The organism is Comamonas fluminis (assembly GCF_019186805.1).
Taxonomy (GTDB): Bacteria; Pseudomonadota; Gammaproteobacteria; order Burkholderiales; family Burkholderiaceae_C; genus Comamonas; species Comamonas fluminis.
Map to the genome: position 1 here is coordinate 393,502 of NZ_CP066783.1, position 56,144 is coordinate 449,645.

At 60.8% G+C, this 56,144-nt stretch carries 54 protein-coding genes (2 of these 54 only partly in view); 37 read left to right on the forward strand and 17 right to left on the reverse strand.

What is annotated here, in order from left to right; genetic code table 11:
* Together priA and hemE are read right to left on the reverse strand one after the other, a co-directional pair.
* A protein-coding gene (priA, locus tag JDW18_RS02115; protein WP_218242119.1) for a replication restart helicase PriA crosses the window boundary here: on the reverse strand, positions 1–602 show its 5' end (the start). Its footprint begins 1,579 nt before the window's first position; the window shows 602 of its 2,181 coding nt (coding positions 1–602); the start codon lies at positions 600–602; its stop codon lies beyond the left edge, outside the window.
* Between the two features lie 648 nt (positions 603–1,250).
* Positions 1,251–2,360 carry a uroporphyrinogen decarboxylase gene (gene hemE / locus JDW18_RS02120; RefSeq protein ID WP_218242120.1) on the reverse strand — a complete coding sequence of 370 codons (1,110 nt, stop codon included), beginning with the start codon at positions 2,358–2,360 and terminating at the stop codon, positions 1,251–1,253.
* 196 nt (positions 2,361–2,556) lie between these two features.
* On the opposite strand from hemE, the gene JDW18_RS02125 reads away from it, so the two are divergent.
* From JDW18_RS02125 to JDW18_RS02190, 14 genes are all read left to right on the forward strand, one after another.
* The gene (locus JDW18_RS02125) at positions 2,557–3,357 is read left to right on the forward strand and encodes an enoyl-CoA hydratase-related protein (RefSeq protein WP_218242121.1); all 801 of its coding nucleotides are present in this window, start codon (positions 2,557–2,559) and stop codon (positions 3,355–3,357) included.
* 14 nt (positions 3,358–3,371) lie between these two features.
* Entirely contained in the window at positions 3,372–3,806 is a 435-nt protein-coding gene (gene paaI / locus JDW18_RS02130) for a hydroxyphenylacetyl-CoA thioesterase PaaI (protein ID WP_218242122.1), read from the forward strand.
* 13 nt (positions 3,807–3,819) lie between these two features.
* Positions 3,820–5,118, forward strand: coding sequence for a phenylacetate--CoA ligase PaaK (gene paaK, locus JDW18_RS02135; protein WP_218242123.1), 1,299 nt, complete (start codon positions 3,820–3,822; stop codon positions 5,116–5,118).
* 13 nt (positions 5,119–5,131) lie between these two features.
* Positions 5,132–6,145 (forward strand): 1,2-phenylacetyl-CoA epoxidase subunit PaaA, encoded by a 1,014-nt coding sequence (paaA, locus tag JDW18_RS02140; RefSeq protein ID WP_218242124.1) that lies wholly within the window; start codon positions 5,132–5,134, stop codon positions 6,143–6,145.
* Positions 6,146–6,170: 25 nt separating this feature from the next.
* On the forward strand, positions 6,171–6,479 hold the full coding sequence (gene paaB, locus JDW18_RS02145; RefSeq protein WP_218242125.1) for a 1,2-phenylacetyl-CoA epoxidase subunit PaaB: 309 nt from the start codon (positions 6,171–6,173) through the stop codon (positions 6,477–6,479).
* A 10-nt stretch (positions 6,480–6,489) separates the two neighbouring features.
* Positions 6,490–7,257: a 1,2-phenylacetyl-CoA epoxidase subunit PaaC gene (paaC, locus tag JDW18_RS02150; protein ID WP_218242126.1), complete on the forward strand. Its 768-nt coding sequence runs from the start codon at positions 6,490–6,492 to the stop codon at positions 7,255–7,257.
* On the forward strand, positions 7,257–7,808 hold the full coding sequence (paaD, locus tag JDW18_RS02155) for a 1,2-phenylacetyl-CoA epoxidase subunit PaaD (protein ID WP_218242127.1): 552 nt from the start codon (positions 7,257–7,259) through the stop codon (positions 7,806–7,808). The genes paaC and paaD overlap by 1 nt, the downstream gene beginning before the upstream one ends.
* A gap of 17 nt (positions 7,809–7,825) precedes the next feature.
* Positions 7,826–8,908: a 1,2-phenylacetyl-CoA epoxidase subunit PaaE gene (gene paaE, locus JDW18_RS02160; RefSeq protein WP_218242128.1), complete on the forward strand. Its 1,083-nt coding sequence runs from the start codon at positions 7,826–7,828 to the stop codon at positions 8,906–8,908.
* Between the two features lie 73 nt (positions 8,909–8,981).
* Entirely contained in the window at positions 8,982–9,629 is a 648-nt protein-coding gene (locus JDW18_RS02165; RefSeq protein WP_218242129.1) for a TetR/AcrR family transcriptional regulator, read from the forward strand.
* 133 nt (positions 9,630–9,762) lie between these two features.
* Positions 9,763–10,911, forward strand: coding sequence for an ABC transporter substrate-binding protein (locus JDW18_RS02170; RefSeq protein WP_218242130.1), 1,149 nt, complete (start codon positions 9,763–9,765; stop codon positions 10,909–10,911).
* A 90-nt stretch (positions 10,912–11,001) separates the two neighbouring features.
* Positions 11,002–12,030, forward strand: coding sequence for a branched-chain amino acid ABC transporter permease (locus tag JDW18_RS02175; protein ID WP_218242131.1), 1,029 nt, complete (start codon positions 11,002–11,004; stop codon positions 12,028–12,030).
* Positions 12,027–13,928 (forward strand): branched-chain amino acid ABC transporter ATP-binding protein/permease, encoded by a 1,902-nt coding sequence (locus tag JDW18_RS02180; RefSeq protein WP_218242132.1) that lies wholly within the window; start codon positions 12,027–12,029, stop codon positions 13,926–13,928. The genes JDW18_RS02175 and JDW18_RS02180 overlap by 4 nt, the downstream gene beginning before the upstream one ends.
* Positions 13,925–14,674: an ABC transporter ATP-binding protein gene (locus JDW18_RS02185; protein WP_218242133.1), complete on the forward strand. Its 750-nt coding sequence runs from the start codon at positions 13,925–13,927 to the stop codon at positions 14,672–14,674. Before JDW18_RS02180 ends, JDW18_RS02185 begins: the two co-directional genes overlap by 4 nt.
* Before the next feature lie 183 nt (positions 14,675–14,857).
* Complete coding sequence (locus JDW18_RS02190; RefSeq protein WP_218242134.1) at positions 14,858–15,721, forward strand: GNAT family N-acetyltransferase; 864 nt, start codon at positions 14,858–14,860, stop codon at positions 15,719–15,721.
* A gap of 73 nt (positions 15,722–15,794) precedes the next feature.
* Here the strand turns inward: JDW18_RS02190 and JDW18_RS02195 are convergent, their stop codons facing one another.
* The 3 genes from JDW18_RS02195 to JDW18_RS02205 form a co-directional block, all read right to left on the reverse strand.
* Complete coding sequence (locus JDW18_RS02195) at positions 15,795–16,307, reverse strand: hypothetical protein (protein WP_218242135.1); 513 nt, start codon at positions 16,305–16,307, stop codon at positions 15,795–15,797.
* A gap of 116 nt (positions 16,308–16,423) precedes the next feature.
* Positions 16,424–18,685: a protein-disulfide reductase DsbD family protein gene (locus JDW18_RS02200; protein ID WP_218242136.1), complete on the reverse strand. Its 2,262-nt coding sequence runs from the start codon at positions 18,683–18,685 to the stop codon at positions 16,424–16,426.
* Positions 18,686–18,782: 97 nt separating this feature from the next.
* Positions 18,783–20,357: an MATE family efflux transporter gene (locus tag JDW18_RS02205; RefSeq protein WP_218242137.1), complete on the reverse strand. Its 1,575-nt coding sequence runs from the start codon at positions 20,355–20,357 to the stop codon at positions 18,783–18,785.
* Between the two features lie 80 nt (positions 20,358–20,437).
* On the opposite strand from JDW18_RS02205, the gene JDW18_RS02210 reads away from it, so the two are divergent.
* Positions 20,438–21,301, forward strand: a complete 864-nt coding sequence (locus JDW18_RS02210) for a creatininase family protein (RefSeq protein WP_218242138.1) — start codon at positions 20,438–20,440, stop codon at positions 21,299–21,301.
* Between the two features lie 122 nt (positions 21,302–21,423).
* Here JDW18_RS02210 and JDW18_RS02215 read toward each other — a convergent pair whose 3' ends face one another.
* The 3 genes from JDW18_RS02215 to JDW18_RS02225 form a co-directional block, all read right to left on the reverse strand.
* Entirely contained in the window at positions 21,424–22,410 is a 987-nt protein-coding gene (locus JDW18_RS02215) for a Bug family tripartite tricarboxylate transporter substrate binding protein (protein ID WP_218242139.1), read from the reverse strand.
* Between the two features lie 132 nt (positions 22,411–22,542).
* Complete coding sequence (locus tag JDW18_RS02220) at positions 22,543–22,998, reverse strand: hypothetical protein (RefSeq protein WP_218242140.1); 456 nt, start codon at positions 22,996–22,998, stop codon at positions 22,543–22,545.
* A gap of 57 nt (positions 22,999–23,055) precedes the next feature.
* A complete protein-coding gene (locus JDW18_RS02225; RefSeq protein ID WP_218242141.1) occupies positions 23,056–23,730 on the reverse strand; it encodes a histidine phosphatase family protein in 675 nt (224 codons plus the stop codon).
* Positions 23,731–24,009: 279 nt separating this feature from the next.
* Between JDW18_RS02225 and JDW18_RS02230 the strand changes: the two genes are divergently transcribed.
* The 4 genes from JDW18_RS02230 (at position 24,010) to JDW18_RS02245 (ending at position 28,985) form a co-directional block, all read left to right on the forward strand.
* Positions 24,010–25,038, forward strand: coding sequence for an extracellular solute-binding protein (locus JDW18_RS02230; RefSeq protein WP_218242142.1), 1,029 nt, complete (start codon positions 24,010–24,012; stop codon positions 25,036–25,038).
* A 243-nt stretch (positions 25,039–25,281) separates the two neighbouring features.
* On the forward strand, positions 25,282–26,934 hold the full coding sequence (locus JDW18_RS02235) for an ABC transporter permease (protein ID WP_218242143.1): 1,653 nt from the start codon (positions 25,282–25,284) through the stop codon (positions 26,932–26,934).
* Between the two features lie 70 nt (positions 26,935–27,004).
* Complete coding sequence (locus JDW18_RS02240) at positions 27,005–27,667, forward strand: ABC transporter ATP-binding protein (RefSeq protein ID WP_218242144.1); 663 nt, start codon at positions 27,005–27,007, stop codon at positions 27,665–27,667.
* Between the two features lie 217 nt (positions 27,668–27,884).
* The gene (locus tag JDW18_RS02245; protein ID WP_246610224.1) at positions 27,885–28,985 is read left to right on the forward strand and encodes a branched-chain amino acid aminotransferase; all 1,101 of its coding nucleotides are present in this window, start codon (positions 27,885–27,887) and stop codon (positions 28,983–28,985) included.
* A 79-nt stretch (positions 28,986–29,064) separates the two neighbouring features.
* On the opposite strand, the gene JDW18_RS02250 is transcribed toward JDW18_RS02245, so the two are convergent.
* The 3 genes from JDW18_RS02250 to JDW18_RS02260 form a co-directional block, all read right to left on the reverse strand.
* Positions 29,065–29,991, reverse strand: a complete 927-nt coding sequence (locus JDW18_RS02250) for a PhzF family phenazine biosynthesis protein (protein WP_218243747.1) — start codon at positions 29,989–29,991, stop codon at positions 29,065–29,067.
* 249 nt (positions 29,992–30,240) lie between these two features.
* Positions 30,241–31,419, reverse strand: coding sequence for an aminotransferase-like domain-containing protein (locus JDW18_RS02255; protein WP_218242146.1), 1,179 nt, complete (start codon positions 31,417–31,419; stop codon positions 30,241–30,243).
* A 32-nt stretch (positions 31,420–31,451) separates the two neighbouring features.
* Entirely contained in the window at positions 31,452–31,589 is a 138-nt protein-coding gene (locus JDW18_RS02260) for a hypothetical protein (RefSeq protein ID WP_218242147.1), read from the reverse strand.
* 221 nt (positions 31,590–31,810) lie between these two features.
* On the opposite strand from JDW18_RS02260, the gene JDW18_RS02265 reads away from it, so the two are divergent.
* The 3 genes from JDW18_RS02265 (at position 31,811) to JDW18_RS02275 (ending at position 34,454) form a co-directional block, all read left to right on the forward strand.
* Positions 31,811–33,274 (forward strand): aminotransferase-like domain-containing protein, encoded by a 1,464-nt coding sequence (locus tag JDW18_RS02265; RefSeq protein WP_218242148.1) that lies wholly within the window; start codon positions 31,811–31,813, stop codon positions 33,272–33,274.
* A 259-nt stretch (positions 33,275–33,533) separates the two neighbouring features.
* Positions 33,534–34,133 carry a hypothetical protein gene (locus JDW18_RS02270; RefSeq protein WP_218242149.1) on the forward strand — a complete coding sequence of 200 codons (600 nt, stop codon included), beginning with the start codon at positions 33,534–33,536 and terminating at the stop codon, positions 34,131–34,133.
* 27 nt (positions 34,134–34,160) lie between these two features.
* A complete protein-coding gene (locus tag JDW18_RS02275; protein ID WP_218242150.1) occupies positions 34,161–34,454 on the forward strand; it encodes a hypothetical protein in 294 nt (97 codons plus the stop codon).
* A 969-nt stretch (positions 34,455–35,423) separates the two neighbouring features.
* Here the strand turns inward: JDW18_RS02275 and JDW18_RS02280 are convergent.
* From JDW18_RS02280 to JDW18_RS02290, 3 genes are read right to left on the reverse strand one after another with little or no spacing between them, the layout of a single operon-like run.
* Positions 35,424–36,254: a ChbG/HpnK family deacetylase gene (locus JDW18_RS02280; protein ID WP_218242151.1), complete on the reverse strand. Its 831-nt coding sequence runs from the start codon at positions 36,252–36,254 to the stop codon at positions 35,424–35,426.
* Positions 36,251–36,667, reverse strand: coding sequence for a GtrA family protein (locus JDW18_RS02285; protein ID WP_218242152.1), 417 nt, complete (start codon positions 36,665–36,667; stop codon positions 36,251–36,253). Before JDW18_RS02285 ends, JDW18_RS02280 begins: the two co-directional genes overlap by 4 nt.
* A complete protein-coding gene (locus JDW18_RS02290; RefSeq protein WP_218242153.1) occupies positions 36,664–37,668 on the reverse strand; it encodes a glycosyltransferase family 2 protein in 1,005 nt (334 codons plus the stop codon). Before JDW18_RS02290 ends, JDW18_RS02285 begins: the two co-directional genes overlap by 4 nt.
* Positions 37,669–37,797: 129 nt before the next feature.
* Between JDW18_RS02290 and JDW18_RS02295 the strand changes: the two genes are divergently transcribed.
* Positions 37,798–39,267 carry a glycosyltransferase family 39 protein gene (locus tag JDW18_RS02295; protein ID WP_218242154.1) on the forward strand — a complete coding sequence of 490 codons (1,470 nt, stop codon included), beginning with the start codon at positions 37,798–37,800 and terminating at the stop codon, positions 39,265–39,267.
* Between the two features lie 71 nt (positions 39,268–39,338).
* On the opposite strand, the gene JDW18_RS02300 is transcribed toward JDW18_RS02295, so the two are convergent.
* The 3 genes from JDW18_RS02300 to flgA form a co-directional block, all read right to left on the reverse strand.
* Positions 39,339–39,701: a hypothetical protein gene (locus JDW18_RS02300; RefSeq protein WP_218242155.1), complete on the reverse strand. Its 363-nt coding sequence runs from the start codon at positions 39,699–39,701 to the stop codon at positions 39,339–39,341.
* Between the two features lie 23 nt (positions 39,702–39,724).
* A complete protein-coding gene (flgM, locus tag JDW18_RS02305; RefSeq protein WP_218242156.1) occupies positions 39,725–40,039 on the reverse strand; it encodes a flagellar biosynthesis anti-sigma factor FlgM in 315 nt (104 codons plus the stop codon).
* A 118-nt stretch (positions 40,040–40,157) separates the two neighbouring features.
* Positions 40,158–40,913 (reverse strand): flagellar basal body P-ring formation chaperone FlgA, encoded by a 756-nt coding sequence (gene flgA, locus JDW18_RS02310; protein ID WP_218242157.1) that lies wholly within the window; start codon positions 40,911–40,913, stop codon positions 40,158–40,160.
* Positions 40,914–41,118: 205 nt separating this feature from the next.
* Here flgA and flgB point away from each other — a divergent pair, with 205 nt between their 5' ends.
* The 14 genes from flgB to flhA all read left to right on the forward strand — a co-directional run.
* A complete protein-coding gene (gene flgB / locus JDW18_RS02315; RefSeq protein ID WP_218242158.1) occupies positions 41,119–41,532 on the forward strand; it encodes a flagellar basal body rod protein FlgB in 414 nt (137 codons plus the stop codon).
* 16 nt (positions 41,533–41,548) lie between these two features.
* Positions 41,549–41,953: a flagellar basal body rod protein FlgC gene (flgC, locus tag JDW18_RS02320; RefSeq protein WP_218242159.1), complete on the forward strand. Its 405-nt coding sequence runs from the start codon at positions 41,549–41,551 to the stop codon at positions 41,951–41,953.
* Between the two features lie 16 nt (positions 41,954–41,969).
* Positions 41,970–42,626 (forward strand): flagellar hook assembly protein FlgD, encoded by a 657-nt coding sequence (locus JDW18_RS02325; protein ID WP_218242160.1) that lies wholly within the window; start codon positions 41,970–41,972, stop codon positions 42,624–42,626.
* A 14-nt stretch (positions 42,627–42,640) separates the two neighbouring features.
* Positions 42,641–43,909, forward strand: coding sequence for a flagellar hook protein FlgE (gene flgE, locus JDW18_RS02330; RefSeq protein ID WP_218242161.1), 1,269 nt, complete (start codon positions 42,641–42,643; stop codon positions 43,907–43,909).
* Between the two features lie 141 nt (positions 43,910–44,050).
* A complete protein-coding gene (locus tag JDW18_RS02335; protein WP_218242162.1) occupies positions 44,051–44,791 on the forward strand; it encodes a flagellar basal body rod protein FlgF in 741 nt (246 codons plus the stop codon).
* A gap of 14 nt (positions 44,792–44,805) precedes the next feature.
* A complete protein-coding gene (gene flgG, locus JDW18_RS02340; protein WP_218242163.1) occupies positions 44,806–45,588 on the forward strand; it encodes a flagellar basal-body rod protein FlgG in 783 nt (260 codons plus the stop codon).
* A gap of 158 nt (positions 45,589–45,746) precedes the next feature.
* On the forward strand, positions 45,747–46,454 hold the full coding sequence (locus JDW18_RS02345; RefSeq protein WP_218242164.1) for a flagellar basal body L-ring protein FlgH: 708 nt from the start codon (positions 45,747–45,749) through the stop codon (positions 46,452–46,454).
* A 20-nt stretch (positions 46,455–46,474) separates the two neighbouring features.
* Positions 46,475–47,623 carry a flagellar basal body P-ring protein FlgI gene (locus JDW18_RS02350; protein WP_218242165.1) on the forward strand — a complete coding sequence of 383 codons (1,149 nt, stop codon included), beginning with the start codon at positions 46,475–46,477 and terminating at the stop codon, positions 47,621–47,623.
* A complete protein-coding gene (gene flgJ / locus JDW18_RS02355; RefSeq protein ID WP_218242166.1) occupies positions 47,620–48,618 on the forward strand; it encodes a flagellar assembly peptidoglycan hydrolase FlgJ in 999 nt (332 codons plus the stop codon). Before JDW18_RS02350 ends, flgJ begins: the two co-directional genes overlap by 4 nt.
* A complete protein-coding gene (gene flgK, locus JDW18_RS02360; RefSeq protein ID WP_218242167.1) occupies positions 48,615–50,564 on the forward strand; it encodes a flagellar hook-associated protein FlgK in 1,950 nt (649 codons plus the stop codon). Before flgJ ends, flgK begins: the two co-directional genes overlap by 4 nt.
* A 23-nt stretch (positions 50,565–50,587) precedes the next feature.
* Entirely contained in the window at positions 50,588–51,796 is a 1,209-nt protein-coding gene (flgL, locus tag JDW18_RS02365) for a flagellar hook-associated protein FlgL (RefSeq protein WP_218242168.1), read from the forward strand.
* Positions 51,797–51,978: 182 nt separating this feature from the next.
* Complete coding sequence (locus JDW18_RS02370; protein WP_246610228.1) at positions 51,979–53,139, forward strand: HDOD domain-containing protein; 1,161 nt, start codon at positions 51,979–51,981, stop codon at positions 53,137–53,139.
* 174 nt (positions 53,140–53,313) lie between these two features.
* Positions 53,314–54,495: a flagellar biosynthesis protein FlhB gene (flhB, locus tag JDW18_RS02375; protein ID WP_218242170.1), complete on the forward strand. Its 1,182-nt coding sequence runs from the start codon at positions 53,314–53,316 to the stop codon at positions 54,493–54,495.
* A protein-coding gene (gene flhA / locus JDW18_RS02380; protein ID WP_218242171.1) for a flagellar biosynthesis protein FlhA crosses the window boundary here: on the forward strand, positions 54,495–56,144 show its 5' portion. It continues 453 nt past the right edge of the window; 1,650 of the gene's 2,103 nt are visible here — the first part of the coding sequence; the start codon lies at positions 54,495–54,497; the stop codon falls past the right edge of the window. Before flhB ends, flhA begins: the two co-directional genes overlap by 1 nt.

The following is a 56,144-nucleotide window of genomic DNA, read 5'->3' on the forward strand; positions in this document are numbered from 1 at the left end:
CGCAGATAGACCTCGGTCTTGCCGCTGCCGGTGCTGCCGTACAGCAGGAACGGGCCGGGTTCTTGCTCAATTTGTGCAAAAACCGTGGATTGTTCTGCGCTGAGTGCTACTAATTCAGGAGTTTTGAGCGCTTCTGCAGGGGGCGCGGATGGTTCTGCGGTGGCCTGGGCCTCGTCTGCCACTGCTGCCGCCTGAGCTTTCCGGGGCTTGCTGGTCTTGGCCTTGGGGGCTTTGGGTGGGGCCAGCCGGCGCTCCAACTGCTCGGGTGTCATATCGCGCAGCTGCGGGGGCAGGGCCGTCACCGCAATTTCGCCCACGCTGCGCTGGTAGTAATGCGCGGCAAAGGCCACCAGCCGCCGCCAGCCGGGGGTGAGCGGCGCAATGCCCTGCAGCACCGCCGTAATGCTGCGCAGCTCCACCCCCTCAGGCAGGGCCAGCGGGGCGGGCGGCGCATCCCAGACCACGCCCAGCAGCTCTCGCGTGCCCAGCGGCACGCGCACCAGCGTGCCGGGTGGCAAGGGCTCATCGCTGCGGTAGCTCAGCAACTCGCCCACGGCGCTATGGGCGGGCGTCTGAACGGCGACGTTGACGATGTGGTTCATGCGTGGGGAAAGGGGCGAGGCGCTGGCAGCCAGCAGGAGGAGGCAATAGATCTATAGCAGATTTTGATGCTGCTGCAGGCTTTGCGGCTTGTGGATAACTTTGTGGGGGAAATTTCCGCAGAGCGCTCATGAAGACTATCGGGGCCGCAGGGTTGTTTTGCTTTCTCTCAAAGCGAGAACTTGAAAATATAAATAAAACAATAACTTATTTAAACTTTCTGGTGGCCTGTGGTGCATGGAAAGCTGGCTTTCACCCACAACCCTGCTTGTGCACATCTGTGCATAAATGAGCGGGAGGGGGCTGTCAAGGCCGAAGCTCCCTAGACCTAAATGTGTCTAAATTCTTTTGTAAAGACGATAACTCGCTAAGAAAATAGCGCTAATGCATGCTGTGGCCTTGCTTTGCAAGCACTCATGCCTTGTTTTTGTGGATAACTTGCAGCGAGTTTTCCTGCGGCGGAAAAAATAAAAAAATCGTGAAAGTTTGTCTGAGCCTCTGAAATCTGTGATTTCAGAAAAATATCAAAATAAATCAATGGTTTGAATGAATTTGCGCGACATCTGCAGCCGCAAATGTCGCGCAATAACCATTTCTGAGTCTTGGGTTAAATCAAGGGTAAACCCTTGAATTTAACCTCAAAGAAGGTCTCAGGCGCGCAGCTTGCGCGAGTGGCTGTGCACGGCTTCCACCAGTGCGGCCACATGCTCGGGCGGGGTGAACTGGCTGATGCCGTGGCCCAGGTTGAAGATGTGGGTGGGGCCGGTGGTGGTCTTGTCGGTGTGGGGCTTGCCAAAGCTGTCCAGCACGGCGCGGGCCTGTGCGGCCACTTGTTCAGGCTGGGCAAACAGCACATTGGGGTCGATATTGCCTTGCAGCGCCTTGCCGGGGCCGCCGACTTCACCGCCCACAATGGCGCGGGCTTTGCCCAGGTTGGCCGTCCAGTCCAGACCCAGCACTTCGCAGTCCAGCGCATTCATGTCCTGCAGCCAGATGCCGCCGCCCTTGGTGAACACGATACGGGGCACATCGGTGCCATCCACGCCGGTGCGTTTGAGCTGGGCCAGCACGCGCTTGGTGTAGGCCAGGCTGAACTGCTGGAACATGCCGTCGGCCAGTACGCCGCCCCAGCTGTCAAAAATCATCACGGCCTGTGCGCCAGCGTCGATCTGGGCGTTCAGATAGGCGGCCACGCTGTCGGCGTTGACTTCCAGAATGCGGTGCATCAGGTCGGGGCGCGAGTACATCAGCGACTTGACGGTGCGGTAGTCGTCGCTGCCCTTGCCTTCGGTCATGTAGCAGGCCAGCGTCCAGGGGCTGCCCGAGAAGCCGATCAGCGGCACGCGGCCATTGAGCGCCTTGCGGATGCTGGTGACGGCATCGAACACATAGCGCAGCTTGTCCATATCGGGCACAGCCAGCGCAGCCACGGCGGCTTCATCGCGCACGACCTTGGCAAAACGGGGGCCTTCGCCTTCGGCAAACGACAGGCCCAGACCCATGGCATCCGGCACGGTCAGGATGTCGCTGAACAGAATGGCGGCGTCCAGCGGAAAGCGCTCTAGCGGCTGCAGCGTCACTTCGGTGGCGTAGTCCACATTCGTGGCCAGGCCCATGAAGCTGCCAGCCTTGGCGCGGGTGGCCTTGTACTCGGGCAGGTAACGGCCCGCCTGGCGCATCAGCCACAGGGGCGTGTAGTCAGTAGCCTGGCGACGGCATGCGCGCAGGAAGGTGTCATTGGTCAGGGGGGCGAAACTCATGCCTTGATTGTCGCCCACTCTGGCTTTTGTATTCAGCACAATCCCGAGCAGCAATGCACACCTCTATGGCTTGATGTCGTGGCGAAGAACCCTCAAGGGTTTTCATGGGTGTAAGCACTCGCAGGGCAGGAATATTATTTGCCGACCAATCGGTAAATTCTGTTTGTTCAGTCGTTCCCCTGTCACAGGAGTGAGCATGTCCGAGCCCCTTGTTCTGGTCGATCATCGCGGTGCCATCTGCACCTTGACGTTGAACCGCCCGCAGGCCCTCAACAGCCTGACGCAGGCAATGCATGTGGAGCTGATGGCCGCCTTGCGTGCCGCTGCTGCAAATTCAGGAGTGCGCTGCGTTGTATTGATGGGCGCTGGACGCGGATTCTGTGCAGGACAGGATCTGGCCGATGAAGGCGCGGCCCCCGCTCCCGCGGGCCAGCCACCCACCGATCTGAGTGTGCTGATCGAGCGCCACTACAAACCGCTGTGCCTGCAGCTGCGCAGCATGCCGGTGCCTGTCATTGCTGCGGTCAACGGCGTGGCGGCTGGCGCCGGTGCCAATCTGGCCCTGTGCTGCGATCTGGTGGTGGCAGCCGAGTCGGCCAACTTCATTCAGGCATTCACCAAAATTGGCTTGCTGCCCGACAGCGGCGGCACCTGGCTGCTGCCGCGCCTCGTGGGCCGCCAGCGTGCGCTGGGCCTGGCCCTGCTGGGCGACAAGCTCTCGGCCCACGATGCCGAGGCCATGGGCCTGATCTGGAAAGCGCTGCCGGATGCGGGCTTTCAGCTCTCGGTGGCGGATATGGCCGCCAAGCTGGCCGCCATGCCTGTTCAGGCATTGATTGCCACCCGCAGCGCCATTGATGCGGCCCAGCACCTGAGCTTTGAAGAGTCGCTGACGCTGGAAGCGCAGACGCAAAAGAAGCTGGGCTCGGCCCACGACTATCTGGAAGGCGTTTCGGCCTTCATGACCAAGCGCGCCCCTGTGTTCAGCGACCGTTGAAGGAAGGCCGACCCATGACTCCTCAACAAACCGCAGAACTGGTGCGCGATGGCATGTTCGCCCGCGACCGCGCGGCGCAAAGCCTGGCCATGCGCATCACCCACATCGCGCCCGGCGAAGCCACGATAGAAATGGCTGTGCGGGGCGACATGCTCAACGGCTTTGACACCTGCCACGGCGGCTACATCACCACGCTGGGCGACACCGCGTTTGCCTATGCCTGCAACACGCGCAACGAGATGACGGTGGCATCTGGTCTGGCGGTGGAATTTGTGGCCCCTGGCCGCCCCGGCGATGTGCTGGTGGCCGAAGCCAAAGAGCTTTCACAGGCCGGGCGCACAGGTGTTTACGACGTGACGATTCGCAATCAGCAAGGCCAGCTGATTGCGCTGTTTCGCGGCAAGTCCTATTCCATGAAGGGCAAGCCTACTGTGCCCCCACAGGCCTGAAGAGGTAACCACCATGAATGCCAGAACCCCTGCTGCGCTGGATGCGATCGAAACCGCCAGCCGTGATGAAATTGAAGCGCTGCAGCTGCAGCGCCTGCGCTGGACGGTGCAGCACGCCTATGACAACGTGCCGCATTACCGCAAAGCCTTTGACGCCAAAGGCGTGCACCCGTCGGACCTGAAAACGCTGGCTGATATTGCCAAGTTCCCCTTCACCACCAAGAAGGACTTGCGCGACAACTACCCGTTTGGTCTGTTTGCCGTACCGCGTGAGCAGATCACGCGCATCCATGCCTCCAGCGGCACCACGGGCAAGCCCACGGTGGTGGGCTACACCAAGAAAGACATCGACGTCTGGGCCGATCTGGTGGCGCGCTCCATTCGCGCTGCGGGCGGCAAGGCGGGCGACATGATTCATGTGGCCTATGGCTACGGTCTGTTCACCGGCGGGCTGGGTGCGCACTATGGGGCCGAGCGTGCGGGCTGCACCGTCATCCCCATGTCGGGCGGGCAGACCGAAAAGCAGGTGCAGCTGATTACGGACTTCAAGCCCGACATCATCATGGTCACGCCCTCGTACATGCAGGTCATCATCGAGGAAATGCAGCGCCAGGGCATGGACCCTGCGAAAAGTTCGCTGCGTATTGGCATCTTTGGCGCAGAGCCCTGGACTGAGGCCATGCGCCAGGAACTGCAGACCAAGGGCGGGCTGAGTGCGGTGGATATCTACGGCCTGTCTGAAGTGATGGGGCCGGGCGTGGCCAGCGAATGTGTGGAAACCCAGGATGGCCCGGTCATCTGGGAAGACCACTTTCTGGCCGAAATCATTGACCCGGACACGGGTGAAGTGCTGCCCGACGGAGCAGAGGGTGAACTGGTCTTCACCTCGCTTTCCAAAGAGGCCATGCCCATCATTCGCTACCGCACGCGAGACCTCACGCGGCTGCTGCCGCCCACGGCGCGGTCCTTTAGGCGCATGGGCAAGATCGTGGGCCGCTCGGACGACATGCTCATCATCCGCGGCGTCAATGTTTTCCCCACGCAGATTGAAGAGATCGTGCTGCAAAACGAGCAGCTCTCCGGTCAGTACCAGATTGTGGTGACGCGCGACGGCAATATGGACCAGGTCGCAGTGCGCTGCGAGCTGCAGCCCGGCAGTGCCGGCGAAAAGCAGCAACTGGCCGAGTGGGTGCAGCAGCGCATCAAGACCATGATCGGCATCAGCACGGCGGTTGAAGTGCTGGGCAGTGATTCCATAGAGCGCACGCTGGTGGGCAAGGCCCGCCGCGTGATTGACAAGCGTTCCCGTTAAGGAGGGTTGCACCATGTACACCCAGGCTCTGGATTTGATGGCCAAGGAAGGCAAGACGGAAGCTCCTGTATTGCGCAGCGCCGAAGAGGTGCAGTTGCAAGAGCGCTTTGATGCACGCATTGATGCGGGCGACTTCATCGAAGCCAAGGACTGGATGCCCGACCATTACCGCAAGACTTTGCTGCGCCAGATCAGCCAGCACGCGCATTCGGAAATCGTCGGCATGCTGCCCGAAGGCAACTGGATTACGCGGGCCCCCACGCTCAAGCGCAAGGCCATTTTGCTGGCCAAGGTGCAGGATGAAGGCGGCCACGGCCTGTATCTGTATGCCGCCGCAGAAACATTGGGTACCAGCCGCGATCAGATGTTTGATGCGCTGCACACCGGCAAGGCCAAGTACAGCTCCATCTTCAACTACCCCACGCTGAGCTGGGCCGACATGGGTGTCATTGGCTGGCTGGTCGATGGCGCGGCCATCATGAACCAGGTGCCGATTTGCCGCTGCTCCTATGCGCCCTATGCCCGTGCCATGGTGCGCATCTGCCGCGAAGAAAGCTTTCACCAGCGCCAGGGCTTTGACAGCCTGATGGTGATGATGAAGCAGGGCACGCAGGCGCAAAAAGACATGGTGCAGGAGGCCGTCAACCGCTGGTGGTGGCCCACGCTGATGATGTTTGGCCCCACCGATGACCAGTCGCCCAACTCCGCGCAGTCCATGCGCTGGGGCATCAAGCGCATCAGCAATGACGATTTGCGCCAGAAGTTTGTTGATGCCTCGCAGGAGCAGGCCCAGGTGCTGGGTGTGAGCTTCCCCGACCCCGACCTGCGCTGGAACGAAGAGCGCCAGCACTACGACTTTGGCGCCATTGACTGGGACGAGTTCTGGCGCGTGGTGGGCGGCGACGGCCCCTGCAACCGCGAACGCCTGGCCGCCCGCGTCAACGCCTGGGAAGACGGCGCCTGGGTGCGCGAAGCCGCGCTGGCCCACGCCGCAAAGCACAGCGAAGCCCCGCGCAAGCAGGCCTGAATCGATCTGAATAACGGAGCCCACCATGAGCACAGCCCCCGAAAATCAATCTCGCAACGAATGGCCGCTGTGGGAAGTCTTTGTTCGCAGCAAAGCCGGTCTGGACCACAAGCACTGCGGCAGTCTGCACGCGGCCGACGCGGCCATGGCCATCCAGATGGCGCGTGACGTCTACACCCGCCGCCAGGAAGGCACCAGCATCTGGGTGGTGCCCTCGGCGCAGATTGTGGCCAGCGACCCGGGCGACAAGGATATGTACTTCGACCCTGCGCAGGACAAGGTGTACCGCCACCCTTCGTTCTATCAGCTGCCCCACGCCGTCAACCACATGTGAGGAGGGCGCCATGCAACACAGCATCACCTTGCAGGACGACCTGACCCAGCAATACCTGCTGCGCATCGGCGATACCTGCCTGATTCTGGGGCAGCGCATTGCCGAATGGGCGGGGCATGCTCCTGTTTTGGAAGAAGACATTGCGCTCTCCAACATGGCGCTGGACCTGATAGGTCAGGCCCGTGGCGTGCTCACGTTGGCAGGCAAGGCGTCTGGCCACGATGAAGACCAGCTGGCCTTTCTGCGCGAGGAACGCCACTACTACAACCCCACGCTGGTCGAGCTGCCACGCGGCGACTTCGCCTTTACCGTGCTGCGCAACACCATGGCGGCCACGCTGCTGGTGTTGCTGTGGGACGCGCTGCAAAAGTCCAGCAATGCAGAGCTGGCCGCCATTTCTGGCCAGGCCTTGAAGGAAGCGCGTTACCACCAGCAGCATGCAGCCGACTGGGTGGTGCGCCTGGGCGACGGCACGGATGAATCGCACCGCCGCGCACAGGCCGCGGTGGATGCGCTGTGGCGCTACACGCCTGAGCTGTTCAGCGGCGATGCGGTGGATCTGCATGCCGACAAGACCGGTCTGGGCCCCGCCTGGGGAGCTTTGCATCAACAGTGGCAAGCCCAGATGGATGCTGTGCTGCAAGCTGCAACTTTGGTAGCGCCCAAGGATTCGGCCTTTATCAGCACCGGCAAGCGCGGCGTGCATAGCGAGCACATGGGCTACATCCTGGCCGAGATGCAGCACCTGCAGCGTGCCTATCCGGGCGGAGTCTGGTGATGAGCGCCGCAGCCTCCATCGCTGAATCGCCACGTGTGCTGCAGGCCTGGGCCGTGCTGGCGCAGATTCCCGACCCGGAAGTGCCAGCTGTGACGCTGTGCGATCTGGGCATGGTGCGCTCGGTGCAGGAAAGCGGTGATGTGCTGGAAGTGGCTCTTACGCCCACCTACTCTGGATGTCCAGCTACGGAAATGATAGAGCAGAGCGTGGTGGATGGCTTGCAGAGCGCGGGCCTCGGTCCGGTACAGGTCAAGCTGCAGCGTGCCCCCGCATGGACTACGGACTGGATCACGCCTGAGGGCCGCGACAAGCTGCGTGCCTATGGCATTGCCCCACCCGGTGCCGTGCAGGCGCACGAGCCCATCACCCTGCGATTCATGCCGCGTGAGCAGTATCAGCAGCAACGCACAGCAGCCTCGGCCGAGATTGCCTGCCCGCGCTGCGGCAGTGTGCAGACCGAGCGTTTGTCCGCTTATGGATCGACGGCCTGCAAGTCGCTGTACCGCTGCGTGAGCTGCCACGAACCCTTCGAGTACTTCAAACCCATCTAGGCCAGCGAAAGAAGCCCATGAGTACCTTGTTTTACCCCCTGACGGTGCGCTCGGTGCAGCCTGATACGGCCGAGGCTGCCATTGTGAGTTTCGATGTGCCCGATGAACTGCGCGAGCAGTTTGCCTTCACCCAGGGCCAGTACCTGACGCTGCGCAGCGAGGTCGATGGGCAGGACCTGCGCCGCAGCTACTCCATCTGCGCGGGTGTGGATGACGGCCAGTTGCGCGTGGGCGTGCGCCGTGTGGATGGCGGTGCGTTTTCGAACTGGGTGCATGAGCAGCTCAAGGCTGGCGATCAGATTCAGGTCATGCCGCCGCAAGGGCGCTTCTTCATTCCTGTCGAGCCACAGGCGCAGCACCACTATCTGGCGGTGGCGGGCGGCAGCGGCATCACGCCCATTCTGTCCATCATCAAGACCGTGCTGGCGCGCGAGCCGGGCAGCCGCTTCACGCTGCTGTACGGCAACCGCAGCCTGCAGTCCACCATGTTCAAGGAAGAGCTGGACGACCTCAAGAACCGTTATCTGACGCGGCTGGTGCTGCACCATGTGTTCTCACGCGAGGAGACTGAGGCGCCGCTGAACATGGGGCGCATGAACCAGGCCAAGGTGGCCGATTTGCTCAAGGCCGTGGCGCCTGTGGCAGATCTGGATGCCGTCTTTGTCTGCGGGCCCTATCAGATGAATGACGAGGTGGAAGCCGCCTTGCTGGCCGCTGGCGTGCCCGCAGAACGCATTCATATCGAACGCTTTGGCGTGCTGCCCTCTGCGGGCGGCTCCGCAGGCGCGGCCAATCCGCGCAGTGAGCAGGATGCAAAGACAGCGCAGATCACACTGATTCGCGATGGGCTGACGCGCAGCTTCCCGTTCAAGGCGGCCCACGGCAATTTGCTGCAGGCGGCAGAAGCTGCGGGGCTGGAAGTGCCGTATTCCTGCACCTCGGGCGTGTGCGGCACCTGCCGCGCCAAATGCACGCAGGGCGAGGTGCGCATGGAGCGCAACTTTGCTCTCAACGCGCAGGAAGTCGCGCAGGGCTTTGTGCTGACCTGCCAGTGCCACCCTGTCAGCGCTTCGGTTACGCTATCGTTTGATGAGCGTTAAGCGTTCGTCATCAAATGGTTTCATGCAGAAACTGATCTGAAAGCATTGAAGAGAAAGCGCAAGGTGCTACGAAATGGCTAGAGGGCGAGCTGCCGGTTACGACGATCAGCGAGAGCAAATCCTGCAGCAGGCGGCAGCGCTGTTTGCGCGTCAGGGCTATGCGGCCACCAGCATGAACGAGGTGGCCCAGGCCTGCGGTCTGTCCAAACCGGCGATCTATCACTACTTTCGTGACAAATACGCGCTGCTGTTTGAAATCTGCAATACGCATCTCACGCGCCTGCTGGCGCTGGAGCAGGCGGCCAAGCAGTCAGCTCTGCAGACCCCGGGCGTCGATGCCGAGCAAAGCCTGCGCCAGTTGATTGCCAGTTTTGTCGAGGAATATGCGCTGTCCGCCCATGCCCATCGTGTGCTGACGGAAAGCGTGCGTTATCTGCAGGGCGACGACCTGCAACAGGTTTTGAACAAGGAGCGTGCGCTGGTGGCGGGCTTTAGCGCAACACTGGCGCAGATACGCCCTGACCTGGATGAGGCAGGGCTTTCCAAGGCCATCAGCATGCTGCTTTTTGGCATGATGAACTGGATGTTTACCTGGTTGCGCTCTGATGGTGCGTTGGATCAGGAGGCGATGGCTCAGCTGGTTGCGGACTTGTTTCTGGGTGGAATTGGGGAGGTAAAAACCCCGAGCCTGAAAGCTGAAAAAAAGCTGGCGCAAATATAGTTACCAAGATAAATTTCTGGCTTTGAGAGATTGAATATGTACCGAGGAACTGAACGGCCAACCCGATAAAAAAGCCGTCGTTCAAGGATATGCCCGCTGTGATTTTTGTGTGAACCACTTCAAGGAGACAAACATGAAGCGCATTGCAAAACTGGGTCTGGTAGCTGCCGCACTGGCTGCCGTATGGGGTACGGCCATGGCCGATATCACGGTGGGGGTGGTGGTGTCGGCCACAGGCCCTGCCGCATCGCTGGGCATTCCTGAAAAGAACACGGTGGCACTGATGCCCCAGACCATGGGAGGCCAGAAGGTCAATTATGTGATTCTGGATGACGCATCGGACACCACGGCGGCGGTCTCCAACACCCGCAAGCTCATCAGCGAAAACAAGGCCGACATCATCATCGGCTCCAGCACCACGCCCAACTCGCTGGCCATGATTGATGTAGTCTCTGAGAGCAAGACCCCCATGATTACGCTGGGCGCCTCGGCTCGCATCATCGAACCCATGGATGACAAAAAAAAGTGGGTCTTCAAGGTGCCGCAGAACGACAGCATGATGGCCGGCGCCATTGCCGACCACATGGCCAAGAGCGGTGTGAAGACAGTGGGCTTCATCGGCTTCAATGACGCCTACGGCGAAGGCTGGTTGCAGGAATTCAAGAAAGCCACCGAAGCCAAGGGCATCAAGCTGGTGGCAACAGAGGCGTTCTCGCGCACCGATACCTCGGTGACAGGACAGGCGCTCAAGATCATGGGCGCCAAGCCTGATGCGGTGCTGGTGGCGGGCTCTGGCACACCAGCAGCACTGCCTGAAAAGACGCTCAAGGAGCGCGGCTACAAGGGCAAGTACTACCAGACGCACGGCGTTGCCAACGCGGACTTCCTGCGTGTGGGCGGCAAGGATGTGGAAGGCACGCTGCTGCCCGCAGGCCCTGTGCTGGTGTCGCACCAGTTGCCTGACAGCCACCCTGTGAAGAAGACGGCCGTGTCCTATGTGGACAGCTATGAAGCCAAATATGGCAAGGGCAGCGCAGCGACCTTCGGAGGTCACAGCTGGGATGCTGGCAAGGTGCTGGAAGCAGCTGTGCCCGCGGCGCTGAAGAAAGCACAGCCCGGCACACCAGAGTTCCGCGCTGCACTGCGCGATGCGCTGGAGCAGACCAAGGGCGTGGCGGGCGCGCATGGCGTCTTCACCATGTCGCCTACAGACCACCTGGGCATCCAGAACGGTGTGGTCATGGTCAAGATCGAAAACGGTACCTGGAAGTACCAGCCCTAAGTTCGTCTAGCTCCTCTCATCTCGTCCTGCGAATGCCCTGAGGCATGCAGGCGGGGTGGGCTGTGGGCGGCTTCAGCGAAAGTCTCCATCATGGATTTGCAGATCGCCTTGCTGCTTGGGCAGGATGGCATTGTCAACGGCGCCATTTATGGCCTGCTGGCGGTAGCCCTGGTGCTCGTTTTTTCCGTTACCCGTGTCATCTTCATACCGCAGGGTGAGTTTGTTTCCTTTGGCGCGCTGACCCTGGCCATGATGCAGGCCAAGCACATGCCATCCACACTCTGGCTGCTGCTGGCGCTGGCCGCTGCGGTGCTGGTGATTGATATTTTTCGCTCCTTTACCGGGCGTGAGGTGAGCTGGCCCGCATCGCTGTTCTGGACCGTTCTGGTGCCTGGGGTGGCGTTCGTGCTGGCCTATGTGCTGCGCCCTTCATCGCTGATGCTGCAGGCCGTCACCACGCTGGCCATCATCACACCCATGGGGCCGCTGATGTACCGGCTGGTGTATCGCCCGCTGGCCAATGCCACGGTGCTCAGCCTGCTCATTGTTTCCGTAGCTATGCACGGCGTACTGGTGGGGCTTGGGTTGTATTTCTTTGGTGCAGAAGGCTCGCGCACACCCGCGTTTTCTGAGGCATCTTTCCAACTGGGTGACATTCCTGTTTCGGGGCAGTCGCTGGTTGTTGTGGGTGTTGCCATCGTGCTGGTGTTGGCGCTGTTTGTGTTCTTTGGCCGCTCCATGGTGGGCAAGGCGCTGCGTGCCACTGCCATCAACCGTGTGGGGGCGCGCCTGATGGGAATTCCCACAGGTCTGGCTGGGGATGTGAGCTTTGCACTGGCCGCGCTGATCGGCGCTATTTCGGGCCTGCTGATTGCGCCTATCACCACGGTGTATTACGACACCGGCTTTCTGATCGGACTCAAAGGCTTTGTGGCCGCGATTGTGGGCGGTCTGGCCAGCTACCCGCTGGCGTTGGCGGGCGCCATTCTGGTGGGCATGCTTGAGGCGTTTTCCTCCTTCTGGGCCAGTGCATACAAGGAAGTGCTGGTCTTCACCCTGATCATCCCGGTGCTGTGGTGGCGCTCGCGTAACAGCCATCATGTGGAGGAAGAAGAATGAGCTCGCCCCTGCCTTCTCAAACTGCGGCTTCTCAGCCTGCCTCCATTGCGGCGGTGCAGCAAGGTCGCCAGGGCCTGATCAGCGCCCGTGTGCTGACGCTGATTGCCCTTGTTCTGCTGGCCGTTTCCTGGAATTTTCTGCCCGACTTCACCGTGGTGGTGTTGTGCTACATCGGCCTTTACTCCATGGTGGCTCTGGGCCTAGTGATGCTGACGGGCGTGGGCGGCATGACTTCGTTTGGTCAGGCGGCCTTTGTGGGCGTGGGAGCCTACGCCACGGCCTGGGTCTGCACATCGCCTGTGGCAGCGAACGCCTTGGGCGGCATCTTCGGGGCTCAGGCTCTGCCCTGGCTGGGCTTGCTGCTGGGCTTTGTCATCACCTTCATCGTGGCCTGGGTGCTGGGCTCTGTCACGGTGAAGCTGCAGGGCCACTATCTGCCGCTGTGCACGATTGCCTGGGGCCTGAGTCTGTACTACCTGTTCGGTAATATGGAGTTTCTGGGCGGCCAGACCGGCCTGACCGGCATTCCTGCCATCAAGGTCGCGGGGCTTGATCTGTCTTCGTCGCGCACGATTGGTGTGGTGATCTGGGTGGTGATGCTGCTGGCCATGTGGCTGCTCTACAACCTGCTGGATTCGCGGGAAGGCCGGGCGATTCGCTCGCTCAAGGGCGGCCAGGTCATGGCGGAATCCATGGGCGTCAATACCGCGCGCTACCGCGTCAAGCTCTTTGTGTTGGCGGCCCTGCTGGCCACGCTGTCGGGCTGGCTGTATGCGCATATGCAGCGCTTTGTCAGCCCTGCGCCGTTCAACCTGAACATCGGTATCGAATACCTGTTCATGGCCGTGGTGGGCGGTGCAGGCCACCTGTGGGGCGCCGTGCTGGGGGCCACCATCATTACCTTGCTCAAGGAAAAGCTGCAGGACATCTTGCCTGCGCTGCTGGGCAGCAATGGCAACTTTGAAACCATTGTGTTTGGCCTGCTGATGGTGCTGGTGCTGCAGCGTTTTGCCGAAGGACTGTGGCCCACGCTGCAGCGGCTGACTGCTGGCGTGATTCGCAAGCCGGAAAAAAAGGTGCAGGCCGAACCCACGGCGCTGGATCAGCGCGCTTTGCCCGCCGTTGATACGGTGCTATTGAAGGCAGAGCATGTGACCAAGCGCTTTGGCGGGCTGGTGGCCAATAACGATGTATCCATGTTCTTGAAGGCGGGCGAGGTTCACGCCTTGATCGGCCCCAACGGTGCTGGCAAGAGCACGTTCTTCAACATGATCTCGGGTGTGGATTCACCGACCGAAGGCAAGGTGCAGCTCATGGGCCAGGTCATGGGCGATGCCCCGTCGCGTCAGTTCGCGGCGCTGGGGCTGGGTCGTACCTTCCAGCATGTGCGCTTGCTGGGCCAGCGCAGTGTTCTGGAGAACGTGGCGCTGGGCGCGCACCGGCGTGCCCACAAAGGCTGGCTGGCGTCCATGCTGCGCATGGATCGTGGCGAAGAGGCCGCTTTGCTGGCCGAGGCGCGCAAGCAGATCGAGCGCTGCGGTCTGGGCCCTTATGCCGACGTGCCCGCTGCCTCTTTGGCGCTGGGCCAGCAACGTATTGTTGAAATTGCGCGTGCTCTGGCAGGCCAGCCTGCCGCCTTACTGCTGGATGAGCCTGCGGCTGGTCTGCGTCACCTGGAAAAACAGGCTCTGGCCGATTTGCTGCGCCAGTTGCGTGCCGAGGGCCTGGGCATTCTGGTGGTGGAGCACGATATGGAATTTGTGATGAACTTGGCAGACCGCATTACGGTGCTGGAGTTTGGCACAGTGATTGCCGAAGGCTCGCCAGCCGAGATTCAGACCAATCAGCGCGTGCTGGACGCCTATCTTGGCGGTGCCGATGAGGAGGATGCTGCATGAGCGATAAAGCATTGCTGGAGCTGCGCGGCCTGTGTGTTTCCTATGGGCCGGTGGAAGCCGTGCACCAGGTCAACCTGGGTGTGCAGCCCGGAGAAATCGTCACAGTGATCGGCCCCAATGGCGCGGGCAAGACCACCCTGCTTTCCGCGGCCATGGGCTTGCTGCCCTCCAAGGGCGAAATCTGGCTGGATGGTGAACGCATAGCCAAGCCGTCGGTAGAGGCCATGGTGGCGCGCGGCCTGGGGCTGGTGCCGGAAAAGCGCGAGCTGTTTGGCGAGATGTCGGTGGAAGACAACTTGCTGCTGGGCGGCTTCTCGCTGTGGCGCAAGGGCCAGCGCGACCAGAACGCTCGCATGGAGGAGGTATTTGCCATCTTCCCGCGCCTGAAAGAGCGCAGAGCGCAGATGGCGTCCACGCTCTCGGGCGGCGAGCGGCAGATGCTGGCCATTGGCCGCGCCCTGATGGCCAAACCACGGCTGTTGATGCTTGATGAACCTTCGCTGGGCCTGGCGCCGCTGATCGTCAAGGAAGTGCTGCAGGTGGTGGCCAGCCTGCGCAATCATGGCGTTTCAGTGCTGCTGGTTGAACAGAATGCGCGCGCTGCGCTCAAGGTGGCAGACAGGGCTTTTGTGCTGGAGATGGGGGCCGTCGCGCTCAGCGGCAAGGCCAGCGATCTGCTGGGCGACAAGCGCATCATCGAAACCTATCTGGGCATGGGTAACAAGGCCGCTGTCGAAACGGTCTGAGCCTTTTCAGATGCTTGAAAACGCAGCCTCAGGGCTGCGTTTTGCTTTGTGCATGCCTGTCATGCAAACGTCATTGAAATGACTCGCAGGCTTCATCTGCTTTTTTCACAATAACGGCACGCAGACATACCGTGTGGCACAGGCAGGCCGCCAACTGCGTCTAACACTGAGAGGAAAGCAGAGATGAGGCATCCCGAGGTATTTGATGTGCTGAATAGCCAGTCCATCACCACATCGCAGTCACCACTTTCTCCGCTTTCTTCTCGCTCAAGTCCCACGCACGCCGCAGCGCCCGCTTTGCGCCTGCAGGTGCGCTGGGCTCGCCATCTGGACGAAATTCGCCAGGCACAGCGCTTGCGCTATCAGGTCTTTGCAGAAGAGATGGGCGCAGTGCTGCAGACGCCGGTTGCAGGCCACGATGTGGATGCCTTTGACGACTTCTGCGAACACCTGATGATCTGCGACGAAGAGCGTGATCGTGTCATTGGCACCTACCGTCTATTGACCCCCGCACAGGCGCAGCGTGCAGGTGGTTTGTACAGCGATCAGGAATTTGATCTTGCCCCCATCAACGCCTGGCGCGACAGAACTGTGGAGCTGGGCCGCAGCTGCGTGCATGCGGATCACCGCCAGGGCGGCGTGATTCTGGCGCTGTGGGGCGCTTTGGCTGAATTCATGCAGCGCAACAATCTGGAAGCCATGGTGGGCTGCGCCAGCATTCCCATGCAGTACCCCGGACTGGCCCATGGCGAAGGCCCGGCACGCATCTGGCAGCAACTGCGCCAGACCCACCTGGCCGAGCCCGAGCTGCAAGTGCGCCCGCGTGTGGCTTTGCCGGAAGAGCTGGCTCGCATCAGCCATGTGTCTGCCGATGCACTGAAGGTAGAGCCGCCAGCGCTGATTCAAGGCTATCTGCGTGCCGGTGCGAAGGTGCTGGGTGCGCCAGCCTGGGATAGTGATTTCAATACGGCGGATCTGCCCATCATGATGCGCATGCAGGATCTGCCATCGCGCTACCGCCGCCTGTTTGGGCGCAGCAAGAGCTGATCGTAAACACGTTCTTGGATGCCCAGAAAAAAGCGCCTTGGAATAAGGCGCTTTTCTTTTGTGGTGAGGGTGTTCAGGATGCGTGAGCAGGTTTTTCATCTAGCCCTTCGGCCAGCAGGCCCAGTGCAGACAGGCCCAGGGCCAGCATGACAAAGACATAGGTCGCAGTGGCAATGCCCAGACTCATGCTGTAGGCCCACTGCAAGGCGGTGCAAGCCCAGGCCCACTGGGCATACAGGCTGGTGCACTGGCCGCTGGAAGGCATGTGCACATACCAGGTGACGGCAATCCACATCAGTGCCAGCATGGCAATCACAGTCATCAGCTTGTGATGCCTTGTCTGGTGCATGCTCCACAGCAGAACGCCGGGGATGGCCGCGCCCCAGACAAACATCATCAGCCAGCTCAATGCAGGCGCCTGTGCCAGTGCCTGCTGCAGCCAGTTCATCTTGGGCATTTCGTTGACGAGGCTCAGAACGTCCCAAACAAAGGGAAGAATCAGCCCCGCAATTGCCAGACTGGCCAGACCCAGTGCACGCAGAAACGGATGGCGTCGGGCCGAGGGATGAGAGAGATCGGCATGCATGGCTCACCTCCTGAACGGTTCAGGCGGCCCGCAGGGCTGCTGCGGTAGCGCCTGGGTGGTAGACGAATTCAGTCTAGACCGTTTGCGGCGCCAGTGCCATAGGGGCAGCCTCAGGCTTACATTTGCGCGAGCGCTGTCAGAACCTCAGACTGGCTCAGCAATTCAGACAGCACGACAGGAGGCTTGCCGGGGGCGTACAGCACATAGACGGGCACGCCGCTGCGGCCCAGCGCATGCAGCGCCTGAGTGATGGCAGGGTCCTGGCGCGTCCAGTCAGCGCGCATCAGCTGCACCTTGCGCTGTGCAAAAGCGTCCAGCACCGCAGCATTGCTCAGCGTGGTGCGCTTGTTGACCTGGCAAGTCACGCACCATGCGGCGGTGAAATCGACAAACACGGGCTGGCCTGCAGCTTGCAGAGACTGCACTTTTTCTGCCGACCAGGGCTGCCACAGTTCACTGGATTCAGTGGCCGTTGCGCCAGTTGCCTGGGTGGTAATCAGCGGCATGGCGTAGTAGCCAATACCTGCGGTCAGCAGCACGGCCAAAGTGGTCAGTACGGCGCGGCTTTTGCCGCTCAGGTTCAGCGACCAGATCAGGGCGGCCAGTGCCAGCAGCAGGGCCAGCAGGGCGGCTGCGGCATCCATGCCGCTTTGATGGCCCAGCACCCAGACCAGCCAGACCACGGTGGCGAACATGGGGAAGGCCATGGCATGGCGGAAGGTCTGCATCCACGCGCCGGGGCGGGGCAGCCAGCGCACAACGGCAGGCACAAAAGCCGCCAGCACATAGGGCAGGGCCATGCCCACGCCTAGAGCGGCAAACACGGTCAAAGCCTGTGCTGTGGGCATGTCGATGGCAAAGCCCAGCGATGCGCCCATGAATGGCGCGGTGCAGGGCGATGCAATGGCCACAGCCAGTACACCAGACAGGAAGGAATCCACCACCGGATTGCGTGCCTGTGCACTGGCAAGGCGGCTGGGCAGAATGCTGCCAAACTCAAACAGCCCGGCCAGATTCAGCCCCAGCACGGTGAACAGCGCTGCCAGCAGCGAGACCACGATGGGCGACTGCAGCTGAAAGCCCCAGCCCAGATGCTGGCCAGCGGCGCGCAGACTTAGCAGCAGTGCGCCCAGGGCTATGAAGGAGAGGATGACGCCTGCGGCGTAGGCCAGCCCACCCATGCGCTGGGCGCGCTGGTTCTGGCCGTGACCGGCAAAGCCCAGCACCTTGATGGCCAGCACCGGGAAGACGCAGGGCATGAGGTTGAGGATCAGACCACCGATCAAGCCGCCCAGCAGCGCGGCCCAGAGGCTGGATGCGCTGCTTGCAGGGGGGGCTGCAGGTGCTGCCGCAGCATTTTTGTTGGCCTCCAGCGCAGCGGCCAGTGCGGGCGATACGGTCGCCAGTGCGGCGGCCTTCCATTGACCTTCCACGCTGAGTTCACTGCGCCAGGCAATGGGCTGGCCTTGCGACAGAGCGGCTTCACGCGCCGCAGTGGGCAAAGCGATGACCACAGCCAGTTGCCTGGGCGTTTCACCGCGCATATCGGACAGAGGCAGGCCCTCGGCCACCCAGTCATTGCCATCCCAGCGCTGCTGCCAGTCTTTGCCAGACTCTGCGGCGTGCTTGAAGGTTTCGGCGTTCTCTGGGTAGAACTCCAGCGACTGGCCTTGCAAAGCGGCCGGCAGGCCGGAAATGCGCAGATTGATGCGCTCGTCTCCCTCTGCCGCTTGCACCGTGGCTTTGCCCGTTGCGCTCAGTTGCGTGGGCTGCTGGGCATGGGCCTTGAGAAAGTCGCTGCCATGGGTGGCAGTAGTGCCTTGCACGGGCAGTTGCAGCGTGAATTCGCCGCTTTCGGGAATGCATTCCACGCGGCAGATCAGCCAGTTGGCCGACAGGTGTATTTCAGCCATGCCGCTGGCGGGCGCCTGAAAGTCTGCAGCTACCTTGACGGGCACAGGCAGCAGGATGTCGCCTTCATAGCCATAGTTCACCAGCGGCCCCACGCGCAGTGCATGGGGTGTGGGCCATTCGATGGCACCTGCGCTCAGCCCTGCTGGCAGCTGCCATTGCAAATCAGTGGGCAGGCCAGAATCGCCCGCGTTTTTCCAGTAGGTATGCCAGCCTGGCTCGTGCGTCAGTTTCAGGCCCAGCCACAGCGTTTGCCCAGCGGTCACCCCATCAGGGGCCTGCGCCACCAGTTCTGCACGCACACGAGGCGTCTGAACGACAGAGGCCGGGGCATTGCTGGAGGTTTTAAGGTGAATTTGTGCTCTGGCGCTGGTAGATAAAGCGCTTGCAGCTATCAAAAACAGTGCAAAAAACCACAGCGCAACCGTGCGTGGATGAAGGCGAAGGGGGGTGGAGCGAGACGACATGACCTGTATTGAGAGCGTGAATGCGCAATTTGGTTCCTGCCCGGCACTATGCGCGGGCAAGGTGAAGGCAGCATGAGCAGGGCGGCGATTTCACGGATTACGAATCCACAGTCTTGGCCTGGTTGGCCACGGGGCCAGGCGGCAGGCCTGCTACTTCTGCCGGTATTGCCACGCGGTCGCAGGCGGGCGATTGCTCCAGCAGGGCATCACTGTCCACCGGGGTGGCGCTTTGTGCATCTTCGTCGGGCGGGGTGGCGGCGCTTGCCGGGCCTGAGCTTGTGGGCAGCATATGTGCCTTGCGCCAGTTGCCCCACTGGTAGTACGCCAGAATCATGATGACCGAGACGGCCGAGCTGATGGGAAAACTCCACCAGATGGCATTCACGCCCAGCACCGGCTGCAGCCACTTGGCCGCAGGCACGCGAATGCCCCACATGGCAATGCCCAGAATCAGCATGGGTGCGATCACGGCACCCGTGGAGCGCACAACGCCAGAGAGCACAAAAGTCACGCCAAAGAACAGGAACGAGCCGATGGCGATGTGGTTGAGGTGGCGCGCCACCTCCAGCGAGGCGCTGCCCGTGGGCAGAAACCAGCCCAGCACATGGCGGTCCAGCAGCACGATGAGCACAATCAGGCCGCCCGTCAGCACCACATTGATGAGCATGCCCGCACGTGCCGTGGCGTCCACACGCTTCCACAGGCCTGCGCCCACGTTCTGCGCCGCCATGGACGAGCAAGCCGCGCCAATCGCCATGGCGGGCATCTGCACATAGGTCCACAGCTGCAGCGCCGCGCTATAGGCCGATGAGGTCAGCACGCCAAAGGCGTTGACCATGGAGATCATGGCAATCATGGCCATGGAAATCATCATCAGCTGCACGCCCATGGGCAGGCCTTTGACGATCAGGGTGCGCACAATCGTCCAGTCCGGCTTGAACAGGCCCAGCTGGCGCGGGCCAATCCACAGCGGGTGGCGGCGCTTGTGCAGCCACAGCAGCAGCGCAACAAGGCTCATGGCATTGGCAATCAGCGTGGCCATGGCCGAGCCCTGAATGCCCATGGCGGGCACCGGGCCCCAGCCAAAGATCAGCAGCGGGTTCAGCGCAATATCGAGTACCACCACGATCAGTAAGAACCAGAACGGCGTTCGCGTATCCCCAGAGCCGCGCAAGGCCGCCGTCACAAAGGTGAACATGAACAGCAGCGGAATGGCCAGGAAAATGACCTTGAGGTAGGCCTCGGCCAGCGGCAGCGAGGCCTCGGGCGTGCCCATCCAGCGCATCAGCGTGTGCGACAGCGGCCAGCCCAGCAAGGCCAGCACCAGCGAAATCAGCCCGAAGAAGGTGGCGCTGCTGCCCAGCACGCGCTTGGCCTGGCCGATATTGCGTGCGCCCATGGACTGGGCGATCAGGATGTTGGTGGCCATGCTGACGCCGAACATGGCGCCAATCAGCGCAAACATCACGTTGTTGGCATTGGCGGTGGCGGTCAGCGCCGCTTCGCCCAGGTGGCCGCCCACCCAGACGGCATTGACGGAGCCGTTGAGCGACTGCAGCACATTGCCTGCGAGGATGGGCAGGGCAAAGACCAGCAAGGTACTGGCAATAGGCCCTTGGGTCAGGTCACGGGTTTGCGGCTTGGAAGTCTGGGAGGTGCGGGCTTCGGGCATGCAGCGATTGTGGCGGCTGCTGGCCGTTCTGTGTTGACAGACGGTGACTTCATCGCGAAGAGGCTGCTGCAGCCGCTACGATGACGGATATGAGCAATACCACCTCTTCTGCTGCGCGCTGGCCATCACGCTTCTGGGCCCAGGTCTCGGCCCATGACTTTGCACTGGCGCAGACCAGTGGGCTGGCTGCTGAAACCGTGGCCGTGCTGCCCGTGGGCGCGGTGGAGCAGCATGGCCCGCACCTGCCCATGGGGGTGGATGCCAAGCTGATTGAAGGCGTGGTGGCGCAGGCGCTGCCGCAGCTGCCCGCAGACCTGCCGGTACTGTTTTTGCCGCCGCAGAACATCGGCTTTTCGGTGGAGCACAGCAACTATGCGGGAACGCTGACGCTGACGCCAGCCACGCTGATTGCACTGTGGACAGAGCTGGGTGCCTGTGTGGCGCGCGCGGGCATCAAAAAGCTGCTGCTGCTCAACGGCCACGGCGGTCAGGTCAGCATGATGGATGTGGTGGCGCGAGAGCTGCGCATCAAGCATGGCCTGCTGGTCTATAGCGCCAGCTGGTTCGGGCTGGTGGATGACGCGGCCAACCAGCAGTTTTGCGCGCATGAGCACCGCTTTGGCGTGCATGGCGGCGAAGTGGAAACCTCCATGCTGCTGCATCTGGACCCCGAGACCGTGCATATGGAGCGGGCGCAGAACTTCGCTTCAACCTCAGAGGTGCGCGCAGGCAAATATCATTTCATCGGCAATGGCCGCAGCGCCAAGCTGGGCTGGGCGATCGAGGATTACAACCCCGCCGGAGCCGCTGGCAATGCTGCCGCTGCCACCGCAGAGCGCGGCGAAAAGATGGTGCAGTCTGCGGCGCAAGGGCTGGTTGCGCTGCTGGGGGAGATTCATGATCTGCCGCTGAGTACGGTAGGAAATCAGCCGCAGCCGCTGTAACCAGAGCCAAAAACTGGCGCACTCCAAACTAGAGATGCCGAGCTAGAGCCGCCTCGCGGCGAAGGCATCGTCCCCCTCCGCGAAGCAGAGAGGGGGAAGGCGCAAAGCGCCACAGGGGGAGGCTACTGCTTCGGAATGCGGGCTGTAGTGATCACATCCCCCCAGCGCTTGATTTCCGACTGCAGCAGCTTGGCCGTCTGCTCGGGCGTGCTGGCCTGGGCCTGCACGTTCAGCTCGCGCAGTTTCTTGGCTACCTCGGGGTTGTTCACAGCGGCGTTGATTTCCTGGTTCAGGCGCGCAATCACAGCTGCCGGAGTTTTTGAAGGTGCGGCCAGCGCATTCCAGGAAGACGCCACAAAGCCTTTGACGCCAGATTCTTGCGCCGTGGGCACATTGGGAAGCAGGGGAGAGCGCTTTTCGCCCGTCACCGCCAGCAGGTTCACGGCCTTGGAATTGATCTGGCCCATGATGGGCGTGAGAATTTCCACGGCTGCATCGACTTGCTTGCCGCGCAGCGCGGTCACCACGGCGGGCGTGCCGTTGAAGGGCACGATCTGGGCATCAATGCCTGCAGAGGTCTTGAACAGCTCGGCAGCCAGGTTCTGGGTGCTGCCCACGTTGATGCTGCCCAGGTTCAGCTTGCCGGGGTTGGCCTTGGCGTAGCCAATCAGCTCGCCCAGGTTCTTGAAGGGCGACTTGGCATCGGTGATGACGCCAATGTCAAAGTAGCCCAGCGTGGAAATCGGCGTCAGGTCCTTGACCATGTCAAAGGGCAGGTGGTTGAACAGGTTCACCGTCACCGCGCTGCCGTTGGACATGAGGAACAGCGTGTGGCCGTCCGGTGCAGCCTTGGCCACGGTGTCTGCCGCCACAATGCCGCCCGCACTGGGCTTGTTGTCGATCACCACAGGCTGGCCCAGCTGGGTGGACAGCTGTTGAGCCACCACGCGGGCCGTCACATCGGCCACGCCACCGGCGCCAAAGGGCACAACGATGCGGATGGGGCGGTTGGACAGGCCTTCGGCCATGGCCGAGGTGGAAAAACCTGCGATCAAGGCAGCCCCCGCTGCCACAGTGATCAGGGATTGGATGAATGGGCGACGCTTCATGGTCTGTGTCTCTCGGTAGCGCAAATGTAATCAGCACAGTTTGGCGCAAAACCGGAGGGCGGCACAGCAATCTGCCGCTCTGTCTGCTATGCCAGAACGCGATAGCAGTGCTGCACGAACAGCTCGGGGCGCTCAGTCTGCTGCGGGCAGCGCCACCAGCTCGGTCATGCCCCAGTGGTGCATGGATTCGCGCAGCACCAGCAGGGCTGCAGCGAATTCGGGTGTCTGAACCAGTTGCAGATCATGAAAGCCCGGCTGTAGCGCCTGCCGGGCCAGCGCCGAAAACAGGGCTTCCACGGCTTCGCGGCTGGCGCTTTGCGCATCGGGGTGACCGGTGGCGCACTGAATCAGCTGGGCCACCAGCGCATCCTGACTGGCCAGCGTTTGTACGTCGGGCGGCAGCCAGTGGGTGGCGGGCATGACGGCGTCTTCCACATTGGCAATGGCGTTTTCCAGCGCCAGCGCATTGGGCATGCGGTGGTCAAAGGCTTGCGCCAGCGTGGCAAGGCCAATGGGCAGCAGGCGCTGCGCCGTGCCTGCACACAGGGTCAGCGTGGTTTCACCGAGATGGAGCGTTACTTGGTGCATGCAAGATTTGTAGCAGATTACGCATCTGCATCAAAGGCTTGGCAGTATTTTTATGCCTCAAGCACTGGTAACCCAGCTGCGGTGCTCGTCGGTATCCAGGTGGTTGAGGGTGTTGAAGGTCTGCAGCATCAGCCGCTTGGGGTTGATGGTGAACTCGCTCACGGCGATATTGCGCAGCCGCATATTGAGGGCAATCGTCACCTCGGGCGAGGTGCCCAGCACCTGCCCCACGGCGGTAGAGATAGGGCCGCCGCTGCTGACCAGCAGCACATTCTGGCCGCTGTGCTGGTGGCGTACTTCTTCCAGCACCTGGTGCACGCCGCCTGAAAAGCCTTCCCAGTCGGGCATGCCTTCGGGGCTGATGGTGCCGCCCATCCACTGCGCCAGCGTATCGCACAGCAGGCGAAAGTGGTGGCGGTACAGCTCGGGGGTATCGGGCCTGGGCAGCGGCGCGGGGTGAATGGCGTGCAGCAGCGCTGCGCTGTCATATTCATTGAGGCCGGGGCGGCTTTGCGCGCCGGGCGCGGTGCTTTGCAGGCCTTGCACAATGCCTGCCAGCGTCTGCTGGTGGCGCTTGAGTGTGCCGGTATAGACGGCGTCGAACTTCAGCCCTCGTTCACGCCAGTACTCTCCCAGCCGGACGGCCTGCGCCTGTCCGCGCTCGCTGAGCTGGTCGTAATCATCTGCGCCAAACGAGGCCTGGCCGTGGCGCACAAGGTAGAGGGTTCCCATGGGCGCGATTGTGTTGCGGCGGGTTTGCACGGCGCTGTCATACGGGCGACCAGATGGCGCTTGGGTGACAGCCGCAATTGCCACAGGCCGCGTCTGGTATGTGTGCTGAGCCGGGATCAAGAACGGTTAAGATGATTGAGAGCTATTCGCAAAAACATAAAAACACGCTCCGCTTTCGGTACTGGTTCATGGACTTCTTGCACTCTGGTGGCAAGAGGCCTGCTGGTTCTGAGGCGGAGCGTGTTTTTTTGTGTCTGACTTCATCTTCTGGAGCCTTCCATGTTTCGACGTCCCCTGTTTGCACTGGCCGCCGTTGCCAGCCTGTGCGCTCCTGCGCTGTCCGCTCATGCTGAGGACATCACGCTCTACACCACGCGCGAACCCGCGCTGATTCAGCCGCTGCTGGCGGCCTTCACGGCCCAGACCAAGGTGGGCGTGAAGACGGTTTTCGTCAAGGATGGCCTGCTGGAGCGCGTCAAGGCCGAGGGCGAACGCTCTCCAGCCGACGTGCTGATGACAGTGGATATCGGCAATATGCTGGATCTGGTGGACGGTGGCGTGACCCAGCCGGTCAAGTCCTCGGTGCTGGAAGCGGCCATTCCCGCCCAGCTGCGCGATGCGGGCAACCAGTGGTTTGCGCTGTCCATGCGCGCCCGCGTGCTGTACGCCGAAAAGGACATGAAGCTGGGCGCTTTCCGCTATGAAGACCTGGCTAAGCCCCAGTTCAAGGGCAAGATCTGCAGCCGCGCGGGCCAGCACCCCTACAACACGGCACTGATCGCCGCCATGATTGCCCACGACGGTGAGGCCAAGACCGAGCAGTGGCTCAAGGGCGTCAAGGCCAATCTGGCGCGCAAGGCCACAGGCGGCGACCGCGATGTGGCGCGCGACATTCTGGGCGGCATCTGCGATGTGGGCCTGGGCAACACCTACTACGTGGGCCACATGAAGGCTGCCAAGGAAGGCACGGACGCCCGCAAGTGGGGCGATGCCATCAAGGTCATCAAGCCCACGTTTGCGGACCCCAAGAGCGGCACGCACATCAATATCAGCGGTGCATCGGTGGCCAAGCACGCGCCTCACAAGGCCGAAGCCGTGAAGCTGCTGGAGTTTCTGGTGTCCGAATCGGCCCAGAACATGTACGCCCAGGCCAACTACGAGCACCCTGTGCGCAAGGGCGTGGCACTGGACCCCGTGGTGGCCCAGAGCATTGGCGATATCAAGATCGACCCGCTGCCACTGGCTGAGATTGCCAAGCATCGCAAGCAAGCTAGCTTGCTGGTCGACAAAGTAGGCTTTGACAAATAACTGAAGCTCCCCCTGAGGCGCTTTGCGCCTTCCCCCTCTCTCTACGCGCTTCGCGCTGCGGGAGGGGGACGACAGCCTCGGTGCGGGGCGGCCCTTCCTCGCTGTCCCACTCTTTTGGGGCATGCCTGCTTGAGCGCTACGTCCTGAATGTGGCTTCTTGCTGGTGGAATTTGAGTTTGAATGCTGCGTCCTTTTTGGGGACGCAGCTTTTTGGTTTTCTGGCGCGACAGTTCTTCGCAGTTGATGTTTTCCTTTCTTCGTTCAGGGCTGCGGCCCGTCGGTCCTGTGTGGCAGGGCGCAAGCTGGTTGATTGCGCTGGGGGTGTTTGCGCCCATTGCTTCGCTGGTCTGGCTGGCGCTGGGGGCTGATTTTTCGCACTGGCAGGATTTGCTGCGCTATGTGCTGCCCGATGCCGCCGCCAATACAGGCTTGCTGCTGCTGGGCGTGGGGCTGTTGGTGCTGATTGTCGGCACAGGTTGCGCCTGGCTGGTGACGGCGTATGACTTTCCGGGGCGGCGCTGGTTGCACTGGGCGCTGCTGCTGCCGCTGGCCATGCCCGCCTATATCGTGGCCTTTGCCTACCTTGATTTGCTGCACCCTATCGGCCCGGTGCAGGGTGCGCTGCGTTGGCTGCTGGGTTACGACAGCCCGCGCCAGTGGCGGCTGCCTGATTTGCGATCGATGGGCGGCGCCATTTTTGTGCTGGGGTTCACGCTCTACCCCTATGTGTATATGACGGCGCGGGCCATGTTCATGACCCAGCCTGCGCATTTGATGGAAGCGGCCCGCTCGCTGGGCGAAACCCGCTGGGGCGCGTTCTGGCGCGTGGCCCTGCCCATGGCGCGGCCCGCGCTGGTGGTGGGGCTGAGTCTGGCCCTGCTGGAGACGCTCAACGACATTGGCGCCTCCGAATTTCTGGGCGTGCATACGCTCACCGTGTCGATTTACACGACCTGGGTCACGCGTTCTGATCTGGCGGGTGCGGCGCAGATTGCCTGCTCCATGCTGCTGGCTGTGGTGGCCCTGGTCTGGCTGGAGCGCAGAGGCCGCAGCCGCCAGCGCTTTGGCTCGGCCCAGCGCATGCGGGCGATTGAGGCGCACCGCCTGCCCGCCCGCACAGCCTGGCTGGCTACGTTGTTCTGCAGTGTTCCTGTGCTCATTGGCTTTGCCGCCCCAGCCGCCTATCTGGCCTGGGAGAGCGCCAAGCGTTTTGCCCAAGGCACGGGCATCTCAGCGGGCTTGCTCTCCAGCCTGCTCAACACGCTGGGGCTGGCACTGGGCGTGACGGTGATTGCGGTGGTGGCCGGTTTGGTCATCGCCTGGGCCACGCGCACCAGCGTCAGCACGCGTGCGCCTTCGCGCTGGCAGGCGCAGATTGCGGCGCTGGGTTATGCCGTTCCCGGAACGGTGCTGGCCATTGGTCTTTTGACACCCGCGCTGGCGCTGGATGCGGGCCTGGCCCAGTTGTTTGGCGCCGAAGGCCTGCCGCTGATGGGCCTGGGCGTGGTGCTGGTCGTGGCTTGCGTGATTCGCTTTCTGGTCATGCCTGTGGGTGGCATCGAGGCGGGGCTGGCCCGCATACCGCCCACGCTGGAGCAGGCCTCGCGCCTGCTGGGCGAAAGCCGTCTGGGCACGCTGCGCCGCGTGCACCTGCCGCTGCTGCGCCCGGCCATGGCCACCAGCGCCATGCTGGTGTTTGTCGATGCCATGAAGGAGCTGCCCGCCACCTTGCTGCTGCGTCCGGCTGATTTCGACACCCTGGCCACCTGGCTCTATGCCGAAGCCGCACGCGGCACCTATGAAGAAGGCGCGATTGCCGCGCTGTGCATTGTGGTGGCGGGCCTGATTCCCGTCATGCTGCTGGCGCGAACCCAGTTATCGGCGGCGAAATCATGAATTTCAAGAAAAATATCGCTGTAGCCAGCGTAATTCACTGGCTTGTTGCTATGAATTTGGGTGAACTGGCATGACCGCATCCTTGCGAATTGAACAACTGCAACTGGGCTATGACACCCCCAAGGGCCTGCAAACCGTGTTGCGCGGCTTTGATCTGCAGGTGCCTGCTGGCCATATCGCCAGCCTGCTGGGCCCCTCGGGCTGTGGCAAAACTTCGGTGCTGCGTGCCGTTGCGGGCTTTGAGCCTGTGCGCGCGGGCAGCATTCATCTGGGCGAGCGGCTGCTGTCCGGCTCCAAAGTCCATCTGCCGCCCGAGCAGCGCCATGTGGGCATGATGTTTCAGGAGTACGGCCTGTTTCCCCACCTGACTGCAGCCCAGAACGTGGGCTTTGGCCTGCGCCGCAGCAGCAAGCCCGAGCGCGATCAGCGTGTGCAGGAACTGCTGGCTGTGGTGGGCCTGGCCGATTCAGGCAGCAAATTCCCGCATGAGCTGTCCGGTGGCCAGCAGCAGCGCGTGGCGCTGGCCCGGGCCTTGGCGCCGTCTCCGGCCTTGCTGTTGCTGGACGAGCCGTTTTCCAATCTGGACGCCGCCACGCGTGAGCGCCTGACGGCCGAGGTGCGCGACATTCTGCGTGCGGCAGGCCAGACGGCGATTCTGGTCACGCACAACGCGCAAGAGGCCGAAACCATGGCCGACCAGATCTGCCACATGACGCCTGCTGCAAAAAGTTAGCAAGCACTTTTTCCGAGCAGGCGCCCACAGCGCTTTACTGGGGGCAAGTTCGCCACACTTGCGGCGGTATCCACGCGATTCTGTAAAGAACCAAAAAATGCCATGCTACGCTGTCGGCCTTGCTGCGCGGCTTCGCTGTGCGGCGCCCTTACAAACTGCCATGGCGCCCTGCAGGTGCCGGTGCATTGCCCTCATGCCTTCTGGAAGGAATCGTCCCGTGTCCACCTCTGCCACCCAGTTCAAGCTGACTGCCTCGAACCACCCACGCAGCGCCGAAGCGCGCGCCAAGATTCTCGAAAAGCCAGGTTTTGGCCTGCACTTTACCGACCACATGGTGGCCGTGCGCTGGGAAAAGGACGCCGGCTGGCATGACGCCGAAGTGATGCCCTATGGCCCCATCTCGCTGGACCCCGCCGCTGCCGTGCTGCACTACGGCCAGGAAATTTTTGAAGGCATCAAGGCCTACCGCCACGCCGATGGCTCCATCTGGACCTTCCGCCCCACGGCCAATGCCCAGCGCATGCAGCGCTCGGCCAAGCGTCTGGCTCTGCCTGAGCTGCCCGTGGATCTGTTTGTCGAGTCGCTCAAGCAGATCATTGCCGTGGACAAGGACTGGGTGCCCGGCGGCGAAGAAGCCAGCCTGTACCTGCGCCCCTTCATCATTGGCGACGAAGTGTTCCTGGGCGTGCGCAGCGCGCACAAGGCCAGCTACTACGTGATTGCCAGCCCTGCAGGCCCCTACTTTGCCAAGGGCGTGGCGCCCGTGGCCATCTGGCTGTCCACCGACTTTGCCCGCGCTGCCAAGGGCGGCACAGGCGCTGCCAAGTGCGGCGGCAACTACGCTGCATCGTTGCTGCCCCAGGAGCAAGCCTACGAAAACGGCTGCTCGCAAGTGCTGTTCCTCGACCCTGCCGAGGGTAAGTACCTGGAAGAGCTGGGCGGCATGAACGTGTTCCTGGTCTATGGCAAGGAAAACAAGCTGGTCACCCCCGCGCTGTCGGGCAGCATTCTGGAAGGCATCACCCGCGACTCCATCCTGCAACTGGCGCGCGATCGCGGCATGATCGTGGAAGAGCGCAAGGTTTCTGCCGATGAGTGGAAGCAAGGCGTGGCCAGCGGCGACATCACCGAGGTGTTTGCCTGCGGCACGGCTGCCGTTATCACCCCCATCGGCCAGCTCAAGGGCAAGGATTTCTCCGTGGGCGACATCAACGCGCCTGCTGGCGAAGTCACCCTGGCGCTGCGCAAGGAACTGACCGACATCCAGTACGGCCGTGCTGCTGACCGCCACGGCTGGCTGGTGCGTCTGGACGCTTAATCAGCTTCAAGGTTTAAAAAAGCCAGACATCCTTTCGGGTGTCTGGCTTTTTTCTTGGGCGAGCGCTGATGTGGGGGGCTCAGAGCAACACCGAGCCGCTGACCACGGTGACGGTATGGCCGCCCACCCAGAGCTTGCCATTGCTGCCGGTTTGCACATGCACCTGCCCGTCGCGGCCCACGCACACGCCCTGGGCGGCGATATAAGGCGTTTGCAGCAGGCCTTCGCCCGTCAGCCACTGGGCCAGCGCGGCGTTGAGGCTGCCAGTCACCGGGTCTTCGCTGGCAGTCTCACCAATCAGGGCACGGACTTCAAGCCGTGGCTGTGTTGACGATACCTTTTTCTGCGCCGCTTCTTCTGCCTGCTTGGCAAAGGCGCGGGCTTCTCGGCTGGAGCGGCCAATCAGCGGTGCATCGTCTTCCGCTTCATAGATGGCAGCCAGACCAGCCTTGGCATCCAGCTTCTTGAGTGCTGCAAAGTCGGGCTCCACGCCCAGCACGGTATCGGGTTCGTCCAGCAGCAGGCCCAGCCAGGGCGAGCCGTTATAGAGGCGGCGGGCCATCAGCAACTGCTCTCGCGCTAGGCCCAGCGCCTGCAGCATGGGGGGCAGTTCTTCTTCAGATACTTCTTGCAAGTCCAGCGAGGGTGCTTCGAAAAAAAGAGCGCCTTGCGCATTCGCCGTAATGGGTACAAGCCCTTTTTTGCACTCCTGCAGCACTTGATCGGGGTTGTGCGGCTGGCCGCCCTGGGCCAGCCAGGCATGGCAACTGCCCAGCGTGGGGTGACCAGCAAAAGCCAGCTCGCCCGCAGGCGTGAAGATGCGCAGCAGATAGTCGGCACCTGCGGCCAGACCTTGGGCGCTGGGCTGCATCACAAAAGTGGTTTCCGACAGATTGGTCCAGCACGCAAAAGCCTGCATTTGCGCATCGCTCAGTCCATCGGCATTCAGTACCACGGCCACGGGGTTGCCGAGCAGCGCGGTTTGCGTGAATACGTCCACAGTCATGGTGGGACGGGTGAGGGGGCAGGTGGCGGCGTGGGCAGACATGGGCAGCGATTGTCGGCAAAAAGAAAAACCGGCGCTGCACGGTGGTTCCGCGCAGCGCCGGTTGATGGAGCATGCCGCCGGGCCATCACCTATCAGGGACAGCGAGCAAGGGCCGCCCCTATGCTTAGGCTGTCGTCCCCCTCCCGAAGAGAGAGGGGTAAGGCGGGGCCGCCTAGGCGCGTGAGCGCCGCAGGGGGAGCCTTCAGATCACAAGCAGGCTTTGATCGCGTCTGCGAGTGCCTTGATGCCAAGATTGATCTGCTCAGCAGACACCGTCACATACGACAGGCGCAGCGTGTTGACCTGCGCATCGCCTGCATAGAAGGGTGCACCAGGCACAAAAGCCATATTGCGCTCCACGGCCTTGGCCAGCAGGGTCTGAGCGTCCATGCCTGCAGGCAGCTTGACCCACAGGAACATGCCGCCCACGGGGCGGGTCCACTGCACATCCAGACCGGCCATTTCGCGTTCCAGCGCCATCAGCATCACGTCGCGCTGGGCCTTGTACATGGCGCGGATGGTGGGTACGTGGCGGTCCAGGAAACCGTCTTTGATGACTTCGGCCACCACGCGCTGGTTGAAGCTGGGGGTGTGCAGATCGGCGGCCTGCTTGGCTTGCGTGAGCTTGCCGTAGACCGACTTGGGCGCCACGATAAAACCAATGCGCAGGCCGGGGGCCAGCACCTTGGAGAACGAACCCATGTAGATCACGCCCTCGGGGTTGCGTGCAGCCAGCGGCAGCGGGGGCTGCTCTTCGTACCAGAGGTCGCCGTAGGGGTTGTCTTCAATCAGCGGAATGTCCAGCGCTTTGGCCTTTTCCACCAGCGCCTGACGGCGGGCTTCGCTCATGGTGCGGCCCGTGGGGTTCTGGAAGTTGGGCAGCACATAGGCCAGGCGGGCTTTGTCAGCGCCGCTGCCTGCTTGCTTTTCGAAGTCGGCAATCAACATGCCTTCGTCATCGCTGTCCACACCAACGGGCACAGGCTCCATGGGGGCGAAGGCTTGCAACGCACCCAGATAGGTGGGTTTTTCCACCAGCAGGCGGCTGTCTTTATCCAGAAACACTTTGCCGATCAGGTCCAGCGCCTGCTGGCTGCCGGTGGTGATGAGGATTTGTTCGGGATCGACGCTCCAGGGCAGAAAATCGGCAATCGCCTGACGCAGCGGGGCAAAACCTTCGGTGGTGGAGTATTGCAGGGCAGCCGCGCCATCACGCTGCATGACGGACTGGCAGGCGGCGGTGAACACATCCAGCGGAAAGGCTTTGGGGGAGGGCAGACCACCGGCCATGCTGATGATGCCGGGGCGGTCAGTCAGCTTGAGGATTTCTCGGATGGCGGAGGAGTTCATCTTGGCAGCGCGTTCTGCCAGCGTCCAGCTTGTCATAAACAGGTCTCAATCTCTAGGTTGCCAGCCCCTCAGGGGCGCTGGCCAATATGGGTGTTGATGCCGTGGCCGCAGCTTGAAGGGCGCAACGCAAAAGCGTCGTCACCATGCACCAGCATGCGGTCTTGTTCTGTCGTGGCCCGCTCGCTGGTGTGGGCGGGCAATGGCATGGGGTTTGGTCTGCTGCCGGTCAGGCGCCAGACCATGGCCTTAGCCCTGTGTACAAGGCGGCCAATGGGAGTGATGACTTCAATATACGCCTGAGACCATTACAGTACCTATACAGACAGGCTCACAATAATGGCCTCTGTATTGGTTGCGGCTTCAATACAGTTCAGCGTTTGGGTCCGGCACTTCAGTCCGGCACTTCAGTTCTGCGATTTGGCTTCCTATGTCGACATCTCTTTCCCGCCAGGCGTCCTTGACACTGACTCAGCAACTGGCCGAGCGTCTGGCCGAGCGCATTCGCATGCATTTGCTGCCCGCCGGGGCACGCTTGCCCTCGGTGCGTGAATGCGCACGCCAGCACAACGTCAGCTCCTATACCGTGGTGGCTGCCTATGACTTGCTGCAGGCACAGGGCTTGGTAGAGGCCAGACCGCAGCGCGGCTTTTTTGTGCGGGATTTTGTGCAAAATCCGCTTCAAGTCAGCGAAAGTAGCTCACATGTAGCTATCAAAAAGAGAGTTGGCGATAGTCCGCTGGGGCTGGCACCGGGCACGCGCATCAACGCCTCCATGCTGATACGCGGCATGTTTCTGGAGAGCGTGGCGGGCAAGCCCCAGCCCGGCGCGGGCGTGCTGCCGGCGGAGTGGCTGGATGCGAGCTTTCTGGCCGCAGCCATGCGCAAGGTCACCAGCGGCCCGGCGCTGCGCGAAACCCTGGTGCGCTATGGCGAGCCCATGGGCGACAGCGGCCTGCGCGAGGCGCTGGCGCGGCGCATGCAGCGCATTGGCATTGCCGCATCGCCCAGCCAGATCATTACCACCATGGGGGCCACGCAGGCGCTGGACATCGTCAGTCGCGCCCTGCTGCAGCCGGGCGACCCGGTGATGGTGGAGGAGCCCGGCTGGGCGGTGGAGTACGCACGCCTGGCCGCCATGGGCATGCGCGTGCTGCCTGTGCCCCGTGGGCCGGAAGGGCCGGACATGGCCGTGATGCAGCGCTATTGCGAAACCATGGCGCCCAAGCTGTATGTCAGCGTCAGCGTGCTGCACAACCCCACCGGCTACAGCCTGAGTGCCGCCAGCGCCCATGAGATCCTGCAGATGGCGCAGCGCCACGGCTTTTATGTGGCAGAAGATGACTCTTACTGCCACATCGCCCCCGACCACGCGCCGCGTGTCACGGTGCTGGACCGTTTGCAGCGCAGCATCTACATCAGCGGCTTTGCCAAGGTGCTGGTGCCCAACTGGCGCCTGGGCTATATCGCCGCGCCGCCCGAGCTGGTGGAGCGGCTGCTGGACGTCAAACTGCTGTCCACCTTATCCACTCCCACGCCCATGGAGCAGGCGCTGGCCCTGTGCATGGAGCAAGGCCAGTTGCGCCGCCATGCCGAGCGACTGCGCCAGCACCTGGACAAAGCCAGAACCCGCAGCGTGGCGCTGGCGCAGGCTGCGGGCTGCCATTTTGTGTCTGAGCCTGCAGGCATGTTTGGCTGGGTGGATACCGGCGTGGATACCGAGGTGCTGACCCAGCGGCTGCTGGACGAGGGCTACATGATTGCGCCCGGCGCCATGTTTCACGCCAGCCGGGGATCAAGCACCTGCATGCGCATTAACTTTGCAACCACGCAGGATGCGGCGTTTTGGCGGGTGTTTGAGAGGGTTGTGGCGCGGATGCGGGAGCAGGGGTAGGTGATTTTTTGTGGGGTGTGGATGGTTAAGAGGGCGGTTTTGAGGGGCGATTGTCTTTGAACGACCCCACGCCGCCTTTCCAGGCAGTCTCCCAAAGCAGCCATTCAAGATGGGTTCAAGTCAACGCTGTAGTGTCACTAGAGTGCTGACTTTTTGCTTGAAGCAGTTTCGAATCTTTTGATCGAGTTCTTCGGGCTGAAAGCACTAGGATATATAACCTATAGATTAGCGCGACCAACTCCTACCTTCGATGTCATTGGTGCAGACTTTTTTTACTTCAATCATTACCTCTCTTGACAAAGGGTGGGCGACTTTAATTGCGGCTTGCCTTGCTGCATTCGTCTCTTTAGTGAGCATGGCCATTTCAATTGCAGCTTCGCGTGCCAATGCAAGGTTAGTCGCTCGCCTAACGGACTCAACGAACCTGAGCAAGGAGGCTCGTGAATACAGGCTAAAGCAACTAACCAGCTTTTACGATCCTGTTTATACGCTTCTCGCGGCTAATAAATCGATCTTCGAAAGAATTGGCCCAACTTCTTCCGCACGACGAGAGAAAAAGTTCAATGACGAAGAGACAGCAGAGGTTTGGCAAAAGCTTTCCAATGAGGTAATTGTTCCAAACAACATCAGGATATGCGAGATTATTCATGCAAATCTGCATTACCTGGCAGAGTCCGAGGACGAAGCGATCTACCTTGAGTTTTTGACCCACGCGCACGCGTACCAAGTCTTCAAGCAAAATCCCTATGAGGCGTACCGCTTATTCCCGTTTCCCAAAGATATCTTTGAATTAGTAAAAGCCAGCCGGTCTGGGCTTCGCTCGGGTCTTGCGAAGCACTATCGTCAATCTTTCAAGTGAGAATTAATGTCACTAATTCACTCTCTCATGCGTTACAAGAACGAGGGGCGTATCGACTCCTTCGATATGCACAGTGACAAGAAGGCAACCGTAAGGCTCCCAAGTCAGAAGTCTTATATTGTTTACATGTCTCGCGACTACATCATCGGTGCGGCAGAGATTGAAGAGGCTGCTGATGCACCAAGTGCCAATTTCGTTGTTTACAACAGCTGGGACACCCTTGGGCAAGGAGCGTCTCGGGAAGCAAATCGCCTCGGCATGGAGGTTCACAAGTTCGGGGCTTTTGGCCATCGACTCGATGAACTCAACGCTGGTGGATGAAGCCATCGATTGGCTGCTGCTTCACTGTCACTCAGATCTGGCTCTACAGCTTTACTTATACGGCTCTTTCTTGAGTACCCCTGGGGATGCGGCTGACGTGGATTTATTGGTGATTTATCCGGAGGGGAAGGCGTTAACGGCAGCTCGAGATCGCCATGTGCTTGAGTCCAAGTTCACAGACAGATTCGGACTGCCTCTCCACGCAATCTATCTTTCTGACAGCGAAAGCTTAGAAGAAGCTGATTTCATACAGCGGCTACTCACGAAGGCGAAGCGCTTACGCTGAATGCTGCTTATGCCGCTTCACTCAGACAAACGGCGGCAAGTCAGAAGACGATGCAGGTGTGTCCTGCGGCACACCTGCCCACAGCCTGAATTGCGTGCCGCAGGCGCAGCCACACGGTGGGAGCGGACGGCCTGCGAGATTTGTGACGAAATTGGCTCATCGTCTAAGTTCTGTGCTGAGGTACAGCTATCAATTCGATAGGGAGGCTATCTGGCTGTTAGTATCCGGTATTCGCCCCTTGTGCCCACGCCTGCAACGGCAAGTTCTTGGGGCTGGCAGTTGCACCGCAGAGTGCAATTGCATCGTCATCACTTCTACGGCAATGTGTTTGAACGGAGCGTCGAAGACGTGAAGTGAGTTTTGCCGTACAGCCCCAAGAACTTGACGGCGCAGGTTGCCCCGTAGCGTAGCGAAGGGGTCGGGGGCAGTAGGGGCCTCGCTCTTTGCCTACTTTCTGGCTACAGAAAGTAGGTCGGCAAGGCGGGCCGAGACCCGCTGGGGGCGTCTAGCCCCCTGTCATTCAAGCAAGCATGACACTGGCAGTGCTCACGATTTCCATGAATGGCTGAGATTTGAGTCAAATCGGCCTCAAGTCAAGGCGTTTCATTGACTATCCGCTATCAAAAAAAGAGTTCTGATATTCAATGAGGCCACGGCTAGGGCTCAGTGGTCGGAATCAGCCGCTACAGCAGCGGCTTGATAGGCCCCTGGTGAATATGGCAGCCGCTTTGCTGCAGCAGCTCACCAAAGGCATCAGACATCAGATATTCGAACTCTACGGGGCGCTGACTGCCAATGGCGTCACCCTCCACCACGCCGCTGGCCGGGTGGCACATCAGCAACCCGCCTTCGGCCATGTGGGGCAGCCAGCCCGCCATCTGCGCGCCATAGCTGGCGGCATCGGGGGCGTCGAAACCATAGACACCGCCAAAGCCGTGGTTCATGGGAATGCCGCGATGGCGCATCTGGCGCGTGGCGGTCCAGCCGCCAAGCAGGGCAATGATGGCGGCTTTGGGGCTGCGCCACAGGCCTGCGGCTGGTGCGGTAGAGCGCACCCAGGGCATTTCGTGCGCGGCGTAGCGGGCTTGCAGTTCGGCCTGCATGGCGTCGCGAAGGCCGGGCAGCTGGTGCACATGCTGGTGGCCGTCGATAAAGTCTGGCGCCGTGCCCATGGCTTGCTCGAAGGCGTCCAGTTGCTCACGCCAGGCTTTGCGCATTTGCGCTGCAGGCATTTGCCGGGTGTAGGCATTGCGAATCACCGTGCCAAGCGCCTGCGCTGCGTGCGTGCCGCCATGGTCTTCCGTCAGATTGAAGTGCAGGCCGACGGAGAGCCGGGGGCGCAGTTCTTTCAGTGCTGCCGCAGCCTGTGGCCAGCGGGGCGAGCTTGTCATGCAACTGGTGGCAGACAGGCGCGCAGCAAGGGTGAGCTGGCGCACGGCATCATCCACCAGTGGGTGCAGGGCGTAATCATCAGCGCACAGCAAGATGGTGCGTGAGGTGTTTGTGTGGTTCATGCGGTGTGGCGTGCCTTGAACGCCCAGAACTTGCTCATGACGAAAGTGCCAATGGCGACCAGTACCAGCACGGCGGCCAGGCTCCAGAAATAGTGCCAGTGCAGCCAGTTCAGAGCGATGTAGTAGAGCACCTCATTGGCCACAAAGGACAGGCAGGCTACTGCGAAATAGCGTGCAACCACAGACCAGTCTTGCGCTTTTGACTCTGAAAAAGTGAGCAGCGCGTGGCCGTTGTAGCTGACAATGAAGGCCACCAGAAATGCCAGCACATTGGCCGAAAGAGGTGGCATGTGCAGCAGTGAAACCAGCAGGCCAACAACCGCCAGATGCGTGGCCGCAGCAGAGCCGCCTACCAGCACAAACTGAAACAGTTGCGGCAGCTTGCGCAGCCATTGCAGAAGCTGGGCGATCACAGCTTGTCGCGCAGTGGGCTGCGGTCTTCGTCGTGAGCGATCAGATAAGTGGGGCGGCGTTTGACTTCTTCGTAGATACGCCCGATGTATTCGCCCAGAATGCCGATGGACAGCAGTTGCACCCCCGAGAACAGCATGATGCTGGCTGCCAGCGTGGGCCAGCCGCGCAAGGGGTTGCCAAAGAACATGGTTTCGATGGCAATCCAGAAGCCGTAGGCCAGTGCCATCAGCGAAATCGCGCCGCCCACCATGCTCCAGATACGCAGGGGCAAGGTGGTGAACGAGGTCAGGCCTAGCAGGGCCAGCGAGCCCAGACGGCGCAGGTTGAAGCTGGAATTGCCCGCGACGCGGTCTTTGGGCACAAAGGGCAGGGCTACCGTCTTGAAGCCAACCCAGGCGTACAGGCCTTTCATGAAGCGGTTGTGCTCGGGCAGGGCCTTGAGGGCGTCGGCCACTTTGCGGTCCATCCAGCGGAAGTCCCCGGCATTGGGCGGTAGCTTGACGGCGTTGCCGGAGTTCATCACGTGGTAGAAAAGATTGGTGCCCATGCGCTTGGCACCGCTTTCTGCACCGCGATCGGTAATCACGCCATAGACCATTTCGTAACCGGCCTGCCACAGCGCATGCATTTCGCTGAGCATTTCCAGTGGGTGCTGGAAGTCGGCATCAATCAGCAGCACGGCATTGCCGCGAGCGTGGTCTATGCCGGCAGACAGGGCGGCTTCCTTGCCAAAGTTGCGTGACAGCGCCAGGTAGCGCAGTGGCAACTCGCTTGACAGGCGCATGACCATCTCATGCGTGTTGTCCCGGCTTCCATCGTTGACCACCACGATTTCATAGTCCGGCGTCAGTTGCTGAACGGTCTGCGCCAGCGCACGCAGAAAGCCTTCGATATTCGCTTGCTCGTTATATGCAGGGACCACACAGCTCAGCCGCAATGGCGGGCGCGGCAACTGGGCTGGCGGGGCTGCGGGTGCATATTCGGCGTGGAAATCGGTCATGACGGGGATTTTCGCGCAAGTCGGCCAGCGCTTTCAGTCGTGTGGTGCTTTGAGGGCCAGACAAGCCCCGTCGCTATACTCACGGCCCTGGGCGCAGGCCCCTTGCTCTTTCTTTTTTTTGACTGTCCGATGACCGCTGTGCAACGCGAATCTTTTGTCCTGACTGGCCGCTCCGTGGCTGTTTTGCTGCTTGTCTATGCTCTGGTGTGGCTGGGCAGCTATTGGGTAACGGCTTTGGCTGCCCCCGGGGACAATGTGGAGCAGTTGATCTGGATTCACTCGCTGGAGCTGGGCTATTTCAAGCACCCGCCCATGCCGACCTGGATCATGGCGGTTGCCGCTGCCATTTTCGGCCCGAGCATCGGGCTGACTTACGCACTGGGCGGTTTGCTCACGCTGGGCTCACTGGCCATTTTCTGGAAGCTGCTGTGCCAGATGCGGGGAAAAGCCTATGCCACAGTCGCTCTGCTGGCTGCGCTGTGCATCACGTTTTATTGCGGGCGTCTTTACTACTACAACCACAACGTTGTGATGATGCTGTGGATTGCCCTGGCCGTGGTTCTGACATGGCAGGTGACCATCAAGCCATCGCTGTGGGCCTGGGCCTTGCTGGGGGCTGTGTCGGGTCTGGCCATGCTCAGCAAATATCAATATGTGCTGGCGCTGGCTGTCATCGGCCTGTGGTGGCTGCGCATTGGTGCCTGGAAGAATCCGGTGCATGTCAAAGGTACTGCGCTGGCCGCTGTGGTTGGACTGCTGGTGCTGTCTCCTCACCTGTACTGGCTGACGACACATGACTGGATGCCCATGCGCTATGCGGAGCGTACCTCCCTGGGCCTGCATCTGGATACCGCTGCGCGCATCAAAATGTCCTGGAAGTTTGCGGTGGACTGGATCTTCAACCGCTGCATGCCCGCCTGGATTGTGCTGGGTGTGGCCCTCTGGTGGGGGCGTCGCAAGAGTGGTACATCGCCAAAAAGTGAGCAGCCACGCACCACTGAGGACCAGATGCTGCGCGAGTTCTGGCTGCTGTGGGGGCTGATTCCGCTGCTGTCCATGCTGGTGCTGTGCCTGTTCACCGGGTCTTTTCTTCACTTGCAATGGGGCACGGCGTTCATGTTCCTGTGCGTGCCTGCCGCCATGGAGCTGGTGCGCAATCCTGCCATCTGGGGCTCTGCCGCGATGGTGCGCACCGCATGGGTGAGTTTTGGTGTGCTTCAGGCGCTGGTGCTGCTGCAGTTCTGGCTGGCTTCCCCCATGGGGCTTTCTGGCTACAAGAGCAGTCACCAGAACCATATTCCCGTGGACAAAATCGTGGAGGGGATTGCACCTGCTGCGCATAAGGCACTGGGTGGCCCTGTTGACATCATCATCGGGCCGCAGGCGCTGGCGGGCCGTATTTCCATGGAGTTGCCCGAGCGCCCGCGCGTTTATGCGGAGCGCAATCTGCAATACAGCCCCTGGATACATGCGCAGGAGCTGCCTCGCTCACGCATCATTGAGGTGGCGGTACTGCCAGATCCTCTGGCGGATGGCTGGATTCGAGCCTATGGCATGTGGGCCTGGCGACCTGTGAAGATCGCGGAAGGCGAACACTGAAAGAGGCAGTGGTTCACAAAAAAGGCGGGCACTGGATGCCCGCCTTTTTTATGGATTCTTCAGAATCTGTCTCAGCTGGCCGCGTGATAGATGCGCGCACGTCCTGTCTGGGATGCGCCGCGCAGGCTGCTTTCATAAGTGCTGTCATGGGCCGCAGGAACCAGGGCCTGTGTGCGGCGCTGGTTGAGCACAGACATGCGGGCTAGCTGGTCACGCATGAGTGTGATTTGCGCATTCAGATGCTGGGCACGGTCCAGCAATGCGGGTGTCCAGTCTTCGGGGGCAAAGCGTTTGACGAGTTGCGACACCGCCACCATGGCATCGCGCAGGCGGGTGCTGGATTGCTCCAGAGTAGCGGCATCCGATGATTGCAGCGATGCCGAGACGGTCTGAATCACCGCATCCAGCGAATCGAGCATTTCTTGCAAAGTCATCGGTTCAGTCTCGAATGGAAGGCTCAGGTGCGGGCGTGCACCAGAAATTCTTCGGTATTGGCCAGCAGCTTGTCGGCCACAGCTTCGGCGTTGACGCGGAAGGTGCCATTGGCAATGGCTTCGCGCATGGCCTTGACGCGGTCGGCGTCAAAGTCGGTGTTGGCACGGTTCTGGTTGTCCAGGGCGCGGGCCGAGGACGAGAAAGACACGGGCACACCGGCGGCGCGATCGGGTAAACCCTTGATCGATTCTTCGGTGGCAACCGTGGTTGCGGATTTGGGAGCCTGCTTGGCTGCTGCAGTGGCCTGCGGCAGATCCGGCTTGTTACCTATCTTCATGCTGGTTCTCCAATCGCCCTGTATCGGCGTAGGGCGCTGTAGCCTTGCTTTCGACAAGAGCGCGAAAAACTTGAGGATTTTCTTGCATGGGTTCAGGAATGTGAGTGGTAACTCTTTTTTACTGAACAAAAACCACGCCATTGGCATTGACGGTGCCAGTGACAAGGCGGCCATTATCCATGCGAACCCGTACTTGCTGTCCTGCGCCTGCGGCGGCCATGGCCTTGCCGGAGGCAGAAACACTGAAGCCGCCGCCATTGACCATGACCTGCACGGGAGCACCCGCTGTGAACAGGGCTGGTGGGCGCACCATGTTCTGGCGCAGGGCCTGACCCGAGGTCAGCGGTCGGATGGTGACCTGGCCAATGAAATCCTGTGCATTGGCAAACACGGGGGCGCTGTCTTCGGCCCAGTCCACCTCGGCAGAGACAGCATCTTCCGCACTCAAGGTCTTGCCTGCGGGAAGATTGCCTTGTGCCACCCAGGCCGGGCCGTAGGCACGCACAGTGATGGGCAGGAAAACATTCCAGGGAACGGCCCCCTCAACACAGCGCAGACCCAGGCGGGTGCGGCCCCACAGGCGGCTGCCAGCGGGAAGATAAGGCTCTACGCGGGCACAGGCGGCAAGGCGAAGGCGTGAATCGAGCTGCCCCATCTGCACCTCCATGCGCAAAGGCATGTCGGTGCTGCCCTGTGCGCTGTCGGCAGAAGGCTGGTGCAGGGCTGCATCCACAAAGCGCTGGCCAATCTGACTCAGCTGGGCTGCGCCGTCCTGTGCTTGTGCCGCACCCGATAGCAGAGCACCCAGTCCCCATGCCGCAGCCATGCCCCGCAGAGGGCGGCATGGTTTGAATGGGGAAAAGCGGCCAGACATGCATCAATCCTTTTTGCGTTCTGCAGGCAAAGCAGCTGCAGACGATGGCTGCAAATATAGATGAGGGTGCCGTTGCGCAATGGGCTGAAGTGACTGCCGATTGCCGCTTTCTTCGCGCTTTAGTTTGCCGGGGCGATTTTCATAATCCTCGCATGCCGCAGTCTGCATGACGCGGCAGAAACGAATTTCTGAAAGCGAGGCCGCAATGCTGAACAAAATGACCGAAAGACTGGACTTCCAGAGCGAGGCGCTGCTGCTGCGCGCCGAGCGCCAGCGCGCCATTGCCAGCAATATTGCCAACGCCGACACCCCCGGCTATGTGGCACGCGACTTCAATTTCCGGGAAGCCTTGATGGCTGCGACCAATAGCCCGCAGGCGTTGACCCAGGCCAGCACCACGGCAGCAGGCCATATTCCCTTGCAGGCGCAGACCTCTGATGAGGCCCTCAAGGCCAAGCTGGGCTACTCGGTCAACTCGCAGCCCAGTCTGGATAACAACACCGTGGATCTGGACCGTGAACGCGCCAACTTTGTGGACAACTCGGTGCGCTACGAGGCCACGCTGCGCTTTATCAACGGTCAGGCCAAGACCATGCTCAGTGCCATTCAAGGCCAGTAAGCCCAGGAGTTAACCCATGTCGATGTTTTCCATCTTCAATATTTCGGGCAGCGCGGTCAGCGCCCAGTCTCAGCGGCTGAACGTCGTGGCCTCCAATCTGGCCAACGTCGATGCCGTGGCTGGCCCGGACGGCAGTGTTTACAAGGCGCGCCAGGTGGTGTTTCAGACCGTGCCCATGGGCAACGATGGCAGCGCAGGTGTCAAGGTCAACGCTATCAGCGAAGACAGCACGCCCGGCCGTCGCATTCATGACCCCAGCCACCCGCTGGCGGACGGCGAAGGCTATGTCACCCATTCCAACGTGAGCGCTGTGGACGAGATGGTCAACATGATCTCGGCCTCGCGCTCGTATCAGAACAACGTGGAAGTCATGAATACAGCCAAGACGCTGCTGCTCAAGACTTTGCAGATGGGCCAGTAAGCCCGGGAGCACGCACATGATTTACGGCACAAGCAGCGTGGACAGCACGACGACCACGACAAGCAGCAAGAGCTCGGTCACCGACCCCAATGAGGCGCAGGACCGGTTTCTGAAGCTGCTGGTGGCGCAGCTGAGCAATCAGGACCCCATGAACCCCATGGACAACGCACAGATGACCTCGCAGATGGCGCAAATCAACACTGTGACGGGCATTCAGCAGCTCAACCAGACCATGCAGTCCATGTCTGGCCAGTTCACCGCCATGCAGGTGCTGCAGGGCACGTCGATGATTGGCCGCACCGTGCTGACCGAGGGCAACACGCTGGGCGTGGCGGCCGATGGAGCCCATACGGCAGCGTTTGATCTGGATGCGCAGGCCGCCAGCGTCAAGGTGCAGATCACCACTGCCACGGGCGAGCTGGTGGACACCATTGATCTGGGCGCAGGCACCGCAGGGCGCAATTACTTCACCTGGGACGGCAAGGACAAGTACAGCGGCGATACCTCGCAGCTGCGCTACAGCGTGACTGCCGCCAACGGAACCACGGCAGTGGCTTCCACCACTCTGGCGCCCCATGCCGTGATTGCCACCAGCGCATCGAACGGCTCTTTGTCGCTGGAGCTGGACAACGGCGACAGCGTGGCTTATTCCGGCGTCAAGGCCGTTTACTGATTGAGGAGAACACCATGGGTTTTCAACAAGGCCTCTCGGGCTTGAATGCCGCCAGCAAGAATCTGGACGTCATTGGCCACAACATCGCCAACTCCAACACCACGGGCTTTAAATCCTCTCGTGCCGACTTTGCCGAGATGGTGGCCAGTGCCATCGGCTCGTCCAGTGGCCAGAGTAGTGGCATTGGCGTGAATGTGGCGGCGGTATCTCAGCAGTTCCGCCAGGGCTCCATCACATCCACGGGCAACAATCTGGACATCGCCATCAATGGCAATGGCTTCTTTGTCGTCAAGCAAAGTGATGGCAGCACGGCCTATACCCGCGCAGGCAACTTTGGTCTGGACAAAGAGGGCAACCTCAAGACCGTGGATAACGACAACGTCATGGGTTACATGGTGGACCCTGAGACCGGCAAGGTGCAGTCGGGTGCCACCCCCGTGCCGCTGAGCTTTCCCACAGGTCAGCCTATTGCGGCCAAGCAGACCAGCAAGGTCGATGTCGAGCTGAATCTGGATGCGCGAGCCACGCTGGCTGCCGGTGATGCCAGCGCCACGCCTCCGATCGAAGCCACGCCACGCGCCACCTACGGTACCTCGCTCAATGTGTATGACACACAGGGCACGGCTGTCCCGGTGAATCTGTATTTTGAAAAAGACGCGACCGGCAATACCTGGAACGTCTTTGACTCGCTGGATGCAACGGCTCAGCCCATTGGGCAGGCCCAGTTTGATGCCAGCGGCAAGCTCAGCACGGTGACGCCACTGAATGGCACGACGGGTTCTGGCACCACGTTGAACCTGAGCGTCAGCAGCAGCGCGGCTAACCCCAATAACCTGCAGTCCTTCAATGTGGCGTTTGACTTTGGCGGCCTGACTCAGTTCGGCACCAAATTTGCCGTCAGCAGCCTCAAACAGGACGGCTATACCTCGGGTGCGCTGACGGGTATCAACGTGGGACGTGATGGTTCCATCGTGGCCTCGTACTCCAACGGCGTCACGCGCACCGAAGGTCAGATTGCACTGGCAGCGTTCACCAATACCCAGGGCCTGGGCTCGGTGGGCAACAACAAATGGGTTGAGACGGCCGATTCGGGCCCCGCGCTCAATGGTTCGGCTCAGACGGGAACCTTTGGTTCGCTGCAGTCGGGTGCGCTGGAAGAGTCCAACGTGGACCTGACGGCTGAGCTGGTCAACATGATGACGGCGCAGCGTTCCTATCAGGCCAATGCCCAGACCATCAAGACGCAAGACCAAGTGTTCTCCACTCTGGTGAATCTACGCTAAACAACCCTAACTTCTAACGAATCAACTGCTCTGAAATAGGGCGCGGTCCGAGCGAGAGACATCGAGCAAGGGCCGCCCCGCAGCGAGGGTGTCGTTCCCCTTGGGGGAAGGCGCGAAGCGACTCAGGGGGAGGCAATCAGCATGGACAAGATTATTTATACGTCGATGACGGGCGCCAATGCGGCGGCTCAGCGTCAGGCCGTGCTGGCACACAACCTGGCCAATGCGGGTACCAATGGCTTTCGGGCCGAGATGTCCACATTCCGCTCGGTGCCGGTGCAAGGCTCGGGTGCAGGCACGCGTGTGTTTGCACTGGAGGCAACCTCTGGTTATGTCGATACCCCGGGTCCCGCGCAGCGTACTGGTCGTGCGCTGGATGCCATGGCCATGGGTCGTGCCTGGTTCGCTGTGCAGGGACTGGATGGTCAGGAAGCCTATACGCGCAACGGCGTGTTTGAAGTCTCGTCCGAAGGCCAGTTGGTAAACAGCAATGGTTTGGCGGTCCTTTCTGATGGAGGTGGGCCGCTCGATATTCCTGCAGAGTCGACGATAGAGTTGGCTTCTGATGGCACTTTGACTGCCAAAAGTGGGAACCTCCCGCCTGTTGCCATTGGTCGAGTTAAGTTGGTTACTCCACCTGAGGATGCTCCATTAGTGAGAGGAGACGACGGCTTGTTTCGTTCAGGTCAAGACGGGGCACTTCCAAATGATGAAACAGCACGCCTGCTTGCAGGGTCGGTAGAGGGTTCTAACGTGAATTCTGTCGAAACCATGGTCGGCATGATCGCCGCCTCGCGCCAGTTTGAGCAGCAGATGAAGCTGCTGCAGACCGCTGAAACCAACGACAAATCTGCTAGTCAGCTACTGAGTTTGAACGGTTAAGAAAGGTTATTGTCATGATGAATTCACTTTGGATATCGCAAACGGGTATGACTGCTCAGCAGACCCAGTTGGATGTAATTTCTCATAATCTTGCTAACCTCTCAACAACTGGTTTTAAACGCAATAGAGCTGAATTTCAGGATTTGATTTATCAAAATCTGAGACAAGTGGGAGGTCAGAGCTCGGAATCAACACAATTGCCCACGGGTATGCATCTGGGTTTGGGTGTTAATGCAGGTGCAATTTCGCGTGAGTTTCGCCAAGGTACTTTGCAAAGTACAACGAATACCTTTGATCTTGCGATTGATGGCGATGGATTCTTTCAAGTCCAGATGCCAGATGGAACAACTGCGTATACCCGTGATGGCACTTTTAAAATTGACAGCACTGGCCAAATGACAACTTCAGCGGGATATCCGTTGTTAGGTGGCATTACAAAGATGGCAAATGCTGCGAGTGCTAGTGTGGATGTGCAAGGCAATGTTCAGTTCTTTGATAAAGCCGGAGCTCCTCTTTCTGGCGGGAAATTGGATTTGGCTACGTTTGTCAATCCAGCTGGACTCCAGCCAGTAGGTAATAATTTATTTAGAGAATCTCAGGCGTCAGGAAATCCGCAAACTGGCGATGCATCTACAGGTGGTGCATTCGGTGAAATCAAGCAAGGATTTTTAGAAAATTCCAATGTGAATGTCGTGTCTGAGTTGGTGAATATGATCCAGACCCAGCGCGCCTACGAGATGAATTCCAAGGCAATTCAGACTTCCGACCAGATGCTGGCCAAGCTGGCGCAGCTTTGAAGCACCCCCTGAGCCGCTTTGCGGCTTCCCCCTCTCTCGCTGCGCGGGAGGGGGACGACGCCTTCGCTGCGGGGCGGCCCTTGCTTGGCGTCACTGGCTTGGGTTGTGCTTGTTCGGCGGCCGTAGGTTTTGCCGGAGTTAAACCGGGTTTACTAGCCATGACTCACCGTTTTATTTCTTCTTCCGTTTCTTTGATTGCCGCTGCCTTGCTGGTATCGGGCTGTGCGCTTTCTCCCAATGCGCCACCGCCAGTAGATATGCCGGTAGCCACGACTGCGCCGGTGCTGCAGCCGCGTGAGCAGGTTGCGCAGGCGCCAACGGGCAGCTTGTTCAATGCCAGCCGCTATCGCCCGGCGTTTGAAGATCGCCGTGCACGTATCGTGGGCGACCTGGTGACGGTGCAGATTGTGGAAAGCGTGACGGCCAGCCAGAAGCAGGATTCGGGCGTCAAGCGCAGCAACTCGCTGGATGCTGGTATTTCTGCATTGCCTTTGTTTTCTGGCGGCGCAGCCAATACGATCAAGAACCGCCTCAAGGCTGGGGTCAGCAACGATTCTGACTTTACCGGTGCGGGCTCCACCAGCAATATCAACACCTTTACCGGAACCATCAGCACCACGGTGGTCGATGTATTGCCCAATGGCCATCTGGTGGTTTCGGGTGAAAAGCAGGTGGGCGTGAATCAGAACGTTGATGTGCTGCGCTTTACTGGCACGGTAGACCCGCGCTCTCTGCGCCCCGGCAGCACGGTTGCGTCTAATCAGGTGGCCAATGTGCGTGTGGAGTCGCGTGGCCGTGGGCAGGGCAGTGAAGCCCAGTCAATTGGCTGGTTGTCACGGTTCTTTTTGAACGTTATGCCGTTCTGATTCTTCCGAGAATGGACGGTATGAAAGTACTGTCCACGCTTCTGTCACTGCGCCCCGCGCGCACCGCTTTGCTGGTGCTTGCAGCCCTTGGCGCTGGCGGGCTCACCCTGCCTGCGAATGCCACACGCATCAAGGAAGTTGCTGCCATTCAGGGGGTGCGCAGCAACCAGTTGACAGGCTATGGTCTGGTGGTCGGCCTTGATGGCACGGGCGACCAGACCACGCAGATGCCCTATACCAAGCAGGCGCTGGCCAATTACCTGGAGCAGATGGGCATCTCGCTGCCCGCCACAGGCAATACCGCGCAGCTGCAACTCAAGAACGTCGCCGCAGTCATCATTACGGCAGAGCTTCCCGCCTTTGCCCAGCCAGGCCAGGCCATCGACATCAATGTTTCCTCGATGGGTAACGCCAAGTCGCTCAAGGGCGGCACCCTGGTGGCCACGCCACTGCGCGGCGCTGATGGCGAAATCTACGCACTGGCGCAGGGCAATGTGGTGGTGGGTGGTGCAGGTGCTGCAGCCGGTGGCTCCAAAGTGCAGGTCAATCACCTGAGTGCAGGCCGCGTTCCGCAAGGCGCGCAGGTCGAGCGGGCTGTGCCCACGCCCATCAATCAGGGCAACACGATCACTCTGGGCCTGAATCAGACCGATTTTCAGACGGCCGACAAAATGGTGCGGGCCATCAATCAGCGCATGGGCGCTGGCACAGCCATGGCGCTGGATGGGCGCACGGTGCAGGTCAATGCCCCCATCGATCCCGGCTCGCGCGTGCGCATGATTGCCGAGATTCAGGAAATGCCGATCGAGACTTCCAAGCCCGCAGCCAAGGTGGTCATCAATGCGCGCACTGGCTCCATCGTGCTCAATCAGGCGGTGACGCTGGGCCCCTGCGCCATTGCGCACGGCAATCTGTCTATCACCATCAGCACCACGCCGGTCATCAGTCAGCCTGCACCTTTCTCGCAAGGGCAGACCGTGGTGGCGCAAAAGTCCGATATTCAGGTCAAGCAGGAGCCGGGCAAGGTCATCAACATGCCTAACTCGCCCCAGTTGACCGATGTGGTGCGGGCGCTGAACTCTCTGGGCGCTACGCCGCAGGATCTGCTGGCGATTTTGCAGGCCATCAAAGCCGCAGGTGCCATGGATGCGGAGCTGGAGGTGATATGAGTGTGTCGCTTCCCAATTCTTCTTCATTGGCCGCCAGTAATGCGCTGGCCGTTGATGCACGTTCGCTCAATGCTCTGAAAACTGCAGCAGCCGAGAACAGCCCGCAGGCCGCACGCGAAACGGCCAAGCAGCTGGAATCGCTGTTCATGCGCGAGATGATCAAGAGCATGCGCGAGGCGACGATGAAGTCCGGCTTGCTGGATAGCGCGCAGGGCAATCTGAGCACCGATCTGCTGGATCAGCAGCTGTCTGTTGCCATGGCCGGTCAGCCCGGTGGCCTGACCGATGCCATCAGCAAACAACTTGCGCGCAGCATGGGTGTGGATGCCGCAGAAGATGCAGAAATTGCAGTGCCTTCCACGCTGAGTCTGAGTCGCAACGCCTGGCGCAAGGTCGATAGCAATGGCGCGTGGTCAGGTAACCGCACGCAGGCAACGCAATCCATCAACGCCTATGCACCAGCGCCCAAGGGGCGCGATAACTTTGTGACGGCGCACACCAGTGCGGCGCAACGGGTGGCTGCTGAGAGCGGTATTCCATCCCACTACATGATTGGCCAGGCCGGGCATGAAACAGGCTGGGGTAAAAGTGAAATCCGCAACAAGGATGGCAGCAACTCCTTCAACCTGTTCGGTATCAAGGCGGGTGGCAGCTGGACGGGCAAGGTTGCCGAAATCACCACCACCGAATACATCAACGGTGCACCCAAAAAGGTCACGGCCAAGTTCCGCGCCTATGACTCGTATGAAGAGTCTTTCCGCGATTACGCACGCCTTATCAAGACCAATCCGCGCTACGAAAAAGCCATGGGCCAGACCGGCTCAGCACAGGCCTATGCCAGCGAGCTGCAAAAAGCAGGCTACGCCACGGACCCGGCCTATGCGCAAAAACTCAGCCGCGCCATTCAGAGCGTGCAGCAAGTCAGTGCCGCCGCTTCTGGTGGCGCAGCCGTGCGTGCAGCCCAGGTCAACAAGATTACCGAGAACCAGTCATGAGTCTTCTGAACGTAGGCGCTCGCGCCCTGATGGCCAACCAGCTTGCTCTGCAGACCACTGGCCACAATATTGCCAACGTCAACACGGCAGGCTATTCGCGCCAGACTGTGGCGTTCCAGACCTCGCAAGGTCAGAACCTGGGCAATGGCTATATCGGTAATGGTGTGGATGTTGCCACCATCGTGCGCAACTTCAGCGAGCTGCTCAGCCGTCAGGCGGCAGCAGCAACCGCCGTCAGCGCATCGGACGCGGCGCGCTCGCAGTCGCTCAACCAGATGCAGGAAGTGTTCTCCGGCGGCAGCAATGGGCTGGGCGCCGCGGTCAACGACATGATGAATTCGTTTGCGGATGTCAGCAGTGCACCCACGGATTCATCTGCGCGACAGGTTGTGCTGACGCGCATGAGCGAGCTAGCCGCGCGTTTCCGTTCGGCATCGACTCAGCTCGATGAGATGGACTACAGCACACGCCAGCAGATGAGCAATGACGTGAATGTGGTCAACAGCTTGTCTGAGCAGGTTGCAGGGCTCAATGCTCAGATCAGCCGCGCCATTGCCACAGGCCATACGCCCAATGATCTGCTGGATCAGCGCGACCAGCTGGTGCGCGATATCAACAAATATGTGCAGACCTCGCAGGTCGATGCCGGTGATGGCTCCATCAGTCTGTTCATCGGCGGCAGCCAGCCGCTGGTGCTGGGCCTGGACGTAGCAAAGCTCAGCATGCAGGAGTCCACGCAATATCCTGGCAGTGGCCGGATGAGCCTGTACTTTCAGCAGAAAAGCGGCGAGCCTGTGGAGCTGACACCTGCCATGGCAGGTGGTGGTGAAATTGCGGGTTTGCTGCAGTTTCAAAATAGCGACCTGGCCGAAGGGCGTAACCTGCTGGGCCGCATGGCGATTGCCATTGGCGACACGCTGAACACGCAAAACCAGCTGGGCCTGACCCTTTCGGGACAGAAGGGCGGGGCGCTGTTCAATATTCCGATGACGACCAGCGGCGCCACCACGGGTGCGCAGTGGGCCCAGCCCAATACGCCAGAGGTCACGGTGACGGATTCCAGCGCGCTCAAAGCCTCGGATTACAAGATCGTGTTTGGCAATGATGCGCCCAAGGGCAAAGTGGTGCGTATGTCTGATGGTCAGACCACGGCCTTCAATGATCTGGCTCAGCTCAAAGGCATGAGCATTGACGGGCTGCAGTTCGATCTCAAGAACGAAGGGCAGGCAGGGCAGTCTGTGTTGTTCAGGCCCATGGCAACGGCTGCGCATGACATCGGAACCATGGTGCATTCGGGTAATGACCTGGCGGCAGCCAACCCCGTGGCGGCCAGCATCAACTCCCTGGGTGATGCGGCATTGCGCATGTCCAGTCTGCAGGTGGAAAAAGGCTTTGCAGGGTCTTTGCCGGCGGGAACGACGCTGTCGTTTGCCCGTGCAGCCAATGGCGATGTGACCTACACCATCACCCCTGCACCCACAGACCCCTCTGTTGCAGCCACTGGAACCTATATCTCGGGGCAGGCTATTGCGCTGGCGCCGGGCCTGAAGGTTACGCTGAGCGGAACGCCTGCAATTGACGGCACGAAAAGCGATACCGTGAGTTTTGAGGACAACAAGTTCTACAGCTCGGATACGGGAAATGCCAGCTCGTTTCTTTCGCTGCGCGACGCGGTGATTTTTGACGGGGCAACCACACTCAGTGATGGCTTTTCCACTGCCATGGCGCAGGTCGGCACACGTACGCAAAGTGCCGCTTATGCCGCGAAGCTGTCTGAATCGATTGCCAAGAACCTGGAGTCCGACCGCACGGCGGTCTCGGGTGTGAACCTGGACGAGGAAGCGGCCAAGCTGCTGCAGTTTCAGCAGGCCTACCAGGCCTCAGCCAAGATGCTTCAGGTGGCTCAAGGCATTTTTGACAGTGTGATCCAGGCCGTTGGCCGTTAACCCATAAGCGCCGGAGAAGCAAGATGAGCATCAACCGCATTGGCACTGCCAATATGTATGACAGCACCATCAACAACCTGGGCTCGCGCCAAAGCAGTCTTGTGGATTTGATGGAGAAGACGACAGCTGGCAAGCGCGTGCTGCGTGCCAGTGATGACCCTGTGGCTGCGGCGCAGGCCGAGCGAGCGCGCACGCGCATTACCCGTTCGGAAAACGACCAGCGGGTGCTGGGGGCTCAGCGTGATGTGATCGCACAGGGTGAATCTGAACTGGGCAAGGCGCACGAGGCGCTGCAGGACTTTCGGGATTTGCTGGTGCAGGCGGGTAACGGCTCCTACGACCAGGTGGCGCGCGATGCGCTGGTGCAGCAAATGGAAAGCCTGCGCGAGCAGATTCTGGGCTACGCCAATAGCAAGGATTCCAACGGTCTTCCCATTTTTCGGGGGCTGGGCAGTGCGGATACGCCGTTGCAAAGCACCCCGCCGGGCTCTAGCAGCCAGCTCAACGCTGGTCAGAACACCGGTAGTGACAATGGCCTTCCCATCTCTCTTGACGGGCACGCAGCCTGGCTGAATGTGCCCACAGGCAATGGTGTGTTTGAAGTCAGCAGCGGCGCCGCCAACTCGGGCATGGCCTGGGCCGATGTGGGGTCGGTTTCCGATCCCAGTCAGGTCACGGGCGAGAGCTATTCGCTGGTGTTTTCCAAAGACCCTAGCACCGGTGAGATGAGCTACGAGGTCAACCTCGTTCCAGCGGGGCAGACACCTGTGCAGACCGGCACATACAAGAATGGCCAGGTCATCACCGTCAATGGTCAGCAGATGACCATCAAGGGCGACCCTGCGGACGGTGACAGCTTCACCATGAGCCCCAGCAAGCGCACCGACATCTTCTCTGTGCTGGATCAGGCCATTGCGACCGTGAAGGGCGGAACCACCGGTTCAACGGCTCTGCAGCAGGGGCTGGGCCGCGCAATGAGCGAGCTGGACTCTGGCATGAACCGTGTGCAGGCCATGCGCAGCTATGCGGGCGACCAGCTCAACCGTGCAGATCGTCTGGATTCGGACATGAAAGATCAGGCGCTGACGCAAGAGGGAGCCCGCTCGCGTGCCGAAGATATCGATATGATCACGGCGCTGTCGGATGTAGAGACGCAAAAGGTGGGCCTGCAGGCCGCTTTGCAGTCCTATGCACAGATGCAAAAGCTCTCTCTTTTCAATTACATCAGCTGATGGATGGCGGTTTTCCGCCTTTCTGATCTGTTAGCAACCCGGCTGCGTACGCACACAAGCTCTTCATGGTTCAGTCTGTTTTCAGTGCTCTGACTCTCGGTTATCGCCCGTTGTGGAGTCGTGCCCGGCGCCTGGTGGGGCTTCAGTTGTTTGTCCATGAAGATCCCGGTTGCAATGCCGATATGGCGCATTTTTTGCGCAGTCTGGATGAGATCTGGAGCCGCCAGGCGCCGCCCCTGCTGATCTCGCCGCAGTCCAGGCAGGTGCTGTGCAATCTGCTGGAGCATGCGCCCCAGGGCAGTCCCTGGATTGAGGTGCGTGGAGACTGGCTGCAGCAGGATGCGGGCATTTATGCACTGGTGCAGCAGGCCAAGACCCGTGGGCTGATGCTGGTGTGGGGCGGTTCGCTGGCCGAAGTGCCTGAGGCAGATGCCGCGCGCTACTTTGCCAGCAGTTTGCTGAGCCTGCCGCCTGAGGGCGCCAACGGCATGCCGAATGCCGTGCGTGCTGCAGGCGCAAAGCCGGATGCCGCTGCCAGCAAGCCTGCCGACGATGGCGGATTTTTTGGCCAGCAGCCGCTGAACCTGCTCAACGGTCAGATGTATCAGGATCTGCAAAGTCTGGAATTGGCGCGAGCCAGTCTGGATGAGCATGAAGCTGCGGCAGTGGCGGGCTGGCCTGTGGCAGACACCATTCAGGCATATCGACTGCAGCAACCCCAGCCATCGCGTGATGCACTGTTCCGTCTGATGAAAGCCATCGACAAAGAGCAGTCGCTGGATGTGATGGAAGCCATTCTGGGCTCGGACCCGGTGCTGGCCTATCGCTTTTTGCTCTACACCAATTCGGCAGCGCTGGGCTTGCGCCGTGGTGTGGATTCGTTGCGGCGAGGTCTGGTCATGCTGGGCCTTGGCACGCTGGAGCGCTGGCTGGCCGATCAACTGCCCAATGCCTGCACCGAGCCCGATCTGATTCCGCTGCGCACCCAGGTGGTGTTTCGCGCCAAGCTGGCCGAATACCTGATTGAAGCGGGTGTGAGCCTGGATCTGCAGCGCGAGATGTATCTGTGCAGCCTGTTCTCGCAGCTCGATTTGCTGCTGCATGAGCCTGTGCCCAGCATTCTGCGACGCACGCCGCTGAACGAGCGCATTTTCGATGCCATCGTGGCGCGCACCGGCCCCTATGCGGCAGTGCTGCAGATGAGTCAGGCGCTGGAGGGCAGCGATGCCGCGCCCATTCGCCATCTGCGCGAGCAGGAGGGTTGGTCGGCGGAAGACCTCAACCGCCTGCTGCTGCGCATGCTGGGCGAACTCAGGCTGGGCATGCCGCAGGCACAGTCCTGACCTGGTTGGGGTGAAATAGGGCTCTGGCGCTGATTGCAGATGCGCCAGAAGCTATCAAATTGATAACTGCCAAGCGCTTCTAGTCCTGCATAAACAGGGCTAGGCTGCCGCTTATCCGCGCATTGCATGGGCGCCAGATTCGGACAATCTGGGTATCCCATCCGTCCGTGCGCCATGTCCGAATCCCAAGACAAAAATCTGCCCGCTACCGAACGCAAGCTTCAGAAGACGCGTGAAGAGGGTCAGGGCGCGCGCTCGCGCGATTTGTCGCATCTGGCCATTCTGGGAACGGGCGCGCTGCTGGTGCTGATGGGCGCCCAGCCCATGATTGACCACTTGCGTGAAGCCATGGCCCGGCAACTGGTGTTCAATGCGGCAGCGGCCAAGACGCCGGCACTGATGCTGGAGCGCTTTCAGTCCATGCTGCTGCTGGGGCTGGGCATTGCCGTGATCTTTGCGCTGGTGACGACCACGGCGTCGGTGCTGTCTGGTGTAGCGGCGGGTGGCTGGATTTTCAGCTTCAAGCCTGTTCAGCCCAAGTTCAGCAAGCTCAACCCCTTGTCGGGATTGAAAAATCTTTTCTCCAAGCAGCAGCTGACCACGGTGGTCAAGATGGTGTTCATGACCATTGTTCTGGGCTTTGTGGCCTGGAAGTACATGAGCAGCAATATTGCCGAGATTGCCTCGGTTTCGGCCCAGCCCTCGCCCATGGCGCTGTCCATGGTGGGCTCCTGGCTGACTACGGGCATCACGCTGCTGCTGGTGGTGGTGCTGCTGGTGGCGGTGATTGACGTGCCGCTGCAGGCTTTTCTGTTCAAGTCGCGTCTGAAGATGAGCCACGAGGAAGTCAAGCAGGAGCACAAGGAATCCGAAGGTAACCCCCAGCTCAAAGGCAAGCTGCGCCAGAAGCAGCGTGAAATCGCCGACCGCGCCAGTGTCTCTGCCGTGCCGCGTGCTGATTTTGTGGTGACCAACCCCACGCACTACGCCGTGGCGCTGCGCTATGACGAGACCAGCATGGCTGCACCGCAGGTCATCGCCAAGGGCACGGACCTGGTGGCGCTCAAGATTCGCGAGATTGCGGGCTCGCACAAGATTCCAGTGCTCGAATCCCCCATGCTGGCCCGTGCGCTTTATGCCCACGCCGATCTGGATCAGGCTATTCCCGCCGCGCTCTACACCGCTGTGGCACAGGTGCTGGCCTATGTCTATCGCCTGAAGGCTGCGCTGAGCGGCCAGGGCCCCATGCCCGATGCACTGGGCGAGCCGCCTGTGCCCGTAGAGCTGGACCCGCAGCGTGGCCGCACCCATCCCGCCAGCGCTGATGGTGTTGCGCAGCAAGAAGGTAATCTGTGATGTCTTCCAATCCTCTGCAACTGTTCCAGAAGTGGTCTGGCTCCAATGCCGGCGCCCTGCAAGGGATGACTGCTCCTGTTCTGGTAGTGGTCATTCTGGGCTTGATGGTGCTGCCCATTCCGCCCTGGCTGCTGGATACCTTCTTTACCCTCAACATCGCCGTGGCGCTGATGGTGATGATGGTGGCGGCATACATGATCAAGCCGCTGGACTTTGCTGCGTTTCCTTCGGTGCTGCTGCTCACCACGCTGATGCGTCTGTCGCTCAACGTGGCATCCACCCGCGTGGTGCTGATGGAAGGCCATACCGGTCCCGGCGCTGCGGGTGCGGTGATTGAGGCTTTTGGCCACTTCCTGATCGGCGGCAACTTTGCCGTGGGTCTGATCGTGTTCAGCATTTTGGTGGTTATCAACTTTGTGGTGATTACCAAGGGCGCCGAGCGTATTGCCGAAGTCTCGGCCCGCTTCACGCTGGACGCCATGCCCGGCAAGCAGATGGCCGTAGATGCGGATCTGAACGCCGGCCTGATTGACGAAAAAGAAGCCAAGCGCCGCCGTGCCGAGGTGGGCGAGGAAGCCAACTTCTTCGGCTCCATGGACGGTGCCAGCAAGTTTGTGCGCGGCGATGCGATTGCCGGCATCTTGATTCTGGTCATCAACGTGATTGGCGGCCTCATCATCGGCATGGCCCAGCATGGCCTGTCTGCCGGGCAGGCCGCAGACAGCTACATCCTGCTGGCCGTGGGTGATGCGCTGGTGGCACAGATTCCGGGTCTGCTGATCTCGGTGGCATCGGCCATGGTGATCTCGCGCGTGGGCAAGGATGCCGACATGGGCCGCCAGATCGTGCAGCAGCTGTTCATGTCGCCCAAGGTGCTGGGCATTACAGCGGGTGTGATGACGCTGCTGGGCCTGATTCCTGGTATGCCGCATCTGGTCTTCATCAGCATGGGCGCGCTGCTGGGCTGGGGGGGCTGGATGCTTGACAAGCGGGAAAAAGCCCGCGTTGCCGCGCAAAACAGTGCCCCTGCGCCGCAGCCACAGGCTGCTCAGAACGATGGTGAGGCCACCTGGGATGATCTGCAGCCCGTGGACCTGCTGGGCCTGGAGCTGGGCTACCGCCTGATCGCGCTGGTGGACAAGAGCCGCCAGGGCGATTTGCTGACCCGCATCAAGGGCGTGCGCCGCAAGTTTGCCCAGGAAGTGGGCTTTCTGCCCCCGGCCGTGCATGTGCGTGACAACCTCGAACTCAAGCCCAGCGCCTATCGCATGACGCTGCGCGGCGTGATGGTGGGCGAGGGCGAAGCCTTCCCCGGCATGTTCCTGGCCATCAACCCTGGTGGCATTACCACACCGCTGATTGGCACGGCGACGACCGACCCGGCCTTTGGTCTGCCCGCGCACTGGATCGACGAACGGCAAAAGGAAGCGGCACAAATGGCTGGTTTTACCGTCGTTGATTCGGAAACCGTAATGGCGACGCATTTGTCACACTTGATGCAAGTGCACGCGGCCAAGCTGTTGTCTCGTACCGAGACGCAGCAGCTCGTTGACCATGTGGCCAAACTGGCCCCCAAACTCATCGAAGAAGTTATTCCGAAAATGGTGCCCATCACAACGTTCCAGAAAGTGCTCCAGCTGCTGCTGGAG

What these genes read in the sequence shown, in the direction of transcription:
- hemE (WP_218242120.1), bottom strand. Translation starts at nt 2,360, where the DNA reads ATGAGTTTCGCCCCCCTGACCAATGACACCTTCCTGCGCGCATGCCGT.
- JDW18_RS02125 (WP_218242121.1), top strand. Translation starts at nt 2,557, where the DNA reads ATGTCCGAGCCCCTTGTTCTGGTCGATCATCGCGGTGCCATCTGCACC.
- paaI (WP_218242122.1), top strand. Translation starts at nt 3,372, where the DNA reads ATGACTCCTCAACAAACCGCAGAACTGGTGCGCGATGGCATGTTCGCC.
- paaK (WP_218242123.1), top strand. Translation starts at nt 3,820, where the DNA reads ATGAATGCCAGAACCCCTGCTGCGCTGGATGCGATCGAAACCGCCAGC.
- paaA (WP_218242124.1), top strand. Translation starts at nt 5,132, where the DNA reads ATGTACACCCAGGCTCTGGATTTGATGGCCAAGGAAGGCAAGACGGAA.
- paaB (WP_218242125.1), top strand. Translation starts at nt 6,171, where the DNA reads ATGAGCACAGCCCCCGAAAATCAATCTCGCAACGAATGGCCGCTGTGG.
- paaC (WP_218242126.1), top strand. Translation starts at nt 6,490, where the DNA reads ATGCAACACAGCATCACCTTGCAGGACGACCTGACCCAGCAATACCTG.
- paaD (WP_218242127.1), top strand. Translation starts at nt 7,257, where the DNA reads ATGAGCGCCGCAGCCTCCATCGCTGAATCGCCACGTGTGCTGCAGGCC.
- paaE (WP_218242128.1), top strand. Translation starts at nt 7,826, where the DNA reads ATGAGTACCTTGTTTTACCCCCTGACGGTGCGCTCGGTGCAGCCTGAT.
- JDW18_RS02165 (WP_218242129.1), top strand. Translation starts at nt 8,982, where the DNA reads ATGGCTAGAGGGCGAGCTGCCGGTTACGACGATCAGCGAGAGCAAATC.
- JDW18_RS02170 (WP_218242130.1), top strand. Translation starts at nt 9,763, where the DNA reads ATGAAGCGCATTGCAAAACTGGGTCTGGTAGCTGCCGCACTGGCTGCC.
- JDW18_RS02175 (WP_218242131.1), top strand. Translation starts at nt 11,002, where the DNA reads ATGGATTTGCAGATCGCCTTGCTGCTTGGGCAGGATGGCATTGTCAAC.
- JDW18_RS02180 (WP_218242132.1), top strand. Translation starts at nt 12,027, where the DNA reads ATGAGCTCGCCCCTGCCTTCTCAAACTGCGGCTTCTCAGCCTGCCTCC.
- JDW18_RS02185 (WP_218242133.1), top strand. Translation starts at nt 13,925, where the DNA reads ATGAGCGATAAAGCATTGCTGGAGCTGCGCGGCCTGTGTGTTTCCTAT.
- JDW18_RS02190 (WP_218242134.1), top strand. Translation starts at nt 14,858, where the DNA reads ATGAGGCATCCCGAGGTATTTGATGTGCTGAATAGCCAGTCCATCACC.
- JDW18_RS02195 (WP_218242135.1), bottom strand. Translation starts at nt 16,307, where the DNA reads ATGCATGCCGATCTCTCTCATCCCTCGGCCCGACGCCATCCGTTTCTG.
- JDW18_RS02200 (WP_218242136.1), bottom strand. Translation starts at nt 18,685, where the DNA reads ATGTCGTCTCGCTCCACCCCCCTTCGCCTTCATCCACGCACGGTTGCG.
- JDW18_RS02205 (WP_218242137.1), bottom strand. Translation starts at nt 20,357, where the DNA reads ATGCCCGAAGCCCGCACCTCCCAGACTTCCAAGCCGCAAACCCGTGAC.
- JDW18_RS02210 (WP_218242138.1), top strand. Translation starts at nt 20,438, where the DNA reads ATGACGGATATGAGCAATACCACCTCTTCTGCTGCGCGCTGGCCATCA.
- JDW18_RS02215 (WP_218242139.1), bottom strand. Translation starts at nt 22,410, where the DNA reads ATGAAGCGTCGCCCATTCATCCAATCCCTGATCACTGTGGCAGCGGGG.
- JDW18_RS02220 (WP_218242140.1), bottom strand. Translation starts at nt 22,998, where the DNA reads ATGCACCAAGTAACGCTCCATCTCGGTGAAACCACGCTGACCCTGTGT.
- JDW18_RS02225 (WP_218242141.1), bottom strand. Translation starts at nt 23,730, where the DNA reads ATGGGAACCCTCTACCTTGTGCGCCACGGCCAGGCCTCGTTTGGCGCA.
- JDW18_RS02230 (WP_218242142.1), top strand. Translation starts at nt 24,010, where the DNA reads ATGTTTCGACGTCCCCTGTTTGCACTGGCCGCCGTTGCCAGCCTGTGC.
- JDW18_RS02235 (WP_218242143.1), top strand. Translation starts at nt 25,282, where the DNA reads ATGTTTTCCTTTCTTCGTTCAGGGCTGCGGCCCGTCGGTCCTGTGTGG.
- JDW18_RS02240 (WP_218242144.1), top strand. Translation starts at nt 27,005, where the DNA reads ATGACCGCATCCTTGCGAATTGAACAACTGCAACTGGGCTATGACACC.
- JDW18_RS02250 (WP_218243747.1), bottom strand. Translation starts at nt 29,991, where the DNA reads ATGACTGTGGACGTATTCACGCAAACCGCGCTGCTCGGCAACCCCGTG.
- JDW18_RS02255 (WP_218242146.1), bottom strand. Translation starts at nt 31,419, where the DNA reads ATGACAAGCTGGACGCTGGCAGAACGCGCTGCCAAGATGAACTCCTCC.
- JDW18_RS02260 (WP_218242147.1), bottom strand. Translation starts at nt 31,589, where the DNA reads ATGCCATTGCCCGCCCACACCAGCGAGCGGGCCACGACAGAACAAGAC.
- JDW18_RS02265 (WP_218242148.1), top strand. Translation starts at nt 31,811, where the DNA reads ATGTCGACATCTCTTTCCCGCCAGGCGTCCTTGACACTGACTCAGCAA.
- JDW18_RS02275 (WP_218242150.1), top strand. Translation starts at nt 34,161, where the DNA reads ATGCGTTACAAGAACGAGGGGCGTATCGACTCCTTCGATATGCACAGT.
- JDW18_RS02280 (WP_218242151.1), bottom strand. Translation starts at nt 36,254, where the DNA reads ATGAACCACACAAACACCTCACGCACCATCTTGCTGTGCGCTGATGAT.
- JDW18_RS02290 (WP_218242153.1), bottom strand. Translation starts at nt 37,668, where the DNA reads ATGACCGATTTCCACGCCGAATATGCACCCGCAGCCCCGCCAGCCCAG.
- JDW18_RS02295 (WP_218242154.1), top strand. Translation starts at nt 37,798, where the DNA reads ATGACCGCTGTGCAACGCGAATCTTTTGTCCTGACTGGCCGCTCCGTG.
- JDW18_RS02300 (WP_218242155.1), bottom strand. Translation starts at nt 39,701, where the DNA reads ATGACTTTGCAAGAAATGCTCGATTCGCTGGATGCGGTGATTCAGACC.
- flgM (WP_218242156.1), bottom strand. Translation starts at nt 40,039, where the DNA reads ATGAAGATAGGTAACAAGCCGGATCTGCCGCAGGCCACTGCAGCAGCC.
- flgA (WP_218242157.1), bottom strand. Translation starts at nt 40,913, where the DNA reads ATGTCTGGCCGCTTTTCCCCATTCAAACCATGCCGCCCTCTGCGGGGC.
- flgB (WP_218242158.1), top strand. Translation starts at nt 41,119, where the DNA reads ATGCTGAACAAAATGACCGAAAGACTGGACTTCCAGAGCGAGGCGCTG.
- flgC (WP_218242159.1), top strand. Translation starts at nt 41,549, where the DNA reads ATGTCGATGTTTTCCATCTTCAATATTTCGGGCAGCGCGGTCAGCGCC.
- JDW18_RS02325 (WP_218242160.1), top strand. Translation starts at nt 41,970, where the DNA reads ATGATTTACGGCACAAGCAGCGTGGACAGCACGACGACCACGACAAGC.
- flgE (WP_218242161.1), top strand. Translation starts at nt 42,641, where the DNA reads ATGGGTTTTCAACAAGGCCTCTCGGGCTTGAATGCCGCCAGCAAGAAT.
- JDW18_RS02335 (WP_218242162.1), top strand. Translation starts at nt 44,051, where the DNA reads ATGGACAAGATTATTTATACGTCGATGACGGGCGCCAATGCGGCGGCT.
- flgG (WP_218242163.1), top strand. Translation starts at nt 44,806, where the DNA reads ATGATGAATTCACTTTGGATATCGCAAACGGGTATGACTGCTCAGCAG.
- JDW18_RS02345 (WP_218242164.1), top strand. Translation starts at nt 45,747, where the DNA reads ATGACTCACCGTTTTATTTCTTCTTCCGTTTCTTTGATTGCCGCTGCC.
- JDW18_RS02350 (WP_218242165.1), top strand. Translation starts at nt 46,475, where the DNA reads ATGAAAGTACTGTCCACGCTTCTGTCACTGCGCCCCGCGCGCACCGCT.
- flgJ (WP_218242166.1), top strand. Translation starts at nt 47,620, where the DNA reads ATGAGTGTGTCGCTTCCCAATTCTTCTTCATTGGCCGCCAGTAATGCG.
- flgK (WP_218242167.1), top strand. Translation starts at nt 48,615, where the DNA reads ATGAGTCTTCTGAACGTAGGCGCTCGCGCCCTGATGGCCAACCAGCTT.
- flgL (WP_218242168.1), top strand. Translation starts at nt 50,588, where the DNA reads ATGAGCATCAACCGCATTGGCACTGCCAATATGTATGACAGCACCATC.
- JDW18_RS02370 (WP_246610228.1), top strand. Translation starts at nt 51,979, where the DNA reads ATGGCGCATTTTTTGCGCAGTCTGGATGAGATCTGGAGCCGCCAGGCG.
- flhB (WP_218242170.1), top strand. Translation starts at nt 53,314, where the DNA reads ATGTCCGAATCCCAAGACAAAAATCTGCCCGCTACCGAACGCAAGCTT.